Origin of the sequence: Rhizobium sp. BK650 (assembly GCF_014195325.1) — a bacterium.
Lineage (GTDB): Bacteria > Pseudomonadota > Alphaproteobacteria > Rhizobiales > Rhizobiaceae > Rhizobium.
The window spans coordinates 1-56050 of record NZ_JACIBK010000020.1; the positions used below are offsets into that span (position 1 = coordinate 1).

Below are 56050 nucleotides of genomic sequence, written 5' to 3' on the forward strand. Positions count from 1 at the left end.
GTGGCGTTCCCTCCGGGGAATTGGTGACATTGAACATCACCAGTCTGCCATGGCCGCCTTCTTTAGGAAATTTGCAGAACCTTCAGCACTCTACCTGCCGCTGGCTCTCGCAGTGGAGAGTGAGTGTTGAACCACACGAGTAACAAGGACTGCTGCTATCAAATGTAAGACGCACCCAAAGGATCATGCGTCAAGCTTTCAATGGTCGAGGTTCCTTTCGATTGGTCAGGTAGACTCCGGAAGCCACAATTACCGTGCCAGTAATGAGTGGAGGTCCTTGGCAAGGGCTGCAAACCGATCCTGTTCGGTCCGGATCGCTTCAGTTGCCGTCGATCCGTCTGCCATTGTCAATGTCGAAAAGTGAGAGGTGAGCCGTTCGTCGGCTCTGGCGCTGATAGCCATTGCGGCCTGTTTAAAACCAGACGATGAATATGTGCCCGGTGATTTGAACATCTCCGCGATCGTCTTGGCAGCTGCAGCAATCTCCTTCATGTCTTGCTGACGGGAAGTCGCGATATCGTCAACGGCGCCTGTGATTGTCGGAACGAGGAGGAAGGTAGACGATGCAGCTAGCATCAGCCGCTTAATGGTCCATCTCATCTGTTCGCTCATGCCGTTCTCGTGAGGAAGTTCACGCAAAATCATAGACGAGATGTCCAGACAAAATATGGCTTTTAAGGAAGGCGGCCTCAGCACGGCTCCTCCGTTGCATCTCCTGGATCAGGTTGACGACCCGCTAATGTCGGCGGCAAGAGTGGTTGCCAGCGTCCGCTGATGTCGCCGATCATTGAACGGGATCGACACGATCGAGATCATGGCGCAATCGTGGTAGCCGGCTGTAGCTGGCTTCGTTCCATCAAGGATCTCTCCCACCGATCACATAGCGACAGGACACCAGGGCGTCCTGCGATAAGCGATTGCGTCGCACTAGACTTCCGGAGCTGCTCATCCGGCTCGTCGGCCAGGAAGGAAGGCTTCGGGAACCTCGGGATATTCTGAGCGTTTTTGATCAGTTCAGAGGCCGAGGCAATCATGACCATTTCTGAAAATTTCTTCAATCCTCCGCAATTACCTCAGGCAGAAGAGCGACAGTCGAACGGTGGCGAAGAACGGAAGACGGAAGCTTTGCACAGGCGCGACACAGCTGCAAAGACAGCCTTTCTGATCAACGGCAACAATTATTTCGCAGAGCTGGCGCGCACGTTGCGGCAGGCCCGACGCACGATCTGGATCATCGGATGGGACTTCAATCCCGATATCCTGATGGAGCCGCAAAAATCCAATGAAACCTTGGGCGACTTGCTGCATGCGCTGAGTGCGGCAAATCCGGAGCTGGAAATACGCATCCTCGTCTGGGCGCTTGGCCCTATCTATTCGGAAAAATCCATAAAGCTTCTGCGAAGGAAGGCTTTCCCGAAAAGCCGGCGAATCGACCTGCGCTTCGACATCCAGCGCGCGATACGCAGCAGCCATCACCAGAAACTCGTCTGCGTTGATGATGCGGTTTCCTTCATCGGCGGAATAGACTTGACGTCACGACGGTGGGACACACGAAGCCATCGCGCCGACGACAAACTGCGGCGCGCGCCCGAAGGCGTTTTCTACGATCCGCTGCATGATGTTCAGGCGATGGTCACCGGTGATGCCGCGCGGGTCATCGGCAAAATCGCAAGACGGCGTTGGAAAGAGGCCACGGGTGAAGCCCATGCGCCGCTTGCCGAGCGCATTGATTTCGGCTGGCCGGCCGATCTTTCAGTTTCGCTGGTCAATTGCCCGGTCAGCTTTGCTCTGACGGAGCCGGCGACGGCTCTTCGGCCCGGCTCCAGCGACGGCATCACAATGGCGCTTGAACTCATTGCCAAAGCTAGGCGAGAACTCTACATCGAGACCCAATATCTCTGCTCCTTCCGTATCGCCGACGCCATTGCTGCGCGTCTTCAGGAAAAGGACGGGCCGGAAGTGGTCGTCATCTGCACGCGCAGCTCCCATGGGCTGATTGAAAAGATCGTCATGGGCAACAATCGCGATCGCGTCATACGGCGCCTGAAAAGAGCAGACTGCCACGATCGTCTGCGCGTCTATTATCCAGTCGTGCCGGGAAAGGACGCCGAGGTGGAAGTACTTGTCCATTCCAAACTGATCATCGCCGACGACGAGTTCGTTCGTATCGGCTCTTCCAATCTCAACAATCGCTCGGAAGGGTTGGATTCAGAATGCGACATGCTTCTCGAGGCCGAAAATGAACAGCATCGCCGCGCGATAGCAGAGCTGCGTAACAGGCTTGTGGCAGAATTCCTCGGTACCACCGCAGAAAGTTTCGCAGGCGCCCTCACCCATAGCGGCTCGATGATCGCGGCGATCGCAGCGTTCAACATCGGGCCGCGCGGCCTGCGAGAATTCGCGATCCAACCCGGCAGCGACACTCCCATCGCCGGGACTGCCGTCTTCGACCCTGGCAGGCCTCTGCCGATCTTAAGCAGACTGGGCCTGGGGCCGTTTTTGCGACGCCTCGGTCTTATCGTCCGCCCCGCGTGAGCGGCGCCGAAATACCACCTCGCTGATAATCAGCAATGTGGTGCCGAGCGTCAACGGGATGAAGAAATAGGCGCAACGAAATGCAATCAGTGCACCGATCGACGCCTCCTTGGGTACGACATAGGCAACGGTCGCCTCGAGCACACCGAGGCCGCCTGGGACATGCGTCGCGAGGATCGCCGAATTGGCGAGCACGAAAGCTGTCGTCGACTGAAAGAAGGCAACCGAGCCAAAGGCCAAGAGTACCTGGTGCAGACAGGCAGAAACGAAGACGAAGTTGATCGTCCCGATCGCGATCTGCGCAACGGCAATGGAAAACCGCGGCAACTGAAAGGACCAGCGCCAGAGCCGCAGTTTAGCGCGGACAAGAAAAGCCAGCACTGCATAGGCGATTGGCGCGAGGAGGGCAAGCGAGCCGGAAAGTCGGCTTGTTGCCGTCTCAATCCGCAGAAGACGCCCGGCGTCGACAGGATTGACGATCATTGCAACGGCACCCAGCGTGACCAGCCCCAGTGCTACTGTGACACCGCAAAAAAGAATAATCTTCGCTACATCCTCGGCTGTGAGTCCCCAGTGTTTGTAATAGCGGTAGCGAATGGCTCCGCTGCTTAAACCCGCAAAGCCGATATTGTGGCCGAGTGAAAGACTGACGAAGGAAGCTAGTGCGACTTTTGGGTAAGGCAGGGATTTGCCGAGGGCCCGGATCGCCAGGAAATCGAAGCAACTCAGGCAGAGGTAGGAGGCCGCAGCCCAGAGAAGTGCGACGCAAAACCTCCAGAAAGGGATGCTTTGCACCGATTCGACGACCTGATCGAAACTATACTGCTCGAAAATCCGATAGAGAAGAAAGAATGCCAGGCACAAAGCGCCAAGGAGCAGCCCGTTCCAGATTATGCTTTTCAATGTCATTGATCGTCCATATCGAAGATGGGAGTCGATCTTCGGGGAACGAACGAATGAATTCTGTGTTCCTCGCTACAGCAATCTTTCACCAAGGACATGCCCTACAAACCGATCAGACTCCTGACCTACAACGTACACAGCTGCATCGGCACCGACGGCAAGCTTGACCCCGGCCGCATCGCCAATGTCATCGCCGAAGCCGACGCCGACATCATCGCCCTGCAGGAAGTCGATGTAGGACGGCGAAGGACAGGCGGCGTCGACCAGGCACGCATGATCGCATCACTTCTCAAGATGGAGGCGCACTTCCATCCGGTCCTGTCGGTCGCCGAAGAACAGTACGGCGATGCTATCATCACCGCCCTGCCGACGGGCGCTGTCAAGGCTGGCCCGCTGCCATCCATCGGCGAAAAGCGCGGCGCCTTGTCCGTCGAAATCATGATTGGTGAAAGAAAACTGCTCGTGATCAACACGCATCTCGGTCTTCGCGGGCGCGAGCGGATCCAGCAGATGACCACGCTGTTGAGTTCCGGCTGGCTCGGCGTCGCTGCCGACGAACCCGTTTCGGCCATCCTCTGCGGCGATTTCAATGCCGTTCCGGCATCGGCGACCTATCGCCTTGCTACGCGCTCATTGAAGGATGCCCAACTCACCGGCAAGGCGGCGCCAAAGGCCACCTTCCCTTCTCGCCTTCCGCTAATGCGTCTCGACCACATATTCGTAACCGGCGATCTAACTGTAAAAAGCGCTGCAGTTCTTGGAACGCGGCTGGCGAGGATCGCCTCGGACCACCTTCCACTTCGTGCGGAAGTCGGTTTCGATTGACGCGTACTCCTGCCGCCCGGCCCATCGTTTGTATGAGGTCGAGTTGATCGTCGCAGGCGCATCCACTGGATTGCTAACTCTGCAACCCCAGCTTTGGAATTCGTCCGGATTACGCGGCCACCAAACAGCCTGAAAACCTCTCGGCTCGCCAACTGTTTCGAAGAGGCGCCCCGCTTTAAACGGATTTGAACCGACGCCCCCATCGATGTGTTTGAAACGAAGGCCCGCCGCAGCAGCAGGCTCATCTTCTCGAAGACGCGTAAGATCGGCTTATCTGAACGCGAAACGCTCAGGGCGGAAGGTCGCAAGCATGGGATGCTCGTCACCCCTTGCGACCTCGAAAGCGAGTAATTCCCCCAGGATGAGCCCGAGTGTTGCGCCGCTATGACTGAAGGCGACGTAATAACCTTTGATCGCCTTCAGTGCACCGACAACCGGTTCACCATCGCCAGGTATCGGCTTACCGCCGACGCCGATCCTGGCGACCTCAAGCTTCGGATTACCCTCCATTACGTTTGCGGCTTCGGCCAGAAGAGCCGCAATGACGGTGTCGTCGATATCAAATCCGCCGTCCGGGCGCCGCCTAACCCCTTCGTCTGCCGCCCAGTCGGCATCGAGCGAAAAGGCGCCGCCCGGTGCGGGACGAACGGCGACACGCGGCGTGTTCAGGACGGCGCGCAGGGGATGGGCGAGCGGTTTAGTCTGCACGAGAAGGGCGATCGGCGTCCCATCGCCGATGGTCTGCCCGCTCTCGGCGGCCATCCGCGGCACGGCAGGACCGGTCGCTAGCACAACGGCATCCGCCGGGAAACGTCCGCCCATCGCCGTCTCGGCACCGACCACCCGGCCGCCCTCGATCACGGCCCGTGCGGCTCCCTGGTCCGTCACCAGCGCGCCCCCGAGCCTAGAATATTCCTTCAGAAGGAGGCCGATCAGCGTTGGCAGATCGACCCAACCCTCACCCGGATTGAAAATGGCGCCCTGAGACGTGATCGCGCTCGCGTTTACGCCGGGCGTGACAGCCGCGACATCGGCGCCCGGCAGCCATTGTGCATCATAGCCGAGTGACACCTCATACCGATAGGCCGCATCGATCTCGTTGCGCTCGTCATCGGCGTCCCAGGTCAAGCCTCCGTCGAAGCGGAGCCAATTGGCATCCGGAAACCGCGCCGAAAGCGTACGATAACGGTCGATGCCGGCCATACGCAGCCGGTGGTAGGGTTCAGAGCGCATGCGCGCCGAGTTCAGCCACGAGAGGGAGCGGCCGGAAGCGCCGTTGGCCGGCGGACCGTCATTAAGGATGGTCACGCAGACACCGCGTCGCGCTAGCTGGACGGCCGTTGAGACGCCGAAGATGCCGGCGCCGATGATGACGGCCGAAGAGATTATGTTCTCGGTCATGGTAGTGTCCTTCGATTGGTTGGTCATGCGGATGGATGGTGCGCTCACGGCTCTTCCCAGCGGCCGCTGACGGCGGAGCGGAAGAGCGCGTCGATCGCCCTCGTGTTGGCGAGCGCATTCTCCAGCCCCGTATCGAGCGGGGTGCCGAAGAGCACGGATTCAGCGAAGGCATCGACCTGCTCGCGGTATTGGTCGGCAGGTTCTATGGCGATCTGCTCGCGCCCTCCGCCGGCAAGATCGCGGCCGTCATCGAGCACGAGGACGGTCGGTTTATCGGCCGGCGCGTTGAAGGGGATCGGGATTTCCAGGCGCCCAAGAGTTCCAAGCACCGTGACCTTCTGCGTGAGCGCAAGCTGAGTGGAGCAGGTGAAGGCGAGCTGCCTTCCCTCTGGAAATTCGAGCAGTCCGCTAGTCAACCGATCCGTTCCGAAGACTGGATGCCGCTCCATCAAGGCGATTGCCCGCGCTGGTTCGGCCTCGAACAGCAAGCGCGCGGTATTGATCGCATAGCAGCCGACATCGAACAGGCCGCCGCCACCAATATCGGCCTGGTTGCGCACATTGGCAGGATCGTCGAGATAATAGGAGAAGATCGTCTGAATGGCCCTCACCTCGCCGAGCCTTCCCTCGGCGACCAATGCGCGCGCTTTCTTCCATTGCGGATGATAGCGGATCATGAAGGCTTCGGCGACCGGCAGGCGGGCGGCCTTGTGCGGGGTTTGAAGTTCCAGTGCCTGCGCAGCACTAAGGGCAATCGGCTTTTCGCAGAGCACCGGCTTGTCGTGCTGCAACGCCCTGATCGTCAGCGGCACATGCAGATGGTTGGGCAACGGGTTGTAGATCGCATCGATATCGGGATCAGCGAGCAGGGCCTCATAACTGCCGTAGGCCCTGTCGATGCCGAAACGGGCGGCCATCTGCGTGGCCTTGCCTGGATCTCGCGAGGCGATCGCGCTCACGCGGCCGAGCCGGCTGGATTGGATGGCGGGGATCACGGACTTGGTAGCAATGTCCGCGCAGCCGAGCACGCCCCATCGTATCTTTCGTGTCATTGACTTTCTCCCGTCCCGTGCTCAGAGCACTTCGGCAAGGAAGCGTTGGAGGCGCGGGCTCTGCGGATTGTCGAAGATTGCCTCGGGCGTGCCTGCTTCCATCACACGCCCCTCGTCCATGAAGACAACCTGATCGGCGACGCGGCGGGCGAAGCCCATTTCGTGGGTGACAACGACCATTGTCATCCCGCGCCTGCCAAGATCGGCCATCAGATTAAGCACGCCCTTGACCAACTCAGGATCGAGTGCGCTGGTCACCTCGTCGAAGAGAATGACCTCCGGCTCCATGGCAAGGGCTCGAGCGATGGCCACTCGCTGCTGCTGCCCGCCCGAAAGGCCGCCGGGGCGGTGATGCTGCCGGCTCGCAAGGCCGACGTCGGCAAGCCGCGCCCTGGCTATGCGCTCGGCTTCAGCCTTCGGCAGGCCCTTGATCTTCGTCAGGGAGAGCATGACGTTTTCAAGTGCTGTATGGTCAGGGAAGAGGTTGAAGTGCTGGAACACCATCCCGACGCGGCGGCGCAAGGTTTCTGGCTTCATGGCCAGGATGCTTTCGCCGTCGATGAGGACGTCGCCGCTCTTGGGCTCGACGAGACGGTTCAGCCCGCGCAACAATGTCGATTTGCCGGAGCCGGACGGGCCGATGATGCAGGTAACGCTGCCCGGCTTCACCGAGAGCTCGACACCCTTCAGCACTTCGAGTTCGCCGTAGGCCATCCCGAGATTGAGGACCTCGAGGCTTCCCCCCTTGAAGGCGGCCTCCGATGCGCGGCCGGCGCCGTCAAGTTCGCTCACCTCCTCAAGCCCGCTGGTGACGATTGCCGGGCGCTGCTTGCCGAGCCGCAGGCGACTGTCGATAGCGTTGACGACATGGGTGAGCGGTACAGTGACAACGAGGTAGAAGATGCCCGCAAGGAGCAGCGGTGAAAGATTACCGGTCACGACGGCTTGGTCCTGTCCGACGCGGAAGATCTCGCGCTCAGAGGCGAGCAGGCCGAGAAAATAGACAAGGCTCGAGTCCTTGACGTTGCCGATGAACTGGTTGACGAGGGCCGGCAGCACGCGGCGCACGCCCTGTGGCATGACGATGAGCCGCATCCCCTGGCCGTAGCTCATCGACAGCGCCCGGCAGGCTTCCATCTGGCCGCGCTCGACGCTCTGGATGCCAGAACGGAAAATCTCGCCAATATACGCACCGGCGATCAAGCTGAGCGAAACAATGCCGAGCGGATAGGGCGACGGGCCGAACAACTCGCGACCGATGCGGGCAAATCCCTGGCCGATCAGGAGAATGGTGACGATGGCCGGCAGGCCGCGAAAGATATCTGTATAGAGACGGGCGGGGATACGAAGCCAGGGCGACCTGGAGATGCCCATGATCGCGAGCGCCATGCCGATGACGATGCCAAGCACCGTCGAGGCCGCTGCAAGGATCAGCGTGTTCTTGAGGCCGACAGTGATCATGGTCGGCAGGACCTCAGCCATGGCGTTCCAGTCCATGAAGCTGCGGCGGAGATTTTCAAGCCAGTTCATCAGGAGGTTCCTTGAAAGAAGGACCGATCCGACGATAAGCCGGACCGGTCGTCGGCATCACGGCTTGGGGAGATAGGCCTCCGGCATCGGCGTGCCCGGGAACCACTTTTCGTGCAGCTTTTTCCAGGTACCGTCCTGCATGGCTTCGTGCAGACCCTTGTTCAACGCTTCGCGCAGGGCATCATTTCCCTTGCGGATCACGAAGCCGGCCGGCGCATCGAAGCTCGGGATGTTGACGGCGACCCTCAGCTCAGGATAGCGCGTCGAATAGTCTTTCGCCGCTTCGTAGTCGAGGAAGTGGGCGTCGACCGTGCCATTGTTGAGCGCCGAGACTGCGGAATTGTTATCCGGGAATTTCACGAGGTCAGCACCGGCAAAATTCTTCTCGGCATAGATTTCCTGCAGGGTCCCCTGCACCACACCAACGCGCTTGCCCTTAAGGGTGGCGACGTCGGTGATGCCGGCATCCGGCGTCAGGACAGTGAGGAAACCGGCCAGATAGCCATCTGAAAAATCCACGGTCTCCTTGCGCTTGTCCGTCGTTCCGATGGCTGCGGCGGCCACATCGAAACGGCTGTTGGCGACCGAAGGCATCAAGGCCGAGAACTCCTGACCGGTGAATACGACCTGCTCCTTCTTGAACCCCAGGCGTTCCGCGACGTTGAGGAACAGCTCAATGTCGAAGCCAGTAAAACCGCCGTCGGCGGTGGTGAAGGCATAGGGCTTGGCATCGCCCATCGTGCCGACGCTGATGACGGCTGGGTCGATAAGATGGAGCGGATTGTCCTGTGCATGGACCGATAGTGCGGCACCTGCCAGCACGAACAGCGCAATCGTGACAGTAGCGGTGCGTGCTCGGGCAAGCGGGATTTTGAAGGTTTGCATCAATTGCATTGGTTTCGTCTCCTCTGGTGGTGATCTCTGCTTCTTCTTCAAGGCATATGCATCCGTCCGGACGACGGCTCGCGCCGTGCGTCCAATCGATGACAAGCACAGGCTCTGAAACTTCGTTTCTTGTTGAGACCGGTCTCAATTGGAAAGAGACCGGTCTCTTTGATATTTGTCAAGTGCTCTCTTCGCATTTGCCACTCCCTAATATCTCTTGTAAGGCTATCCTCATGGACCAAACCACAGCCAGAAGCACCTCCGTCACGGTCGCCGACGTCGCGCATAAGGCAGGCGTCTCAAAGGCGACGGCTGCGCGGGTTCTGGGCGGATATGGAACCGTCAGCGATCGGGTGCGCGCGGCCGTCGTCGCCGCCGCGCGCGAACTCGATTACCGACCAAACGAGCTTGCCCGCAGCATGACGACCGGTCGCTCCGGCACGATTGGCGTCGTTGTGGGTGACATCGAAAACCCGTTCTTCAGCCTCGCCGTGCGCGGCATCACCGATGTCGCCCGGCAGGCCGGATTCACTGTCATCCTCATCAATTCAGGGGAAGACTTGGTCGCGGAACGGGCGGCCATCCGCACTCTGCTTGCCAAACGCGTCGATGGCCTCATCGTCTCACCTGCTAAGGAAACCGATGTCGAGCACCTACATGAGGCTGTTCGCTCCGGCTTGCCGCTCGCCTTGCTCGACCGCGGAAGCGACACGCTCGACGTCGATACCGTCATTGCCGATGACCGGCACGCCGCCGAAAACATAACGCGCCGGCTGATTACGCTGGGGCACAGTCGCATCGCCTATCTTACCGCCTGCGACACGCCGAGCCATCGCTTCCGCACGGTAAGAGATATAGGTACCGGCTCGGTGCGGCGGCGTATCGAAGGGTTCCTCGCCGTCTGCCGGGAGGCTGGCCTGACCGGCATGGAGGATTGGGTCCACGTCGGCGCCGTTAGCTCGGAACATACCCATCGCATTGTTACCGAGATGCTCCAATCGGCGCAGCGTCCGACGGCTGTCATCGCATCGGATAGTATAATCGGCCTGGAGGTGTTCAAGGTTCACCGTCAACTGGGGCTGAGCATTCCAGACGACCTGTCGCTGGTGTCGTTTCACGACGCGGACTGGACGTCCGTAACGACGCCCCCGGTTACTGTTGTGCGCCAACCGGTCTACGATCTCGGAGCGACAGCGGCCAAATTACTGGTCGAGCGGTTGAACGGCGAAGCTGGGCCTGCCCGTAAAGTGATATTGAAAACTGAGATCCTTGAACGCGCCTCAATGCGGGAGGTGTTTTGATTATCAATTGATGCCGTTGGTTCAAAAGCGCCACCCAATAGTTGCGAGACGTGGTTTGAGCCCAGGCGCTGCTCAATGGAAGAACTTCCCGTTGAACCGGTGCAGTCTGCCAAGAGCGTTAAAGAGCGACAAAAAGAGGATATCGCGAGATAGGATGCAAACGATCGTCCTAGACAGATTGGAACCGGCGACCTCCATCGGCGGCCGTTTCGGACACTTTTCGACCGTCAAGACCAATTTCGAGGAGCAGACCCTTGAGTGGTTTGCCGATTTGCCTTCATGGATTCCTTGTCAAGGCAGATCACGTTTGAGCAGGAGTCTAGGCTGACTTGGCCTGCCTGACGATTTGGAAGGCAATGGATACTACATCAACATCGAGGCTCCACGGTCGAGATAGGTATCGAGGAATTGTTCAAGACGGAGATTTCTCGGTTTCTTAAAGACCTCCTGGGGCGATCCGCTGAAGAGCACCTTTCCGTGGTCAAGAAAGATGATCTGCTGACCGACGGTCGCGGCAAAACCTATTTCGTGCGATACGACGACCATCGTCATGCCCTCGGCTGCCAGATCGCGCATGACGTTCAAGACTTCGCCAGTCAACTCCGGGTCAAGCGACGACGTCGGCTCGTCAAACAGCATGATCTTGGGCTTCAGCGCCAGGGCACGAGCGATCGCCACGCGCTGCTGTTGGCCGCCTGACAGCTGTGAGGGATAGTGTCCCGCCCGGCCCTCAAGGCCAACCTTGACGAGCTGGGCCATTGCCCGCTCCTCGGCATCCTTGCGGCTCATCTTGTGAACCGTTTTCAGTGCCTCGCTGACATTGCCAAGCGCCGTCATATGCGGCCATAGATTGAACTGCTGGAACACCATGCCGATTTGGGAGCGGATCGCGCGGTTGGCGGCAGCCGAGATGCGCTCGCGCCGCCCTTGCGAATCCTCGGTATAACCAAGCACCTCGCCGTTGATGGAGATCGTCCCGCGTGTTGCCTCTTCAAGAAAAGCCATGCAGCGTAAGAGCGTGCTCTTGCCGGAGCCGGATGGGCCGATGAGACAGGAAACCTGCCCGGGCTCGATGGTGAGATTGACATCGTGAAGGACTGTGGTTTCTCCGAAAGTCTTGACGAGATTCTTGACTGCTATTGCGGGGACACTCATGCGTTGAAAAACCTGAATCTGGATAGTTTCGTTTCAGCAAGGTTGCCAAGCCAGCCAGTCACTTCGACGAGCACCCAATAGAAAAGCGCCAACGCGGAGAGCGCTTCGACGAAGGCATATTGCTGCGAACCGATTGCGCTCAGCGTCGCCGTCAGCTCCGGCACGGTGATAATGGACAAGACCGCCGTCTCTTTCATCAGGATGACCACCATATTCACGAATGGTGGCAGCACCAGCATCGTCATTTCCGGCAATAGAATGCGCCTGACAATCTGCCCCTGAGTGAGGCCGACACATTCGCCGGCCTCAATATGTCCCCGCGGCACAGCCTGGAAGCCGGATCGGAAGATTTCGCTGAAATAGGCCGCACCATAGATGGAAATGCCGATCAATCCGGCAGGCAAGGGATCAAGATCAAGGCCGACAAAGGGGCCACCGTAATAGACCAGAAATATCTGGATGAGAAACGGCGTGCCGCGTAGTATGGCTACGACGGCGCCCAGCGCCTTGTCGATCAGCACGCCGCCATATTGCCTGGCGACAGCCATCAGGAAACCGATGACGGCCGCAGCGATGGTGCCGAGGATCCAGATCATGATCGTCACGCCGGCACCGCTGACGATGGCGGGCCACTGCCCGATGAGCACATTGATGTCGAAGGTCACCGCGGCGCCCCCGGCAGGCTATTTTCGATAAGGCCGCCGGCAAGGGCGACCATCCAGTTGATCACCAGATAGATGAGACCGGCGGATGCGAAAAGCTGCAGCGGCAGGAAGGTGCTGCCGGCAAGGTCCTGCGCCATGCGCGTCAGTTCGACAATGCCAACGACTGAGACCAACGACGAGGCCTTGAGAATGAGAATCGCCTCGTTGACGAGAGCTGGAAACGTAAGGCGCAGGGCCATCGGGACCTTGACGCGTCGGAAGATCTGGCGCGGCGTCAGCCCAACCATTTCCGCCGACTCCACCAGGCCTGAAGGCACGCTGGCAAAGCCGCCGCGCAGGTTCTCCGCCTGGTAGGCTGCCGTGCAGAGTGACAGGCCGATGATCGCGGCCACGATGCTCGGTACATTGATGCCGATGACCGGAAGAAGATTGTAGATCAACAGCAGCTGCACCAGAAGCGGCACGCCGCGGAAAAAGCTGATGAAAATCTGGGCAGGGCGCACGAAAAGCCCTCGCCTCGACAGCAGCATTCCCGAAAGAAGGATCGCAATCGCAAAGCCAATGAGGATCGACACAACGCTGATGGTCACCGTGTAGATCGATGCCTGCAAAAGCAACTCGAAGAGTTTAACGGACATTGTTCAGATTTCGCTCGCTTGGCGGTGAGGAAGATCCGGTCGCTTTTCCCGGCCATGCCCGGCATCTGCGCAAGCATGGCCGATTTCCGATGGCTGATCAGAATGCCGGATCCTTGACGGAATCCGGTGTGTCGAAGCTCGCGCCGAACCACTTTTTCTGCAGCGTCGCCATCCGACCGTCAGCTTTGATTTTCAGCATGGCCGCGTCGATTGCGTCCATCAGCGGCGCATGATCTGCATCCTTCAGGCCGATAAAGCCGAAGTAGGATTTCTTGCCAAATGGCGGCAGTACGACTTCGAACGTGCCTTCGCGCTGCTTGGCGACGAAAGCTATATTCGGCAGTGAGTTGGCAACACCAGCGATTCGGCCGGCCGCGAGATCCGCATAGGACTCGGTGAAGGCTGGATACTCGCGGATATCGACCTTCGTCGGCAGGGTTTCGGAAAACTCCTTGAGCTGGTCCAGCTGAGCGGTCGCCTTGCCGACGCCAATCTTCTTGCCAGCGATATCCTCCGGCTTGCTGATCGTCTGGTCGCCCGCCTTTTTCAGGATCGCAATCGTCGCCTCAGCAAGCGGCGGCGTAAAACGATAGCGCTCCATGCGCTTCTTGGTGATCGTCGCTGGGCCTGCGACGACGTCGAACTTGCCGGCTTCGAGCGCCGGGAAGACGCCATCCCAGGGGAGTGTGACCCATTCGATTTTCACCCCGAGTTCCTTGCCGATCTCGTCAAAAAGATCGACATTCAAGCCTACGTGCTCGCCGGCATCGATAAAATCGAACGGTGCGAAGGCCGTCTCGGTACCGACTTTCATGGTGCCAGCGGCCTTGACGGCAGCAAGCGTGTCGGCCGCATGGGCAGACATCGTCACGCCGAACAGAAACGCAGCGCCGACCAGCCCCTTCAGAAGCGCATTCTTCCTCATGTTTTTCTCTCCAGTTTTTAACCTTCCGGTGGAAGGTCCAAGTTCCCTAATCGTTGTCCCGCCGAGTGGATTTCTCTGATCCGCTTTTGTCTATACAAATAGATACGGGCCAGCCTACACTGTCAAACGCTAAACTCGACGTACGCAAGATTTGTGCCGCATAGTGCCGGGTAGCCGCCTAGTGCGGGAGCGGCGGCGTCGATGGAAATTGAATGTCATCGCTGGATCGAGGTGATTTTTGGTCTCAATTCATCAGAGAATTGTCGAAGACATCGAAACCAGGATCATGGGCGGCATCTGGCTACCTGGTCATCGCATCCCCTTCGAACACGAGTTGGTAGAAGAGTATCAATGTTCGCGAATGACCGTGAACAAGGCTCTTTCGGCCTTGGCGCAACGTGGCATGATCACGCGCCGCCGCAAGGTTGGCTCCTTCGTCGCCTCCCGGCAGATCGACCGCACCGTGATGGATATCCAAGACATTTCTACGGAAGCCGAATTGGCGGGACACCACCACAGCCACAAGATCCTGCGGCGAAAGGTCGAGACACTGGATGCCGCCACCGCCGCACAGCTCGGCGAGACGACGGGAGCGGACATCCTGCGGCTTCACTGCCTGCACACGGTGGACGGCAAGCCAAATGCGCTTGAGCGGCGCATCATCATGCTCGCCATGGTACCGTCTGCAAGAACCGAAAGCTTTGCGTCGGTTCCGCCCGGCAAATGGTTGCTGGACATGGTGCCTTGGTCGAAGGCGAGACATGTCATCCGCGCCGTATCGGCCGATGCCGCCACTGCGCGACTGCTTGAGACCGAGCGTGGCAAGGCCTGCCTGACCCTGATCCGCCAGACATGGCAGATGAGCCGCACGGTCACTCACGTTGAAATCATCCATCCCGGCGACCGTTTCCAATTCGCCGGTGATTTCCATCCAACGGAGCGAGGGGTCCCAAATCAACGGTCGAAGAGAGGCTCCTTTTGACGGAAAAACAGGTTATCCGAACCGTGCCGCTCAAGGGCTTGCAGGCGTTCGAAGCTGTCGGCCGGTGCGGCGGCGTAAGCGCTGCGGCCCTCGAGCTGAAGGTTTCCCCCGGCGCGATAAGTCAACAGATTCGCAAGATCGAGAGTTTTCTCGGCGTCACCTTGTTGGAGCGCAACGGGCGCACTGTCGAGCTCACCCAATGGGGGCGGCTCTATCACCAGGAAATATCGAAGGGTTTCGAGCAATTCGCGCTTGCGGAACAGGTTTTGGAACGGGCTCGCAATGAGAATGCTCTGGTTTTGAGCGCCCTATCGTCCGTCGTCAATAAGTGGATAGGGCGCCGGATCTTTGACTGGCAAGCCCTTCATCCGAACGCTCATGTCAGGATTGTCGGCCGCGACAAAGAACCGCGCATGGGCTTTGACGACGTCGATTTCCGCATCAGCTATGGATCGGATGTGCTGCAGCACGACCACTATACCGAACTGTTCCGCGATTGGGTCGTGCCAGCCTGCTCACCGGCGCTGATCAAGGGCAAGGCGCCCTCCGTCGCAGGGCTTCTCGAATATCCACTCCTGCATGTCGAATGGGAGCGGCATTTCTCACCCTATCCAAGCTGGCGCGAATTTGCTGCCAAGACGGGCGCCACGTTCGAGGAGAGCGCAGCCGGCCTTTCCTTCACTCTGTCGAGCAGTGCGATTGACGCAGCCGTCAACAAGCGCGGCGTCGTCCTCGCGCAGATGTCTATGATTGCCGATGAGCTTGAGGCACAGACGCTCGTCATTCCCGTCGACATACGCCTAGCTCTGCGCGAAAGCTATTATCTCGCCTGGGACCGCGCGGCGTTGCAGAAGCCCCATGGGCGCGAATTCCGTGACTGGCTCGTGGGTGTTTCCCGCCAGCAGGCGCTGGCGTCCGCGCCGAGGCCGACACTTTAGAAAAACTAAAACAGAACTCAGCTGCGCAATATTGATGAAAATTTGGGCCTGGCGATAATTTCCGCAGCCGGTTGCCCGCGCAGGCGCGACCGATATGGCAGGAGAGCTTCGATGGCGCGAACCGACAAGATGAAACTCGGAACTTTCGTCTATACGTTCGGTTTTCATCCCGCCGCCTGGCTGCACCCCGGAAGCGACGTCAATGGCGCCAACGACTTCGCTCATCTGCTCGATATCGCCAAACGATCCGAAGCCGCCAAATTCGATTTCATGTTCATGCCGGATTCGCCCGCCGCGGCCGTCGGCGATGCGAATGCGCTCGCCCGCACTCCGACCAAGATGAACCGTTTCGAACCCCTCTCGCTGCTTTCGGCTCTGGCGGTCACAACCGATAATCTCGGCCTCGTGGCGACGGTCTCCACGAGTTATTACGAGCCGTACAATGTTGCGCGCTTGTTCTCCTCGATCGACCATCTGAGCGGGGGACGCGCCTGCTGGAATGTCGTCACCTCCGACCACGACGAAACCGGCTACAACTTCAACCGCGAGGGGCTCGACCCGCATGCGTTGCGATATGAGCGCGGCAACGAGTTCATCGACGTCGTGTTCGGTCTTTGGGACAGCTTCGAAGAAGGCGCGTTGGTTCTCGACCGTGAAACCGGCGTCTACTACGACAAGAGCAAACACCATACGCTCAATCACAAAGGCAAGCACTTTCAGGTCCGCGGCCCCCTCAACATCGCGCGAACGCCTCAGGGCCGCCCCGTCATCGCCCAGGCGGGCGGTTCAGAACCCGGAATGGACATGGCGGCACGCACTGCCGAGATCGTCTTCAGCCTCGCGTCCAATATCGAGCGCAACCGGGCCTTCTACGAGAACGTCAAGCGCCGGATGCCGGCCTATGGCCGCAATGCCGACGACCTGAAGATCATGCCTGGCGTCGTTATCAACGTCGGTGAGACCGAAGCCGAGGCAAAAGCGAAAGTGGATTATCTGATCGACAAGATGCATCCGGACGTGGGCCGGCTGATGCTCTCTGAGTTCCTTGAGGCTGATCTGCATGACGTGGCCCTCGACCAGCCCTTTCCCATGGAGCGGCTGCCGGCAGCGCCGAAGGGGTCACGCGCTCTGTTCGACGAACTGGTCGATTTCGTCACCAGTGGCCACACCGTCGGCGAACTCGTCCGACATTATGCCGAAAAACATACCGGAAACGGCATGACAGGCACACCGTCCCAGATTGCCGACTTCATGGAGGAATGGTTCGAGACGCGCGCTGCCGACGGCTTCATCCTGATGTTTCCGACCTTGCCGTCCAGTCTCGACGACTTCGTGCGGCTCGTCCTGCCCGAGCTTCGACGTCGCGGGCTGTTTCGTGAGGAATATGAAGGCAGAACCTTGCGGGAAAACCTCGGCCTCTCAACGCCGGCAAACCGCTTTGCCAAAACATGAGTGCTGAAACCTTGATCAGCGAAGCGGACTTCAAGCTTTCGATGCGCCATCTGGCAGGTGCTGTCACTGTGATCACCGTCGGCGACGGGGAGGACCGTACCGGCTTCACCGCGACGTCGGTCTCTTCATTTTCGGCGGCGCCGCCCTCCGTCATCGTCAGCGTCAACCGTGCGTCTTCCTCTTGGCCAGTACTGCAGCGCTACGGCTGCTTCTGCATCAACGTGCTTGCCGCCGATCAGCAGACTGTGGCGCAATCCTTTGCCGGCCTTGATGGACGCAAAGGCGCCGAACGCTATGGCGATGCGGGCTGGTATCGCCTGAAGACCGGCGCAGCCGTCCTTGAAAAGGCTCTTGCGGTGCTGGATTGCAGGCTTGAAGCCGCTTTCCACCATCATTCCCATGCAATTTTGATCGGGCATATCTGCGCCATCCAAATCCGAAAGAGCATAGGGCCGCTTCTCTATTGGCGCGGCAGCTATCATCAACTTCCGGCAGAGGCCGAGCCAGCGGTCTAGAAGAGCCGGTCCGACAGTAGGCCTATCGATGCGACATCCGCATTGGCAAAGGCAAGCCTGAGGTAACGTTCCTGTCCTTCGCCAAAATAGGCGCCGGGCAAAGAAACGATGCCGGATTCGCTGGCGAGTTTTTCCGCCACCTCGGAAGAGGATCGATCGGTGAAAGGGTGGCGAACAAAGGCGAAATAGGCGCCGATCGCGCCAATCTCCCAGCCTGGCAGCTTGGACACGACCAGCCTCAGCGCGTCCGCCCGGCGAGCGATCTCGGCACGGTTTCCGGCCCGCCAGTCGGCGAGCAACGGAATAGCCGCTGCAACGGCGATCTGAGCCGAACGCGGTGCGCAGATCTGCATGTTGTCCATCACTTTCGCGATCTCGGCGACGAGTTTGGGTCCTGCCGTGATCGCACCCAGCCTGTGACCGGGAATGCAGAAGGATTTCGAGAAGCTATAGAGAAGAACGAGCGTGTCCTCCCAACCCGGCTCGGACAGTAGAGAGTGCGGGCGTCCGTGCTCGGCGCCGAGAAAATCGCGATAGGTCTCATCGACGATCAGCCAGGCGCCATATTTCCGGCAGAGAACGAAAAGCTCATGAAGCAACTCCGGCGGATACACGGCGCCGGTCGGATTGTTGGGTGTGACGACCGTCAGAACCTTGGCGCCGGCCGCCAGTGCCGCCTCGGCCGAACGCCGATCGGGAAAAAACCCATTGGCGGGATCGCAGTCGACCAATCGCCGCCCGATCCCCAGCATCGACAGCGTCGTGTCATGATTGAAATAGAAGGGATTGGTGAGGGCGACGCTATCGCCCGCGCCAGCAAGCGCGATCGCGGCACACATGAACGCCTGATTGCAGCCGGCGGTTATGTGGATATTGCCGGCGGAAATGGCGGCGCCGTAAAGCTCGCCGACATGGGCAGCGTAGGCCTCGCGCAATAGGGGCTCGCCCTCGATCGGCCCGTATCCCGTCATCGCCTGTTGTCCGGCCGTCTCGGAAAGAAGCCGCAGCATCTCCGGATGCGCGGGATAGCCGGGCACGGCTTGCGACAGGTCGATGAGTGGCCCCTTCAGCCCTTTGTACTGACGGCCCCAGGCGACGACGGAAGGAATAGGCGGGGCAGAAAGGCGGGAAACGAGTAAATTGGATTTTGCAGCGGTCATAACGATTTCTCTTTGATCCCGATTGCTACAACGATACCAATGGCTTTCTCAACCTCTTTGTTGGGCGAGACGAAGTTGAAGCGGAGACGCATGCCGATGGTGTGGGATAAAATGCGGCTTGAGCAGCTGCGCGCCGAATTTGCCGATACCAATGGCGGCGAGATTTCCGATGAGAAGTTTCGGAAAGTGGCGGAGAAGATCATCTCCAAAAATGGCACGAGACTGGCGCCATATTCTGGAGTGCCAACTTTTCTCAGCGCACCCTACATGCAGGTGGCCGCCGAAGAGCCGGACTTCGGCAATCTGCAGGTTGCAATCACCGGTATCCCGATGGATCTGGGCGTCACCAATCGTCCAGGCTCCCGTTTTGGACCGCGCGCCCTTCGCGCCATCGAGAGGATCGGACCATATAATCACGTTCTCGGCACGGCCCCGGTTTTCGATCTTCGGGTCGCCGACATCGGCGACGTACCGTTCCAGAGCCGTTACCGGCTGGAGCTCAGCCACGACGACATCGAAAAGCGCATTGGCCAAATTGTCGATGCCGGCGTCGCACCGCTTTCCGTCGGAGGCGATCATTCCATCACCCATCCAATTTTGAAGGCGGTCGGCCGCCATCAGCCGGTTGGCCTCATCCATATCGATGCCCATTGCGACACAAGCGGCGCCTTCGATCAGACGAAGTTTCATCACGGCGGGCCATTCCGCAATGCTGTGCTGGACGGCGTGCTCGATCCGACGAGGACGATCCAGATCGGCATCCGCGGCTCGGCGGAATATTTATGGGAATTCTCGTATAAGTCGGGAATGACCGTGATCCACGCAGAGGAGATCAGCGAAATGGGGATCGCGGCCGTCATCGCCAAGGCCAAGGCGATCGTCGGCGACGGCCCGACCTATCTCTCCTTCGATGTCGACAGCCTCGATCCGAGTTTTGCGCCCGGCACCGGCACGCCCGAGATCGGTGGATTGACCACGCGTGAAGTCCTTGAACTGATAAGAGGGCTGAAAGGGGTAAACCTGGTGGGTGGCGACGTCGTCGAAGTTGCCCCGCAATATGATGCGACGACCAACACAGCGCATGCCGCGGCCCAGGTGCTTTTTGAAGTTCTGAGCCTGATGGTGTTCAGCCCATCGATCGGGAAACGCTGAACTCCCAAATCTTCAACTTCTGCGACCGAGTTGCGACAGAGCGGCGAACATGAAGGAGGAGCGCCAGGATGAGCACTGACCGGGAGACCGTGCGGTCCTATGATGCGGTCGCGAAGGAGTACGCGGCCGAGGCGGCGGCGATGCCCGAATGGGTCGCAATAGAGATTGATGCGTTCGTGACCGAGCTGGGTGGCTCCGGCAGGGTGCTGGAGATCGGAAGCGGTGGCGGGCGAGATGCAGTTCAGCTTGAGACGCGCGGGATTAGCGTTCGGCGCACCGACATTTCGAAGGTTTCGTCGAACTGCTTCGCGAAAATGGTTTCCAGGCCGATTTGTTGGACCCGCTCACCGACGACTTGGCCGACCCGCAGCGTCCCGGTACGCCTTACGACGGGATCTGGGCCTGTGCCTGCCTGATTCACGTTGCGCGCGAGGATTTCGGCACGGTACTTGGACGGCTTGCCCAGGCGACCCGGAGCGGTGGCCGGCTGCACGCGTCGGTTAGAGAGGGCGAAGGCAAGGATTTATCCACACACGGGAGTGCTTCAGCGCCGCGGCGTTACGTCGAGACATATTGGCGTGAGCCTGCGCTGCGGTCCGAACTCGCAAAGGCCGGCTGGATCGTCAGCGAGATACGTCGGTACGTCCGAAAGCCGCGTGAGCAGTGGCTGAGCGTTCGGGCGATTCGGGCGTGACCGCCCAGCCCCTGCGGAAATGGGTAATTAGGAGCGCAAAGCTCTTGCGCGGATACCAACTCTCGGCACCATATTTATCTCGCCACTTTCCAATCAAATCAGCCGCTAGGCTTTCGAAGCGGAAGGCGCCTAGCTATGCGCCGCGATGTCCAGATCATCGTCAATCTCGGTGAAGCTGCCTCGTCTGCGGGAGCTTTCTTGACAATCGCATGGTAGCCAACGGCGGGCGGATGGAGGCACGCAAAATTCCAGCTGCGACCGAGATCGACGGATTTTACAGTGCCTTGTTCGCGGCCATGGGGGCGGCCCAGGTCCCGAGCAGCATGCTCATGAAGCGTTCGGCTGCTGGCGAAAGCGATCCGTTTCGCCTCCGGACAACGCCGATGGTCCGCGAAATCTCAGGATTGCGGATAGGCCTTGTGACAAGAAAAGGATGATCCCCCTGAGGCGTCGCCATCTTCGGAAGCACTGAGATGCCGAGGCCCGCCTCGACGAGACCAAGCGAGGTTGAAAGATGCGTCACCTCGTAGAACCAGTTAAGTTTGATGCTCGATTTCGCCAATGCCGCATCCAGAAGGGTTCGGTTGGCACTGGAGCGGTGCACAGTAATCAGATGATAGGGCTCCAGATCTCCCCACCCAACGTCGTCCTTCATCGCTAGTGGATGATCGCTGCGCGCGGCTAGAACGAAAGGGTCCTCGACAAGCCGTTCGAAAACCAGATCGCTATCTGAGCTTCCCATGATGTTGATGCCAAATTCAACCTCCCCCCGAGCAACAGCCTGCAAGGCATCGGTGGCGGTCAGGTCCAGAATCCTGAAGCGGATGTGCGGATACTCGATATTGAACTGACGAATGACCGAAGGAAGAAAGTAAAAGGCTGCCGTCGGCACGCAAGCAATGGTTACGAGGCCGCCGCGGCTGCCACCCAGCTCGCGCATCGCAAAGAGAGAGCCATCGAACTCCTCGAGCATGCGCTGAATAAGCGGTACCAGTCCAACCCCGAGGGCGGTGGCTGCGACATGACGTGTCGTTCGTTCGAGCAACGGAGCCCCGATTGCTTGCTCCAACTTTTGGATGCGCCGGCTGAGCGCCGGCTGCGACATGTTTAATTGATCCGCAGCCCGATTGAAGCTCTGCAGCTCCACGACTGAAAGGAAAGCGCGCAGATCAAGTATTTCGCAATTGATGTTCATTTCACATCAATACCCTCGTTATTAGCATTTCACAAATAAATCTTTATTCCGATAATGACAACAACTGACGAGATTGATACGGACCAAACATCATTACCGGGGTTTCGATGAACGATCTGCTTTCCATTCCATGTGTCCTGATGCGCGGCGGCACTTCGAAAGGGCCTTTCTTTCTCGCCTCCGATCTTCCGAGCGATCCATCATCGCGCGACCAGATTCTTCTTTCGGTGATGGGTTCGGGCCACCCCCTCCAGATCGATGGGATAGGCGGCGGAAACCCGATAACCAGTAAGGTGGCAATCGTCGGGAAGAGTACCGTCCCCGACGCTGACGTCGACTACCTTTTCGCCCAGGTGCGCGTCGATCAGCAGATCGTCGATACTTCACCCAATTGCGGCAACATGCTTGCGGCGGTGGGACCCTTCGCCATCGAAGCCGGCCTTGCCGCCGTTTGTGGCGAGACGACAATCGTGCGGATTAACAATGTCAACACGGGCAAGATGATTGAGGCGGAGGTGCCCACTCCTGAGGGACGCGTCGCATACATGGGTGACGCCGCCATCGACGGTGTGCCTGGACGGGCAGCGCCGATCGCCTTGACGTTCATGGACGCGGCTGGCGCCAGGACCGGCCGGCTCTTTCCCACGGGCAATGCAATCGACACCATAGACGGTGTGGACGTAACGTGCATCGACTGTGCCATGCCAATGATCCTCATGGAAGCCCAATCACTCGGTGTGAGCGGCTATGAAACATCTGCCGAACTGAACCGGAATTCAGCCCTGCTGCAGCAAATGGAAGCAGTTCGTCTCAGCGCCGGCGAGCGGATGGGCATGGGTGATGTACGCGACCAGGTGACCCCGAAGCCCGTCCTAATCTCGAAGCCGAAAAAAGACGGCGCACTCAATGTGCGCTATTTCATGCCCCATGAGTGCCATCCGTCGCTTGCAACGACGGGAGCGGTCGGGATTGCGACTGCGTGCATCAATGAGGGAACGGTTGCCTCGCGCCTTGTCGGCCTGCAAGAGCCGCCCATCATCCTCTCGCTTGAACACCCGAGCGGACGTTTGGACGTCAAACTCCAACACCGCGACGGCAAGGTCGTCGCGGGCATTCTGAGGACCGCCAGGCGGCTCTTCGAAGGCCGCGTCTTCGCCAGGCCAGTCAAAAATCTGATTTGTGCTGCATAATCTGTCAATCTACCGGCACTGGGAGAGTGCCTCAACGGAGGAAAGAACATGAAGAAGCTCATCTTGGCACTCGCCGCAACCGTGGTTTTCGCGGGGTCTGCTTACGCCGAGTCCGTGCGGATCAGCGTCGGCTCCTATAACCTGAACAACCTGCCGTTTCCCGTGGCCCAGGGCCTAGGCCTTTACAAGCAGGAGGGCCTGGACGTCACGGTCGAAAATTTCGCATCCGGCGGCTCAAAGACGCTCCAGGCGCTTGTTGCCGGCTCAACGGATGTGGCGGTCGGCTTCTACGACCACACGATCCAGATGCAGTCTCAGCGCAAGGATGTGGTCGCATTTGTGGAGTTGGCCCGCAATTCGGGTCTCGTCCTTGCAGGCGGCAAGAACTCTACGTTCGATCCAGCCAAGCCCGAAACCATCAAGGGTGCGAAGATTGGGATCACGGCGCCCGGTTCGTCTTCAGATTTCTTCGTTCGCTACTATCTGCAGCGCCACAAGATCTCGGCAGATGAGGTCTCGATCATTGGTGTCGGCTCCGGATCGGCCGCCGTCGCCGCGCTGGAACAGGGAAAGATCGACCTGCTCGTCAACTACGACCCGGCTGCGACGTTCGTCGTCGAAAAGGGTGTGGGAAAAATACTGATCGACGCAAGAAACGACGAAGGCGCAAAGGAGATCTATGGGGGCCTCTATCCGACCTCAGTCCTTTACGCGACACAATCCTACATCTCCGACAATCCGCAGACGATCCAGAAGGTCACGAACGCCACGGTGAAGGCGTTGGAATGGATGAAGAACCACACCGCTGCGGAGATCGTCGAGAAGCTGCCTCCCGAGTTCATTTCCGGCGACAAGGAAACCTACGTGAAGGCCCTCGAGAACGCCCGCGCGATCTTCTCGACCGATGGAACGCTCAGCGAAGACGACATCAAAACTCCTCTTGCCGTCCTCCAATCCTTTAACGAGAAGGTCGCCACTGCAAAAATCGACCTGAGCAAAACCTACACCAACGAGTTTGTATCCAAGGTGTCCAAAGCGGCATCGAACTGAGGGAGGTTAAAATGACCGTGGCGGCCTTCAAGCCAACCATGCAAACGCCGCAGCTGGCGCCCGCAGCACGAGGAATGGTGTCGATCGAGAATGTCACCATGGCCTTTGGATCCTTCGTCGCCGTTCAGGACGTCAACCTGAACGTCGCCGACGGAGAATTTGTCGCGATCGTCGGCCCGACGGGTTGCGGAAAGAGCACGATCCTCAACGCGATCGCGGGATTGCTCAAGCCGGCGCAGGGCAGCGTCATGATCGACGGCAAGCCAGTTGCCGGGGTTCAGAACGATATCGGCTATCTCTTTCAGCAGGATGCGTTGCTGCCCTGGAAGACCGCTATCGAGAACGTCGAGCTTGGCCCGATGTTCCAGGGAACGGGCGCAAGAGACCGGCGCGAGCAATCCTTGCAGTGGCTTGCCAAAGTGGGGCTGAAGGGCTTCGAAGATCGTTATCCGCACCAGCTTTCTGGCGGGCAGCGCAAACGCGTGCAGATGGCCCAGGCTCTGATCACCGGCCCGAAAGTGATCTTGATGGACGAGCCCTTTTCGGCTCTCGACATTCACACACGGCATCTGATGCAGAACGAGCTCCTTCGCCTCTGGCAGGAGGAGCGCCGCGCCGTCGTGCTCATCACCCACGATCTTGAGGAGGCGATCGCTCTCGGCGACCGTGTCGTCGTACTGGCAGCCGGGCCGCGTTCGCGCGTAATCGACAGCTTCCCGGTCGGCCTCGAGCGTCCACGAGATGTCGCGGAAATCAAGCTCGATCCGAGGTTCACAGACCTTTATCGCAACATCTGGGCTTCCCTGCGTGGCGAAGTGGAGAAAAGCTATGCACGCCATGACTGAACGACTCATCCAACTCACGCTTCTGATCGTCGTCGTCGGAGGATGGCAGCTCGGCGTGAACGCCGGAGTAATCGACGTATTTTTCTTCCCATCCCCTGTCGATATCTTCCACCAGGTGCTGACCTGGGTAACTGACCCGTCTTTCTACAAACACGTGTCGATCACGCTGACGGAAACGGTTCTCGGTTACGTCATAGGCACGGTCCTTGGGATAGCCGCTGGCGTGTGGCTAGGTCTGTCCCGGTCGATTGCACGGATCCTCGATCCCTTTATCAAGGGGCTTAACGCCATTCCTCGCGTCGTGCTTGCGCCGATCTTTGTGCTGTGGCTAGGCCTCGGTCTATGGTCGAAGGTCGCGCTCGCGGTGACGTTGGTCTTCTTCGTGACCTTCTTCAACGCCATGCAGGGCGTCCGCGAAGTTAATCCGGTCGTCCTTTCAAATACGCGTATCCTGGGCGCCAAGCATTTCGATCTGCTCCGCCATGTCTACTTCCCGGCTGCGGCTAGCTGGATTCTTTCCTCACTTCGGACTTCGGTGGGCTTTGCAGTGGTCGGCGCAATCATTGGAGAATATCTCGGCGCCTCCGCCGGACTGGGCTATCTCATCGCCCAGGCCGAAGGCAATTTCGACGCGGTCGGCGTCTTTGCGGGTATCGTCATCCTGGCCATCTTCGTGCTCCTCATTGATCTGGTCCTGGACTTGGTCGAGTCGCGCCTCATCAAATGGCGTCCGAAAACAGCAGAAAGGCCCGCTTGAGAGCGGTGCGATTCCGCCAACAGGAAATCGATCGATCGCAATTTTACAAGAAAGGCGACGGCCGAGAGGCCGCCGCCATGAACGTCGGGTCAATTCAACCGGCAGAGAACAAGCTCAGGCAACGTTTGACTGCCGCTTCGGCAGCTTCCAGCCCGGACGAACGAAATGGCAGGTATAGCCATTCGGAATGCGTTCGAGATAATCCTGATGCTCTGGTTCGGCTTCCCAGAAATCGCCGACGGGAACGACTTCGGTCACCACCTTGCCCGGCCATAGGCCGGAGGCATTCACATCGGCGATCGTATCTTCGGCCGTCAGCCGCTGGCTTTCGTCCGTATAGAAGATCGCCGAGCGGTAGCTCGTGCCGATGTCATTGCCCTGACGATTGATAGTGGTCGGATCATGAATCTGGAAGAAGAACTCCAGGATGTCGCGATAGCTCGTCTTTTGCGGATCGAAGATGATCTCGATCGCTTCGGCATGATTGCCGTGGTTGCGATAGGTGGCGTTTGGAACTTCGCCCCCCGTATAGCCGACACGCGTTGAAACAACACCGGGAAATCGTCGAATAAGGTCCTGCATTCCCCAGAAGCAGCCGCCAGCAAGTACCGCACGTTCTGTTGTCATAGAGATGTCCTTTCCGATGCGCGAGATGAACGGGAATCGTCAGGTGCGCTTCGCTGACGCCCTATATGGGTATTCGGCTCGATCATCGCCAGTCCGCTGCATCGGCATCGCAATCTTCCCGAGACTGATTGAGACCTCCGGAAACTCATCCGGCTCAAGGCATAATTTCTGCGAAACGAGATTGACCGGCAAAACGGGACAAAGCACTCTCAATCAAGCTTTACGCTGTCTGGTCATCAGGACGGCCTTTGGCAACATCTGGCAAGCTCCCGCGTCCACACTTCTCTGTAGAGGTAGATGCGTTCTTTGCGCGAATACCTGACCCGAACGTCACTTCACAAACAGGCTCTTGAACCGCGAGGGCTGGCATCGGAGATATTGATTGGCCGCTTTCACCTGCCCGCCGAGTTCAGCTGCCGCGTGCCAGGGCCAGCGCGGATCATAGAGGATCGCACGGGCAAGCGCGATCAGGTCTGCATCGCCGGTTGCTACGATTGCCTCGGCCTGTGTCGGTTCGGTGATCAAGCCGACGGCAATGACCGGCATTCTGACGGCGCTTTTGATCGCCCGGGCGAACGGCACCTGATAGCTTGGGCTGATCGGGATCGCCTGCGACGGATGAAGGCCTCCGCTCGATACGTGGATGGCGTCGCATCCGCGTTCTTCGAGCATCCCGGCAAATTCGACACTCTCGGAAATTTCCAGACCGCCTTCGACCCAATCGGTGGCCGAAACGCGCATCGTCACGGGTCTCTCGGAGGGGAAGGCATTCCTGACCGCATCGAGAACCTCCAGCGGAAACCGGGCGCGATTTTTCAGTGAACCGCCATATTCGTCGGTTCGCTGGTTCGACAGAGGCGACAGGAATTCGTGCAGCAGGTATCCGTGAGCACCATGGATCTGAACGGCGTCGATGCCGATCTTCGCCGCCCGCCGTGCAGCAGCGGCAAAGGCATCGCGGACGCGCTTCAAGCCCTCACGGTCGAGCGCAGTCGGCGGCACGTAGTTCGGATTGAAGGCAATAGCGGAGGGCGCTTCGGTCTGCCATCCGTTCGGATGGTTTGGCGGAAACTGGCCGCCGCCTCGCCATGGAACCTCGCTCGAAGCCTTGCGGCCGGCATGTGCCAATTGCACCGCAATCGGCATGTCGGACCATTTCCTGATGCTTTCGAGCGTGCGGGCCATGGCCCCCTCAGAGGCATCGTCATAAAGGCCGACATCGGCAAAGGTGATGCGCCCCTCGGCCACGACGGCAGTTGCCTCGATCGTCAAAAGCGCTGCACCGGAAAGCGCCAGCTGTCCAAGATGGATCAGATGCCAATCCGTCATGCAGCCGTCGACGGCCGAGTACTGGCACATGGGCGCAATCACGATGCGGTTGGCGAGTTCGAGATTGCGCACGGTGAAGGGAGAGAACAGGACTGGTTGGGGCATGGCCTTCCTCGAAGCAGGATCATTTGTTTCGGCTTATAGCACTCTGCCCGATATTTGCGATGATTAGCAGAGCCTTGCCACACCAGGAACGGTTCTGTGATGTCGTCAGCTTCCCGACGGCCGCTTGATCTTCCAGACCCGCAGATTGCGGTTGGGAGAAAAGCGTTTAAACCTAGGCCCCGGATGTGGGTTTCAAGAAATGTGGGCGGCATGGATCGATGGCAGGCAATGAGGGTTTTCGTGAAGGTCGCGGAGGCCGAAAGCTTTGCGGATGCGGGACGGCAACTCCACATGAGCCCGCCTGCCGTCACGCGAACCGTGTCCGCCCTGGAAGACATCATCGGGACGCGCCTTCTGACGCGCACAACCCGGTCCGTCAAACTGACAGAAGCCGGCGCGCGATATCTTTCCGACTGTCAGAGGCTTCTCGCCGACTTGACTGAAGTGGAGACGGCTGCGGCGGGCACCTATGGAAGACCGACCGGCACGCTGACGGTCACCTCCTCGGCTATGCTGGGAACAATGTTCGTCCTTCCGCTCATGACCGAATATCTGGACCTCTATCCTGATGTCATCGGTCGCGGCCTGTTCATCGATCGTGTCGTGAATATCATCGAGGAGGGCATCGACGTCGCGATCCGCATCGGTCACCTGCCCGATTCCGGCTTGACGGCGACGCGCGTCGGCCAAGTCAGACGGGTTATTTGCGGTTCGCCCCTCTATTTCGAAAAGCACGGCGTGCCGACGGCGCCTGGCGATCTGTCAAAGCATCGCATTATCGCATCGACCAGTGCATGGACGTCACTCGAATGGCGTTTTGGCGTGCAGAAGAAATCCACCGTTCACGTCAAGCCTCGTCTCTTCTGCAGCACCAACGAGGCTGCAATCTCGGCGGCAGCAAATGGCTGGGGACTGACGCGCGTTCTGTCCTACCAGATCGCGCCGCAGCTTGAAGCAGGCGAGTTACGCGCGATATTGTCCGATCATGAGGAAGAGGCGCTACCGATCCATGTCGTCCATCCGGAAGGTCGTTATGCCTCGGCAAAAGTACGAAGTTTCGTCGATTTCGCGGTCGGAAAGTTAAGAGCCAACAGGCATTTCAACTGACAGCGAAAGGTGGATGCCCGCGGACAGAAAAAGCCAACGCATTCATCGCTGAATGCGTTGGCCCTGAACGCGATTTTACTTCGTGATCTTGCGATCGAGGAAGTCGTGGATCAGCGGTGCCATCTCATCGAGCTTGTCTTCCAGCGCGAAATGGCCGGTATCGAGAAGGTGCAGTTCGGCGTCAGGAAGATCACGCAGGTAGGGATGCGCACCTTCCTCGGGAAAGATCTTATCGTTCTTGCCCCAGACGATCAGCGTCGGAGGCTTGCGATCGCGAAAGAAGGCCTGAAATTGCGGATAGAGCGGTACGTTCGTACCGTAATCGTGGAACAGATCGAGCTGGATATCCTTGTTGCCGGGGCGATCGAGCAAAGCCTGGTCGTGGACCCAATTGTCGGGGCTGATGCGCGACAGGTCCTTGACGCCATCGGTATACTGAAACTTCGTGGTTTCAAGAATGACGAGGTTGGAGAGGGCCTCACGCTTTTCAGTCGTATCTTCGGCCCAATAAGCCTTGATCGGATCCCAGAATTCGCGCAGGCCTTTCTCGTAGGCATTGCCGTTCTGCACGATCAGCCCGCTGACCCGTTCCGGGTGCTTGAGCGCCAGGCGATAGCCGACGGGTGCACCGTAATCCATGACATACATGGCATATTTCGTGGCGCCGAGTTTTGCCATAAGTGCGTCGACCATGTCGGCATAGTGGCCGAACGTATAGGCAAACTTCGTGTGATCGGGTGCATCGCTCTGACCGAAACCCGGATAGTCAGGTGCAATGACGTGATAGCGGTCGGCAAGCAGCGGAATGAGATTGCGGAACATGTGCGAAGATGTCGGGAACCCGTGCAGCAGCAGGACAACCGGGCCATCTGCAGGACCGGCTTCACGATAGAACATGTTCACACCATCGATTTCAGCTGTTCGATAGTGGACAGTGACGGGCACATGCTGGACAATGGCGGTTTGCTTGGCGGGAGCGGCAATGGCCTCGGAAAGGGGGGCGAAGCTCACGGTTGCCAGCATCAGGGAAAGGATCAGTCGGTTCATCTCGATTCTCCGTTTAACAAAATCCGCCAACAACCCTTGCTGGCCTGGCACCGAGAATAGCCAATCACCGGGTTCCGTTAATCGGCGGAATGCGGAAGGAATTATTCCATTTACAGGAATAGCCACACCCGGCTTGATCTGACGTTGCCGAGCACGAAGCCACCAGGAACCAGGAAGTCTCAATGGTCGAAAAAATTGCACCCACCTCGCCCACGGCAGCTTCCTCGGCCACCCATATCAATCATAGCACCTCCATAGGTTCCGAACCTGACAATGCCTGGGTTGCCGAGCGGCAGGCAGAGATCACTGCCGGCGGAAAAAGAAAAGGCGCCCATCCCGCCACTGCCGGCGATGAAGGAACCGTTGATGACGCTGACGATCGCGCAGCAGATCGGCATCTCGATCATCATTCGACACACCCGCATGCGCAAGAAGCCAGCCCGTATGAAGAGCGCCTCTCCGGCGAAAGCGAGCGTATAGGTACCGACAATTTCAACGAGGATGTACCTTTCGGGGAACACGTCGGTTACCTGTAAGTGGTCATGTTTACCTGCTGACGACCGCCCCCACAGCAGCCCGATCAGAGCCGGCTCATCATTGACATCGACCGGTTTCGTCCCGTTCTCGAAGTTCTCGCGCATCCACCGGGAGAGAAAACCTTTTCCCACTTGACAAATCTACTGAGAAAAGGTTTTCTCAGCGTCAGTTTGATGGAGGAGCAGCTGAACGCAGCGGAGGAAAAACGAGGCAGGATCACCATTCACGATGTCGCTGCGGCTGCCGGAATCAGCATCTCGACAGCGTCGAAAGCCCTCAACGATACGGGCCGCATGGGGCTGGAAACGCGCGAGCGGGTCAAACGCATTGCAGCCGAGATCGGCTACAGGCCAAACGCTTTGGCAAGGGGCCTGCTCAGCAAGCGCAGTTTCACGGTCGGGCTTCTGACCAACGACACCTACGGCCGCTTCACGCTGCCGGTCATGGCGGGCATCTCGGATGCTCTTGTCGATCATGGCGTTTCGGTCTTTCTGTGCGCGATCGAGGAGGATCCTGCACTTGGTCAGATTCACGTGGAAGCGATGCTCGACAAACAGGTTGACGGAATTATCGCCACCGGAAAGCGTCTCGACAGGCGGTTGCCCGTCGATCTGTCGAATTTGAACGTGCCTGTCGTCTATGCCTTCACGGAGGGGGCGCCGGGAAGCGTGACCTTCCGTTCCGATGATGCGCAAGGCGCGCGGCTGGCCGTGCAATGGTTGGCAAAGCTCGGGCGCAAACGGATCGTGCACGTCTCTGGGCCGGAGAATTTCTTTTCGGTGCGCGAGCGTGCCGATGCCTATTGCGAGGTTGCCGGAAAGGAGCGGCCGGTCCTGTTTGGGGTGTGGTCGGAAAGCTGGGGCCACGAGGCCGTTGCGAGACTGTGGAGCGGCGGCGGCGAAAAGCCTGACGGCATCTTCTGCGGCAATGACCAGATTGCCCGCGGTGTCATCGATGCGCTGCGCGAGCGCGGCATCCGGGTGCCGCAGGATGTTTCGGTGGTCGGCTTCGACAATTGGGAGATTGTCGCCGCTCAGACGCGTCCGCCGCTGACGACCGTGGATATGGAGTTGAAGGAACTGGGGCGGCAAGCCGGATTGACGGTTCTGGCGCTTGCGGAGGGGCATCAGGTGGAGCCCGGCATCAGGAAACTGCCGTGCCGTCTGGTCGTGCGGCAATCATGCGGGGGTGACCCCCCCGGAATATAGCAACGGCGCGATGGAGACGCGCCAACTTGGGAGGAGAGCCATGATGAAGCGTCTATTGGTGGCAACAAGTCTTGCCACCCTCTGCCTGGTCTCGACGGCCTCGGCTGCCGAAAAAATCGAAATGTGGGTTCGCACCGGCATCGGCGATTCCTTCAAGAAAGTTGTCGAGGCCTATAATGCGGGCCACGAAAACCAGGTCGTCACGACCGAAGTGCCCTTCGGCGAACTGGTGCAGAAATATGCAACCGCAATCGCCGGCGGCCAGGCACCCGACGCCCTGTCGATGGACCTGATCTACAACCCAGCCTTCGCTGCCGCAGGTCAACTCGAGGATCTGACGGACTGGGCAAAGAGCCTGCCTTATTTCAATTCGCTGTCGCCGTCGCATGTCAAACTCGGTACCTATCAGGACAAAATCTACGGTCTGCCGCTCTCGGTCGAGACCTCTGTCTTTGCCTGGAACAAGGATCTCTACAAGAAGGCCGGCCTCGATCCCGAAAAGGCGCCTACGACCTGGGAAGAAATCGAAGCCAATGCCGAGAAGATCCGCAAGCTCGGCGACGATACCTATGGCTTCTACTTCTCGGGCGGCGGCTGCGGCGGTTGTATGATCTTTACCTTCACGCCGCTCGTCTGGGGTGCGGGTGCCGATATCCTCTCGCAGGATGGTAAGACGGCAACGCTCGATACGCCCCAAATGCGCAAGGCCGTTGGCCTCTATCGCGATATGGTCAAGAAGGACCTCGTGCCGGCCAGTGCTGCGAGCGATAACGGGACGAACTTCTTAAGCTTCACGAACGGCAAAATTGGTCAGCAAAGTCTCGGCGCCTTCGCCATCGGCACGTTGGTCACGCAGTACCCCGACATCAATTTCGGCGTGACGCTGATCCCGAGCGTCGACGGCAAGACGTCCTCCTTTGCCGGCGGCGACAATTTCGTCATCACCAAGGGCACGAAGAAGATCGACGCCGTCAAGGAATTCCTCGAATATATCTATTCGATCGACGGCCAGAAGGTCATGGCAAAATATGGCAGCCTGCCGACACGCGGCGATATTGCCGACCAGGTGCTTGCCGGGCTGGATCCGCGCATGCAGGTGGGCCTGAAGGCGATCTCAGTTGCCAAGACACCCTATACGCTGCAGTTCAATGATCTGATCAACAGCGCAAACGGGCCCTGGGCGACGTTTACCAACGCCGCGATCTTCGGCGATGACGTCGATGGCGCGTTCTCGAACGCCCAGTCCGAGATGCAGTCCATCATCGACAGCGGCCAATAACTCTCCCGGCCGTGGCCGGGGGACGGTGGCAGTTTCCCGGCCGATTTAAAGTAGAAGAACTCGTGGAATGCGGAGGTTTCGATGACCGGTTCCGGTCCGCAGCGCATCCGCGCTGTCCGAAAACGGCGAAAGTCACAATGGCGCGGCTTTCTCTATATCGCGCCGGCCATGGCGCTCGTCATCGTCTTCTTCGTCATGCCTGTATTGTTCACCGGCTGGATGAGCCTGCACAACTGGCCGCTGATGGGTGCGGCGCGCTGGATTGGCTTTGCCAATTATATCCGCATGTGGAACGACAGCCGCTTCATGGCGGCCCTGAACTTCACCGCCTATTACACAGTCATCGTAACCATCGCGATCTTCGCGGTCGCCTTCCCGCTGGCAATCTTCGTGGAGAAGGAACGCCGCTTCGTCAGCACCTACCGCACGATCATCTTCCTGCCGGTCGTGGTCGGCCTGGCGACCGCTTCGCTGCTCTGGGTCTGGCTTGCCAATGTCGATAGCGGCTTCTTCGGCCCTGCCCTTCGCGCGCTCGGCCTCGTCGAGCGAAGCCCCAATATCATGGCGAGCTTCGATACGGCCTTCGCAACCATCATCGTCATGGTCGTCTGGAAAATCGCCGGCTTTACGATGATCATCCTATTGACCGGTCTGCAAGCCATTCCGTCCGAATTGACGGAGGCTGCCCGCATCGATGGCGCCAACCGCTGGCAGCGATTCCGGCATCTGACGCTGCCGCTGATGCGCAAGACGATTGCGCTGGCGCTGATCGTCTCTGTCACCGGCTCAATCCTCGCCTTCGACCAGTTCTACATCATGACGTCGGGCGGGCCACAGAACAAAATGATCTCCGTCGTCTACTACATCTTCAACCAGTCCTTCGTGTCCTTCAATCTGGGCTATGGATCCGCGCTTTCGATCGTGCTCCTGGCGATCCTCGTTGCGATCTCCATCATCCAACTCTGGCTGCTGCGCGTCGGGGAGGAACGCTGATGATCTCCTCCGCGAAGCGCCGTGCCCGCAAACGCCTCAGGTCGCAATCGGCTTATCATGTCGCCGGCATTGCCATTTCGATCTTTTTCCTGGCGCCCTTCATCATCACATTGCTTGCCTCGTTCCGACATGGCACCGAGGCAAGCCTGCCACCGTTGCCGCCATGGCCCACGACAGGGGTCAGCTTCGATGCCTATGCGCTGCTCGATACGTTTGGCGCCGGCATCTGGCGGCACATGATCAACTCGCTCTTCGTCTCGCTGGCGACAGTGCTGCTGACCGTCACAGTCAGCCTGCTCGCAGGCTACGGCTTCTCGCGCTACCGGTTTCCGCTGAAAAACGCGCTCTTCGTGTTGATCATCGCCACGCTGATGATCCCGTTCCAGTCGATCCTGACACCGCTCTTCATCATTCTGGCAAAGCTCGGTCTCAACAATTCACTGCTGGGACTGACCTTGGTTTATGTCACGCTGCAACTCCCCTTCTCCGTCTTCATGATGCGCAATGCCTTTGACGCCGTTCCGAAGGAGATCGAAGAGGCGGCGCGAATCGATGGCGCGCGGGATCTGAGGCTGCTGATCCGCGTACTGCTGCCGCTGGTGCTGCCGGGCATTGCGACGGTCGCGATCTTTGCCTTCCTCAATGCCTGGAACGAGTTCCTTGCCGCTCTCGTACTGCTCTCCAGCAACGAGAAATACACGCTGCCCGTGCTGATGACGGCGGTGCGCGCCGGTCGCCTCGGCGCCATCAACTGGGGCGCGGTTCAGGCGGGTGTCATCGTCATGACGATCCCGTGCCTAATCGTCTTCCTGCTTCTGCAACGCTACTACATGCGCGGGCTCATGGCCGGCGCGGTGAAATGATGACTTTTCAACGAAATGGATGAAACTATGAACAAGCTGAAGAGAGACCGCCAGTTCCGTCCCCTGCCCGTGCCGAGTGTCGCGCTACAGGGTCTGTTTGGCGATCGCCAGGACGCGATCTGCGATTCCACCGCCGAAACGCTGCTCGATCGCTGCGTTGAGGCTGGCATGCTGCAGGCGATCGACGTGACCCAACCGAGCCCCGGCGTGGTTATTCCGATTGGTCCTTGGGGCGGCTCGACGCAGATGTTCTGGGACAGCGATCTCGGCAAGTCGATCGAGACCGTAGCCTATTCGCTCTACCGCAGGCCCAATTCGAATCTCGAAGCCCGCGTCGATGAGATCATCGACATGTATGAGAAGCTGCAGGACAAGGACGGCTATCTGAACGCCTGGTTCCAGCGCGTGCAGCCTGGCCGGCGCTGGACGAACCTGCGTGACCATCACGAGCTCTATTGCGCCGGTCACCTGATCGAAGGCGCCGTCGCCTACTATCAGGCGACCGGCAAAAAGAAGCTGCTCGACATCATGTGCCGCTATGCCGATTACCTGATCACGGTCTTCGGCCACGGCCCCGGCCAGATCCCCGGCTATTGCGGCCACGAGGAAATTGAGTTGGCGCTCGTCAAGCTCGCGCGCGTGACCGGCGAGAAAAAGTATCTTGACCTCTCGAAGTTCTTCATCGATGAGCGCGGCACTGAGCCGCATTTCTTCACCGAAGAGGCAATTCGCGACGGCCGTAGCGCCGCAGATTTCCATCAGAAGACCTACGAATATGGCCAGGCGCACGTGCCGGTGCGCGAACAGAAGAAGGTCGTAGGCCATGCGGTGCGCGCCATGTACCTCTATGCCGGCATGGCCGATATCGCCACGGAATATAATGACGATACGCTGACCGCGGCGCTCGAAACCCTCTGGGACGATCTGACGACCAAGCAGATGTATGTCACCGGCGGCATCGGCCCGGCTGCTTCCAACGAAGGCTTCACCGACTATTACGACCTGCCGAACGAAAGCGCCTATGCCGAGACCTGCGCGTCGGTCGGCCTCGTCTTCTGGGCAAACCGCATGCTCGGTCGCGGCCCGAACCGCCGCTATGCCGACATCATGGAGCAGGCACTTTATAACGGTGCTATGGCCGGGCTTTCACTCGACGGCACCCGCTTCTTCTACGAAAACCCGTTGGAAAGTGCGGGCAAGCACCATCGCTGGATCTGGCACCATTGCCCCTGCTGCCCTCCGAACATCGCCCGCCTGCTCGCTTCCGTCGGCTCCTACATGTATGCGATCGCCGAAGACGAGATTGCCGTCCACCTCTACGGAGAAAGCAAGGCCCGATTCGATTTGGCCGGCGCCAAGGTCGAACTTTCGCAGCAGACGCGTTACCCTTGGGATGGCGCAATCCATTTCGACCTGATGCTCGATCAGCCTGCTCATTTTGCGCTGTCGCTGCGCATCCCCGAATGGGCCGATGGTGCAACGCTTTCAATCAACGGCGAGAATTTCGATCTAGCATCCGTCTTGACGGATGGTTATTCCCGCATCGAGCGCGATTGGAAGAGCGGCGACACGGTCGATCTGTCGATCCCACTCAGGGCCCGCAAACTCTTCGCCAATCCGCTGGTCCGTCAGGATGCCGGCCGCACGGCGCTGATGCGCGGTCCGATGGTCTATTGCGTCGAGGAAACCGATAACGGTGCTGGACTGAACGGCATTTCTCTGTCAGCCGATGTTTCGCAAGCCAAGACCTCCGAGATATCGGGCCTTCGCGACGCGGTCGCCCTCGACCTGCCCGTCAGCCGCGATACCGCCGATTGGGGCTCGACGCTCTATCGCACATCTCCTCCAGCAACTAGGCAGGCGACTGCGCGGTTCGTGCCCTATCCGTTCTGGGACAATCGCGAGCCGGGCGAGATGCTCGTCTGGCTCAGAGCCGGCGAGGCGCGCGGTGCATAAAATGGCGGATACGGGCGTTGTACTGACCGAAATTCGCAAGAGTTTCGGAAATCTGGAAGTCATCCATGGCATCGACCTGACCATAACGGAGGGATCCTTCGTCGTTTTCGTCGGCCCGTCTGGATGCGGAAAATCGACGCTGCTGCGCATGATTGCCGGCCTGGAGGATGTCACTGACGGCGAGATCGAGATCAAGGGACGCAATGTCACCGATCTCGACCCCTCCGATCGCGGCATCGCCATGGTCTTTCAGTCTTACGCGCTCTATCCGCATATGAGCGTGCGAGACAATCTCGCCTTCGGCCTGAAGATGGCGCGAACGCAGACCCCAGAGATCGAGGCCCGTGTCAAGGCGGCCTCGACGATCCTAAAGATCGACCATCTGCTTGATCGCCGACCAGGCCAGCTCTCCGGCGGCCAGCGGCAACGCGTGGCGATCGGCCGCGCGATCGTGCGCAAGCCGGACGTTTTCCTCTTCGATGAGCCCCTCTCGAACCTCGACGCGGAGTTGCGCGTCTCGATGCGCATCGAAATCGCAAGACTTCACCGTGAACTCGGCAATACGATGATCTATGTCACGCACGATCAGACGGAAGCGATGACTCTCGCCGACAAGATCGTCGTGCTGCGTGATGGATATATCGAACAGGCGGGAACGCCGCGCGAAATCTACGAGCGGCCGAACAATGTCTTTGTCGCGGGCTTCATCGGTTCGCCGCGCATGAACCTGCTCGAGGCAAGCTGGGCGGGCGACGGCACTATCCTGGTGGCCGGCAACCGGATCCGTTCGCCGATCAGCGGCGCTGGCTTAAGCGAAGGGCAGAAGATTACCCTTGGCATGCGTCCGGAGCATCTGAGGATCGCGACGGGCGCCCACGATGAGGCATTGTCGGCCACGGTCGATTTTGATGAATATCTCGGCGGCACGCAGTTCCTCTATTGCCAGCTTGGCGATGGTCAGCCGCTGACTGTCGAATATCGCGGTTCCTCAGACATCGCGACAGGCAGCCGGCTCGCCTTCACCTGTGACCCGGTGCATCTGCACATCTTCGATGCCGACGGCATGCGGCTCGACAAATAAACTCCCCCGGCAGTAAGCTGCGCTCCTGTTCATTCCGTTGGGGTCCCGGGGGCACCGGAACTGAGCTCTCGTGGAGGACAGTACTCACCTGTCGCGTTATATTGATCGTTTTCCTGGATTTCGAGGCATCGTCCCTCAGCAAGAAAAGCGTTCCGATCGAAATTGCTTGGGTGTTCGAGGACGGACGCTCACACTCTGTCTTGATTCGCCCCGCCGCTGGCTGGGACGATTGGGCGGCCGATGCAGAAGCAATCCATGGAATCTCGCAGGAGTTGCTGGCATCGGAGGGCGTTCCGGTGGAGCAGGTCGCTCGTGAAATGCTCAAGGTTTTGACCGGGCACGAGCTCTATGCGAGTGCCCCTTCGTGGGATGGAAAATGGCTGAGCGTCCTCTTGCGCGCTGCCGGCTTTCCTCGGCATGCCCTGCGGCTCGGAAAGTCACGGGACGCCTTTATGGCCGCGGCACGTGAATTGACAGGAGCGGCCATCACGGAGACCGAGCTATCGAAGCTCATCGACAGCATCGTCGAGGAAAGCAAGGCGGCAATGCCGGCGCATCGCGCACTGGCGGACGCGACGCTCGAGCTTACCCGATGGAAGCTTGTCCGTGAGGCTGCCAAGAAGCTGGTGGCAACAGGCGAGTAGAGGTCAGCGCTTGTGGAAGCTCTCGGTCACCCAACGCGCGAAATCCGCAGCCGGGGGCGGAAGGCGATCGAAGTTGCGGGCAACCAGCCAATAGGCGCCGTTCGCAACTGTGAGGTCGAAGAGCTGTCGCAAGCGGCCGGCCCGGATTTCCTCCTCTGCGAAGACTTCGTCCAGGAGTGCAACGCCTTGGCCGCGCAGCGCCGCCTGCAGAACGAGACCGTCATCGGCATAAACGGGTCCCCTCGCCGCCTCGGGCATGGCGATGCCGGCCGCCTCAAACCACCGACTCCAAGCGTCGCGGTTTTCCTCATGCAAAAGCCCGTAAGCAAAGATGTCATGCGGAGAAGAGATCGGCGGGCCACCCTTCAGAAGATAGGAAGCGATCACGGGCACCATGCGGACATCCATCAGATGCCGACTTTCTGTCCGCGGCCACGCAGCGACGGTGGCGCTGTGCCTGATCGCGATCTGCGCTTGGCCGGTACGGAATTCGATCGTGCGCGGATCGGCATCGAGTGATACCTCCACGCCAGCGTGGAGTTTGCAAAATTCCGGCAGCCGCGGCACAAGCCAGCAGGCGGCAAAAGAAGGTTCGACGCTAATCTTCAGATCGGCAGACGCTGAAGCTCCCCAGATATCCGCCAGGCAGTCGTCGATCCGGTCGAAGGAAGATGTCAGCACGGCAAGCAATTTCCGGCCGCTAGCGGTCAGGACGACACTTCGATGGCGCCGCTCGAAAAGCGGCCCGTCTAACATCTGCTCCAGCTCACGAATCTGGCGGCTAACCGCCGCCTGCGAGATGAACAGCTCCTCGGCCGCAAGCGTGAAGCTCTCCAGCCGTCCCGCCACCTCGAAGCTGCGCAATGCCGTCAGCGGTAGCCGGCCACGCTTCATCCTATAACCTCAAGTTATTCGAAGCCGACGATAAGCTCGTTTGAAGACTAAGCGCAAGAGGAGGAGAACGCTCGAAAAAGGAGAGAAGCCATGTGGAAGCAAATCCTTTGCATTCTGAGGGATTCACTTCGCCTCGCCACCTTTGAATCAAACGGCAAGGATGGACGAGGGAATCGGGACTGCTGAACGCTCACGCAGCTTATCGGGATTTTTGCGCATTCATAATCCTGCACCGGGGTCTATATAGACCTCTCCTTACTTGAGAAGCAGGAGCGTCACGATGCAGAAACGCAAACTCGGCAGCCAGGGACTTGAAGTATCGGCCATCGGCCTCGGGTGCATGGGAATGAGCCAGTCCTACGGGCCGGCTGATGAAACGGAATCCATCGCAACCCTTCACCGCGCTATCGAGCTCGGCTGCACTTTCCTCGATACGGCTGAGGTTTACGGCCCCTATAAGAACGAGGAGTTGCTCGGCCGCGCGCTGAAAAGCCGCCGCAACGAAGTGATACTCGCTACCAAATTCGGTTTCCGCCTGAAGGATGGCAAGCAGGTCGGCACCGAACGCGACAGCCGGCCGCAAACCATTCGCAGCGCAGTTGAAGGCTCGCTCAAGCGCCTTGCTACAGACCATATTGACCTCATCTACCAGCACCGCGTCGATCCAGCCGTTCCCATGGAAGACGTTGCCGGCACTGTCGCCGAGCTCGTCAAAGAGGGTAAGGTGCGCTACTTCGGCCTTTCCGAAGTGGGTGTCGCTAACATCCGGCGCGCCCACGCTATCTTCCCGGTGTCGGCCGTGCAGAGCGAATATTCGCTCTGGGAGCGCAATCTGGAGGCCGACGTCATCCCCGCCTTGAGGAAACTCGGCATCGGTGTCGTGCCCTTCAGCCCACTCGGCCGGGGCTTTCTGACCGGAGAGGTCAAGCGCGCAGAGGATTATCCGGAAGGCGATTTCCGCCGCGGCGATCCGCGCTATCAGGGCGAAAATTACGACGCCAATGTTCGCGCGGCCGAGGCCGTCCGCTCCGTTGCATCCTCGCTCGGCGCCAAGCCTGGCCAGGTGGCGCTTGCCTGGATCCTGCACAAGGGCAGCGATTTCGTGCCGATCCCCGGCACCAAACGCCGCACCTATCTGGAGGACAATATCGCCGCAGCCGACATCACGCTTAGCGCCGAACAGATAAAGGCGCTCGATGAAGCGCTTGCTCCTGGCAAGGTTTCCGGCATGCGCTACAACGACACGATCATGGCGACGATCGACCGCTGAGGGCGGTCAGGCGTCGATATCGGTCGACAGCGTGATCTCCTTCTGTGCTTCCAGCTCGGCAAGCCGCTCACCCAGAGCCTTGCGGATTGACTGATAGGTCGTGCTGCCGAGCGCAAGTCTTCTGGGTGCCGGTTGTTTTTCAGCCGCCGCGATCATCGCATCGGCCATCTTCACCGGGTCGCCCAGGATCTTGAACGAGCCGTCGGCAATTGCCCTGCGTACCTGGCCGGCCGGTGTATCCTCATAGACATCCATCTGCGGCGGCCTGACGAGGCCGGCGCCAAAATCCGTGCCAGCCGGCCCCGGTTCGGCAATGATGATGTCGACGCCGAAGGGCGCGACTTCTTGTGCTACCGCCTCGATGAAGCCTTCGATCCCCCATTTGGTGGCGTGATAGAGGCTGAAATTCGGATAGGCGATCTGTCCGCCTTCCGAAGCGACCTGAAGGATGCGACCGCCGCCCTGCTGACGCAGATGCGGCAAGGCCGCGCGGATCACCTGGATTGAGCCAATCAGATTGGTATCAATCTGGTGACGGATCTGCGCATCGCTAACCTCTTCTGCAGCACCAAACAGGCCGTAGCCGGCATTGCTGACGACGACATCGATGCGCCCCATCTGCTGAAAGGCGGCGTCGACGACTGCACGAACTGCCCGGTCGTCGGTGACGTCCAGGCTTGCGACCCAGAGCCGTTCGTCGTACTGCGCCCCAAGGTCAGCCAGGGCCTCGCGCTTGCGCAGGGTGGCGGCAACGCGATCGCCGCGCGCCAGCAGCTTTTCAGTCATGATCCGGCCGAAACCCGAGGATGTTCCTGTGATCAACCATGTCTTCGTCATCGTCTCTACCCTTTCTGATGCCGCTGAATCACGGCTTGATGACTGCAAAGATAGAGGGGATTATTGATGTGATAATCCGTTCAAACTTGCATGAGTTGCTGAAAAATACCCATGAGTTACCGGCCGACACTTGATGATCTCAACGCCTTTGCGGCAATTGTCACATACCGCAGCTTCCGCAAGGCGGCCGGCGAACTTGGCTTATCGCCTTCGACGCTGAGCCACATGATGCGCAACATGGAGGCGCGCATGGGCGTGCGCCTGCTACATCGCACGACCCGCAGCGTTGCAGTCACCGAAGCCGGCGAAATGCTTCTCGACAGGCTGACGCCCCTATTGCGCGATCTCGATCTGGTGCTCGATGCCCTCAGCGAATTTGGAGGCCGGCCGAGCGGTACGCTACGCATCAACGCCAGCGAAATTGCCGCGCGTGTGCTGTTGAATGCCGCCGTTCCTCTCTTTCTCCAACGCTATCCGCAGATATCGCTCGATATCGTTACCGAAAACCGGCTGGTCGATATTGTCGCCGAAGGCTTCGATGCCGGCATTCGCCTGCGGGAATCCGTGCCGCTTGATATGATAGCGGTCGAATTCGGTGGCGAGGCACGTTTCCTCGCGGTTGCCTCGTCGGCTTACTTGAAAGATCACAGGCGGCCCAAGACGCCAGAAGAACTTAAGCGCCACCGCTGCATCCGCCTGCGTCTGCCGAGCGGCAAACTCTACCGCTGGGAGTTTGAGAAGCACGGCCAGGAAGTGACTATCGAGGTATCGGGCGCCTTGACCCTCGATCATGTAGAATTGATGGCGGAAGCGGCGGTCAAAGGGCTCGGCATCGCCTATGTGCCGGAAAGGGTCGCGCGACCCTATCTTGCCAGCGGCGAGCTAATCTCCGTTCTTGACGATTGGTGCCCACCAATTCCCGGCCTCTGCCTCTACTATCCCGGCCACAGGCATGTGCCGCAAAGCCTGCGCGCCTTCGTATCCGTCTTGACGGAAGTGGAGCGGCACGGTGCCTAGCTCCTGCACTTCAGCCCTGCCCACTCTATCTCGCCTGTTCCGCTGCACGGAAACGCGCCGGCGTGATATTGCGCCTCGCCTTAAAAGCTTTGCCGAAGGCGGCTTCGGATTCGTAGCCGACCTCTGCCGCGATATCGGCAACCGTCCGCCGCGTTCTCGATAGTAGATCGCTCGCAAGCATCATTCTGAGATCAGTCAAAAAGGCACCAACGGTCATTCCGGCGCGTTCCCTGAATTGCCGCGAATAGGTGGCGCGCGACATGCCCGAATGGCGGGCAAGGTCATCGATCGTCCAGGCAAATGCCGGCGAGGACATCATCGCCACGGCGGATTTGCCGAGCCTGGCGTCACCAAGCAATTGCAGCAGACCCGAGGATGCAATGGGAGAAGCCTTGCCTGCCCTCATTGCCAAAATGAGGAGCGAGAGACAAGTTGCGGCGATGATCGCCAGTGCTCCGGGCTTCTCGTCGGCGGTCTCCCGGTAAAGCATGGCAACCAGCGTCTTCAGCACTTCCTCCGAGTCCGCAGCAAGTGAGACATGAAACACGTCAGGCAAGCTATCGAGCAGCAAGGCAGCCGATCCCGGAGCGCAATGGAAGCGGCCACAAAGAAGATCGACATCCGCTTCGCCTTCGCCGTTTTCGCGCAAAGGCAGCAGACCTCCCCTCGTAACGCGCAGCGGCTGCGTGTCTCCGCGTCGCCGCAAACCGATAATCGCATGCGCATCGCCGCGCGGCAGCAGCAGAAAATCGCCGGAGTGCAAGGTGATTTCACGACCGGAGCCAAGGCGAATGAGACAGTCGCCGCCCAAGATCAGATGAAATGGCAGCGTGCCTGCTGCGACGGGTTCGTGATCGATATGAAAGGAGCCTTGTAGCCGACAACGAATATCGAGCGTTGGCTGCAGACGGGCTAGTTCGATAAGGCGGCTTAAAACATCCATGAGACGATCGCGCTAGAAAATGACCTTCTCGAGCATTCAAAGTATCGATCCTTGTGGTCATAGTCATTTCCAGCAGCAGAGGCAATCACGCCAGTGCTGGTTTTTAGATGGAGTGACTTTCATGTTGGACTGGAAGGAATATCGCAGCGAACTCTTCGGCCGGATCGGCGAACTCTCCAAGATCGCGCCCGAAACCATCAAAGGCTATCAGACCCTCTCGTCCGCCGGGCAGAAGACAAATCATCTCGACGCCAAACAGCGTGAACTGATAGCGCTTGCCGTCGCTGTTACCGTTCGTTGCGATGGCTGTATCGTCGTGCATACGACCGAGGCCCAGAAGCTCGGCGCCACCAGGGAGGAAATTGCCGAAGCACTCGGCGTCGCAATTTCTGTGAATGCTGGCGCTGCTCTTGTTTATTCGGCTCGCGTCATGGACGCTGCCGAGGCCATTGCTAAGTGACAACCGCCTGCCCTACCGGCGAGGCATAGCGCTTGCCGGATCAGCCCGGAGAAACGAAAATGTCACTGCCCCGAATACCCGCTGCATTCTTTGGCATTGTTCTCGGCGTCGCCGGTCTCGGCAACAGCTGGCGCGCTGCCGCGTCCGTCTGGACCGTCTCGCCGCATATAGCCGAGGTGATCAGCTTGCTCGGCTTCGCCATCTGGTTCGCCCTCATCATTCTCTACGCCGCAAAATGGCTTGTTGCGCCGAAGGAAGCGATGGCGGAGCTTCAGCATCCCATCCAATGCTGTTTCGTCGGTCTGATCGGTGTTGCAACCATGCTGGCAGGACTTTCCATCCTCCCCTATTCGCACATCCCAGCCGAACTGATTGTTCTGACAGGCTTTGCCTTCACCCTGCTTTTCCTGCTGTGGCGGACCGGGCTGCTGTGGCGCGGCGGACGCGATCCGGCCACTAATACGCCAGTCCTCTATCTGCCGACTGTCGCTGGTTCCTTCGTCACCGCCATTGCGGCAGGCACACTTGGGTATGCTGATTGGGGTCAGCTTGCCTTTGGTGCTGGGTTCTTCTCTTGGCTGGCGATCGAATCCGTGCTGCTGCACCGGCTGCTGATGGCTCCCGAGCTTGCTCAGCCATTGCGTCCGACCCTTGGTATACAGATTGCCCCGCCTGCCGTTGGCAGTGTCGCGTATCTGAGCGTGAACGGCGGCGCGCCCGATATGCTCGTCCATGCAATGTTCGGCTACGCCATCCTGCAGGTGCTGATCGTCGGCCGTCAGTTGTCCTGGATTATGCAGCAGCCCTTCGCCGGCTCCTACTGGGCTTTCACCTTCGGCCTGACCGCGCTTTCGACTGCCGCTGTGCGGATGGCAGCGCATGGCGATACCGGAGCAATCGGCCATCTGGCTCCGGTCATCTTCGTGCTGGTCAATATCGCGCTTGCGCTGATTGCCATCGGCACATTGTGGCTGCTGATAAGAGGCAAGCTTTTTCCCGCTCCCGTCCGTGCCTAAACGACCGGGCGTTCGGCCGTCTTCGCCAATTCCCGCCGCAGATCGACCACCGCCTTGATCGGCAGGTGGTCGGAGGCCATGCGGGCGAGCGGCGTATCATGCACCTCGACGGTAGAAATGATGCCTTCGCGATTGGCAATGATGCGGTCGAGCGCCAGGATAGGCAATCCCGCCGGAAAACTCGGCACGGCCGGTGGCAGCGGGCCAAAAGCCATCTGGAAAGTATTGAGGGACGAGCGGTCGCCGAGCCGCCATTCATTGAAATCGCCAAGCAGGATGGTCGGCATTTCATGGCGGTCGCTGATGAGATCGACCAGCGTCTTTGCCTGTTGTGCCCGTGAATGGCGCAAAAGGCCGAGATGGGCTGCGATGATGCGTAGCTTTCCGCCGGCCTCGAGCTCTATTTCCGCCACCAGCGCACCACGCGGCTCCAGCCCCGGCAGGTTCATCTGATGCACATCATGGACCAGGCCCTTGCGGATGAGCACCACGTTGCCGTGCCAGCCATGCGCTTTTACCGCTCCTAAGATGGGAACCGGGACGAGTCCGGTTTCGCGCTCCAGGCGAGTAAGATCGAGAATGCCCGTGCGCTCGCCGAAGCGCGTGTCGGCCTCCTGCAGCGCGATCACATCGGCATCGATCTCATGGATGACACGGCTCGTGCGTTCCGGATCGAAGCGTCGGTCAGTGCCGACGCATTTGTGGACATTGTAGGAGGCGATCAATGTGCCGTCGCTGCGTGGCTTTGGCCCGGCATGCCAAGCCTCGACACGTTTCTTCCTGTTCTTTATGGAAGCGATGATACTGGCAGGGAGATTATCTTTCTTCTTGACTCGCATCGGAAGGAACACCGGCTCCATTTGTCGAAAGCGCTTTCGCGATTATAGGCAGCGCAACAAAACTTGCCATGCCGCAGTCACGAAAACTCGGTCAAAGATATGGCGAACCCAGCCACAGCACCTTTTCGAGAAGCCGCACCAGGAACGGCCGCGACCATAGCCCCTCAAGCGTGACCGGCGTGGCAGACTTGATGGCAGCCTCGATGCGCTCATCGATCTCCGCAGCAAAGCCTGCGTTCAACACCTCAAGATCGACCTCGAAATTCAGCCGCAGCGAGCGTGGATCGAGATTGGAGGACCCGACATAGGCCCAGGTTCCGTCGATAGACAGCAGCTTGGAATGGCTGAAGCTGCCAGTCGAACGCCAAATGCGGCAGTAGTTCTTGACGATCTGGTCGAACTGCGCCGTCATCGCCCGGTCGACCAGAACGAGATTGTTGGCGGCGGGCACCACGATATCGACCTCCACGCCGCGCCGCGCCGCCGTCGACAGCGCGCTGATCAACTCCCGGTCCGGCAGAAAGTAAGGCGACATGATGCGGATCGACTGGCGCGCCACGGAAAAGGCACCCATCAGCATCTTATGGTTCGTCTCAACGCTGCGATCCGGCCCGGAAGCGACGATACGCATGAAGACGGGGTCGCCGCGCTTACGCTCCGGTCGGTCGATGCGCCAGGCCTCGCCGTTCAGGATTTCTCCTGTGGTGAAACGCCAGTCCTCGGCAGCGACATCGAAGAGATCGGCAACCGCGGGGCCGCTGACACTGAAATGGGTGTCATGGGCAAAACTCTCGCCGACGGCTTCCTCGCTGAAGCCTTCACGGATATTCATTCCGCCCGTCAGTGCGATCTTTCCATCCGCGATCAGGATCTTGCGGTGAGTGCGCAGGTTCGCATAGGGCAGCCTGAGGCCCATGATGACGTTGCCGTTGAAGACATTGACCTTTACCCCGCCCTCCTGCAGATGGCCGAGGATGCTCGGGACCGAGTAGCGTGCACCGACAGCGTCAATCAGCACACGCACCTCCACACCGCGTTTGACGGCTGCAATCAATGCATCGGCAATGCGAAGTCCGATCCTGTCGCGATCGAAGATATAGGTTTCAAGCAGGATGCTGCGCTCGGCGCCGTCGATCGCCGTCTTCATTGCAGCGTAGGCTTCGTCACCGTTTTCCAGCATGTCGATCGTGTTGCCGGTCGTCAGCGGGTAGCGTGTAATGCGGTCGCCAAGCGTCTGCAGAGCTGCAAAACGTCGACCGAACTGGCTGATGACGGCATCGGTGTCCGCGTCGAATTTTTCGAGCTCGTCGAGGTCGGCAGCAGGCAGCAACGCGTCGCGACGAAGGCTCAGCGACTTGCGGCGAATACGATTGATGCCGGCAATCATATAAAGCAGCGCGCCGACGATTGGAGAAAGAATAATGACGCCGACCCAACCGGTCGCGGCTCGGACCTCTTCCTTCGTCATGGTGGCATGGATCGCCGCCGCTGCCCCCATGGCAATCGAGATGACGAAGAGGATATGCGGCCAATAGGTCGACAGCAGTTGAAACATCGCGTCCAGAAATTGTCAGTGCCGTATCAATGAACGAAATCCGCTAACTAGCAGTATCAACGCACCGATCCAGCGACGTCACCTAAAAATATCCATGAACTGCGATTTTCCATAGCCCTTTGAGAAAAACCAGCTTTTGGCGCTCATCCGTGCCATTCCGTCTTACCGCTAGTGATGCTGAACGGCTGGACGCTCGCTATCGGATCGACTTTCACGACAGGTATAGGCGTACATGAACTGAATTCCGAGTTCCAGCAGAAGCTCCGCCGTCTGAAGCCCACATTTTGAAAGATCGCTTCCACAGCCGCGGATCGTACCGGCGATTGCCTTCGAGTCCCGAGCAAACCGCGCGTCGCCATCTTCTTCTGCTTCTTGCGCAAAAGCTTCAAGAGCTTCGACGACGACATCCGCCATGTTGACACGCTCCTGCAACGTCATGTCTGCAAGCGCCCTTGATAAAACCTGCACGTATACCTCTCTTTCGCGCGCATATGGATACAGCGCAAAGCAGATCCAATGCGGCAATGGGATAGAATATGAGGGAATATGTTCGGATGCTTATATGCAGCTCTCGAACGACCAGCACAACCGCCGAGGCCTGCTAATTTGTCAATGCAGCATAGAGCCTCGTGCAGAGCGTCAAAACGACGGACATCCTCATAAGCTCGTTAACCCGGCTCAAACTTTTGGTGTCTTGGCGCGTTACCGTCCCAGTCAAAAGGTTGTGCGGTGGATAAGATGCTCCAGAGAGACCATTTCGATTTTCTTGCCAAGAGCGGGTACATGGCCCGCGGCATCGTCTTCCTTCTTGTTGGAGGGCTTGCTCTTTTTTCAGGGGTAGCGGGCGGAAAGCCGGAGACAAAATCGGCACTTTCAACCTTGCTGGAGCAGCCCTTCGGCCGCATCTGGGTCGGTCTGATCGGCCTCGGTCTGCTGGGGTTCGTCGCCTGGAGGCTTGCCCAATCACTCGCAGATAGCGACGGACATGGCTCCGGCGGAAAGGCGATCATGATCAGGATCGTTCTGTTTGGAAGTGCAGTGGTCTACCTTGGGCTCGCAGCATACGCGATCAGGCACGCCTTGCTTTTTGCCGGCGGAAGCGACGAGCCGGGCGAGAAAGGGCTTGCGGCTTGGATCATGTCGAAGCCATTCGGATCTTATCTGGCGATCGCGGTCGGCGCCGGTTTCATCATCGGTGGGGGAATTACTGCTGCCAAAGGATTGACGAAGAAATTTGAACGATATTTGCGTATTCCCGACGGAAGCGTCCTCACATTCATCTGCATCTATGGTCTGGTTGCGCGTGGGTTCGTCTTTGCGATTACCGGCATTCTCTTTGCTTATGCCGGCTTTCGCGTGGACCCTGATCAGGCCGGTAGCATCGCAGACGCGCTGCAATGGCTGCGGCAGCTGTCCTTCGGCTCAATCCTCTATGTAGCAGTCGCCGTCGGTCTTGCGGCATTCGGCTTCTATAATCTTGTCGAAGCGCGCTACCGCATAGTCCGGAAACCATCTCTGGATGACGTGAAACGTGCGCTGCCGACAGGTGGCAGCTGACGAAATCCTGCTATGGCCGTGTCCTGCATCAGTCCAAGGTTCAGATCTCATCCGGCCTCGATATCAATGGAAAAAATGACGGAGCGCGGTGGCAACTCTCGACTTTCTGAGGGCTTTGCGACCTTGCCGTAGACCTCGTAGATTACCGTCCCCGGCGCTGACGGAAGAACCAGCGGCTGTTGGGAAAGATTGGCGCGCAAAGCCAACCTCGCGTGCGAAAACCTCCAGCTGACGGCAACACCTCCTTCAGGTGCTTCCAGTCCGCTGCTTTCGACACGCCTGCTCTGCTTCAACATCGGCACAATATAAGTTTTGCGTAGCTTCAAAAGCTCGGCGACGAAAGCCCGATGTTTCCATGCCTCATCGCTCTCCCGCCATTGCCAGTCGAGCTTCGAGTGTTGGAAGGTCGAAATTGCATTCGGATCGGGCAGATCGGCTGCGGTCTTGCCAGCCTTCAGTCCGCCGAAGCCTTCGGCCTCCGCCATGCGACCCTCGCGGACTATCTTGGCAAGTTCGCCCCTATAATCGGTGAAGAAATGAAAAGGCCGCCTCTCCCCATATTCCTCTCCCATGAAGAGGAAGGGAGTATGCGGCGAAAGCAGGAGTATCGCCGTCAGCGCATTCAGCATATCCGGATCGGTAAGGCTTACCAGCCGCTCCCCGAAGGCGCGGTTGCCGATCTGATCGTGGTTTTGCAGAAAATCGACAAAAGCAGTCGGCGGCAGGTAGCGACGCTCACCAACCGGCAATTCCGGCGGGTCAGTACGATCCGGATAGATGAAACCGTGTTGAAGCACCAGCTCAAGCTTTTGCCAGAGCTGATCGGCGAAAGGCTTATAGTGGCCAATGGTTTCCCCGGTTGCGATGATGTGCGCCACATGATGGAAATCATCGTTCCATTCAGCCTCGTAGGCTTTGGGAACGCCCCTCTCGTCGCGAGCCAGCAGTTCGACAAGATTACGCTGATCTTCGACGACGAGATGAACCTGCCTGTCGGGGAAGGCGGCCTTTACTTCTTCTGCCATGGCAGAAAGCAGGTGCTTTTCGGAAGTGTCGTAGATCTGTTCGACCGCATCGAACCGGAGACCATCCAGCCGAAACTCGCCGATCCAGTAGAGGGCATTCTCGATGAAGAAATGCCGGACCGCTTCCTGCCCAAAATCGATCGCCGCACCCCAAGGTGTTTTTCGGTCTTTGTGGAAGAAGTCGGGCGCATAGCGGTGGAGATAATTGCCCTCGGGTCCGAAATGATTGTAGACGACGTCGAGCAGCACCATAATGCCGAGACCATGCGCGGTATCGATGAAGGCCTTGAAACCGGCCGGCGTGCCGTAAGCGGAATGCGGCGCATAATGCAATACGCCGTCGTAGCCCCAGCCGCGATTGCCCGCAAACTGCGCGACGGGCATCACTTCGATAGCCGTGATGCCGATTTCCGCAAGATGCCTCAGCTTCTCCGCCGCGGCCCGGAACGTCCCCTCGGGCGTAAATGTGCCGATATGGATTTCGCTGATGACCGCCTCCTCCCAAGGGCGGCCGCGCCAGCGCGAATTCTGCCATTGATGACTGGGATCGACGATCAAAGACAGGCCATGCACGTCGCCGGCTTGCGCCCGCGAGCCCGGGTCCGGCACCGCTGTTCCATCCGGCAGGAGAAACATATAGCCATCGCCGGCGGCCACCTCTGCCACAATCACCTCGAACCAGCCGCTGCCGGCTTGCCGCATCGGGATATCCTGGCCGCGATGGCGCACCGCGATCGCATCCTGCCCAGGCGCCCAGAGACGAAAGCGCGCGCTTCCGTCCGCAAACAGCGTTACCCCCCAGCCTCCCATGCTTTCCGTGTTCGTGTCCGTCTTCGAAACCCTATTCATTCGTCGCTCCGGGTGATTTCCAATCAGCGTCAAATCCCTGAAGCTGTGGGTTGTTCCGAACGAGCAGGAACAATCCGCGGCGCGATCGGTTGAAGGCGAAAAACAAGAGATTGTTGCCATGAACGCCGCACCGAAATTCGGCCCTGCCTTCACGCTCGAAAGCGCGGATGCCGCAAGCCTCGATCAGCTTAGACATCAAGCGATGGGCTGCACGCGCTGCGAACTGTACAAAAACGCCACCCAGATGGTCTTCGGCGAGGGATCGCAGAAGGCAGAGATTGTTCTTGTCGGCGAACAACCCGGCGACAAGGAGGATACGGCCGGACGCCCCTTCGTCGGACCGGCGGGACGCCTGCTCGACATCTGTCTTAAGGAAGCTGGGCTCGACCGCTCGCGCTGCTACGTCACCAATGCGGTCAAGCACTTCAAATTCGAGCCGCGTGGCAAGCGCCGCCTGCACTCAAAACCCAATGCCGGCGAAATCCAACGGTGCTCATGGTGGCTCGGCGCAGAGGTCAAGATCGTGCGACCCAAACTCGTGATCGCCCTCGGGGCCACAGCACTTTACTCTCTCCTCGGCACGAAGGTGAAACTGACATCCGAGCGCGGCCGCATCCTGACGCCTGCAGACCATCCACCGGTTCTCGTCACCATCCACCCGTCCTTTCTTTTGCGGATTCGCGACCTTGGAGATGGCGAGCAGCAGCGTGCGCATTTTGTCGCCGATTTGCATCGAGCTGTACAATATCAAGGCAATTAGTCTGGTTATTGCCTATAAATGTTGCAACGCAAAAATATTCCCAACGAGCTTGTTAAATAGGCTTGAAACGGACCGCGGAGTCTGGAACTTTTTCGTCAGTATCGCGTTCGATGACGGCATGTTGTGACTGGAGATCAGCGATGGCAGAAGCTCGGGAAGAGTGGATTAAAAAACGTGCATATGCCCTTTGGGAAGAAGAAGGGCACCCGACGGGGCGAGACTCCATCCATTGGGAACAGGCAAGGGCCGAGCATGATGCGCTCAAGGGGGCCCCGACGTCTGGAAACGGAAAGGAAGCAAAGCCTCGTACGAAACGGACGACCGCCGTCAAGGCCGGTGCGGCGAAGGCGGCAGGGCCCTCCAACGGCGGCGAAGCCAAGGCGAAAACGAAGCGAGCACCGATGGGCATCAAAGCCAGCGACATCGTCGAACCGGCGCCGAAACGCGCGGCTGCTCGCAAGTCGGCTTCCTAAGGGAAAACTCAACTTCGATCAGAACGGGTGTCTACGCGGCGCCCATTATCTTCCTGCGTCACAAGTTTGAATTAGTTGTCCGCTATAAACTCCACGGAGCGCCAGCTTCTGCGCGGGGGTGATCACAAACCGAATGAAATGTCCGTCTGGACAGCTTTATGAAAAAGCTGCGTCCACCCCTCGAAACGGGGAACAAGACTATCCTCTGGCTGTTTATCGGCAAACGGGGAAGCTTCATGTGAACAGTCGTCTTGCCCACGCCATCAGCGTCCGGATTTCTGCAGCCCCTGTCGGGGCTTTCTCAGCGCGGGTGTGAGTATGGAGGCCTTGCTTATTTTGCTCGCCGCTTTGCTCTACATCGGCTTCGCGCTGGGGCTCATTCTTTTTGTCGATAACATAGTCGGGCTGTTTTTTCACGATCCATCCGAACCGATGCAGCTTCGCTCCTTCGCCTTGAGCCGCCCTTTTATCAGTTCGCGGAAATTAGATCAGCAATAGCAAGTATAAACAGCTCCTTTGCGAGTAATTGGACCCACCTTTCGGTTAACGATATTTGAAGGTTGCCCTTTCCATCATGCCTCACGCCTCTATTTTGCGGACGTGGACCGGCAGATCTGGCGCGGATGATGCCACATAGGGATGGAAGCGATTTTTAATGGCACGGGTTGGCAGCCGCTGGCCGGAAGGCAATAGCGAAATCGGAAATTTGCTGCGCCGAAATGGCTTGGATGCAGCCGGCATCGGGCCGGTTGAAACATGGCCGAGTTCACTTCACCACATCGTGGAGATGGTCGTCAATTCACGCCAGCCAAAGTTCGTCGCCTGGGGGCCTGAGCTCGCCTTCATCTATAACGACGCCTATGTGGCGATCTTTCCGGAACGGCATCCCGCCGCTCTCGGAAAGCCTTTTGGGCAGGTCTGGTCTGATATATGGCCGCAGTTCGAGCCGATCGTCCAGGCGACGCTCGATGGCCGATCGCAACTTTTCGAGGAACTTCTCGTTCCGATGCGCCGCGACGGTCGGACGGAAGACGCCTGGTTCACCTTCTCCTACACACCGTTGCGGGACGACGACGGTAAGGTCGCCGGCATCCTCTGCGCCACCATGGAGGTAACGGATCAGGTGCTTGCCAAGCGGCGAGAGCGCGCCGCATTGGACGAGTCACGGGAAAAAACTGCCGCTCTTGCCGTGGTCAACCGCGCTGGCGCAGCAATTGCAGCCGAACTCAATGTCGACCGCCTGACGCAAATTGCCGTCGATGCAGGCGTGGCGCTGGCGGGCGCCGAATTTGGCGCCTTCTTTTACAATGTCGATGATGGCGAAGGCGGCAGCTATATGCTCTATGCGCTGTCGGGGGCCGACCGCAAACTTTTCGATCGGTTCCCGATGCCGCGCAATACCCAGGTCTTTGCGCCGACCTTTAATGGGGAAGGCGTCGTGCGCTCCGACGATATCCTGCTCGATCCGCGCTACGGACAGAATGCTCCGCATTCCGGCATGCCGAAAGGCCACCTTCCAGTGCGCAGCTATCTCGCCGTGCCGGTCAAGTCGCGCGACGGTTGCGTCATTGGCGGGCTGTTCTTCGGACATAGTCAGCCAGGCCGCTTTTCGGATGCTGTGGAGGCAAGCCTCGTCAGCCTGGCAGGCCAGTCTGCCGTCGCAATCGATAACGCCAGGCTCATCCGCGCCGCCGAGATCGAAATCGCCCAGCGCCGCGAGGCGGAGGATCAACTCCGAAAGCTGAATGAAACCCTCGAGATACGTGTCGCTGCCGAAACCCTTGAGCGCCAGCAGGCAGAAGCCGCCCTGCAGCAAGCGCAAAAGATGGAATCGATCGGGAAATTGACTGGGGGCGTAGCGCACGACTTCAACAATCTGCTGCAGGTCATATCCGGCAATCTGCAGCTTCTTGGTAAGGACGTGGCAAATCGCGGCCGGGCCAAGGAGCGTATTTCCAACGCGCTGTCCGCGGTCGAACGCGGATCGCGGCTCGCCAGCCAGCTTCTCGCCTTCGGCCGCCGCCAGCCGCTGGAGCCGAAGGTGATCAATATCGGCCGCCTCGTCTCGGCCATGGACGACATGCTGCGTCGTGCGCTTGGCGAAGAAATCGAGGTGGAGACCGTGGTTTCCCGGGGGCTCTGGAACAGTTTTGCCGACCCGGTCCAGGTCGAGAATGCGCTGCTTAACCTTGCCATCAATTCACGCGATGCAATGGATGGCGCAGGCAAGTTGACGATCGAAGTCGGAAATGCCTTTCTCGATGATTCCTACAGCCGCACTCACCCGGAGGTCGCGGCCGGCCAATATGTCGTGCTCGCCGTCACCGACACCGGTGCAGGCATGACACCCGAAGTCATCGAGCAGGCTTTCGAACCATTCTTCTCCACCAAGCCGGAGGGCAAGGGCACCGGTCTCGGCCTTTCCATGGTCTACGGTTTCGCCAAGCAATCAGGCGGCCATGTGAAGATTTACAGCGAGAGAGGTGAAGGCACGACCGTAAAGCTCTATCTTCCCCGCTCCTTCCAGAGCGAAGACCGGATAGCCAACGGCGACACCATGCCTGCAACGGGCGGCCCTGAGACGATCCTCGTTGCTGAAGATGATGAAGGTGTGCGCACGACGGTCGTCGAAATGCTGATCGATCTCGGCTATTTCGTTCTGAAGGCCAAGGATGCGCAGAGCGCGTTAACAGTAATTGAAAGCGGCGCGCATATCGACCTGCTCTTTACCGATGTCGTCATGCCAGGCCCGCTGAAAAGCCCTGAGCTCGCGCGCATGGCCCGCGAGCGGCTGCCGAATATCGCCGTCCTATATACCTCCGGCTATACCGAAAATTCGATCGTCCATGGCGGCCGGCTTGATCCCGGCCTGGAGCTCCTTTCCAAGCCCTATACGCGTGAGGCCCTGGCGCGGAAAATCCGCCACGTGCTCGTCAATCAGGCGCAACGCCGCCAAACGCACTCGGCTCCGCTACCTGGCAATGGCAAGCGGGGCGACATCGTCCGGGCTAGGCTAAAGCTCCTTCTCGTCGAAGATGATCCTTTCATTCGTATGGATACTGCCGAAATTCTGCAGGATCTCGGTTATGAGGTCATGGAAGCGGATAGTGGCGAACAAGGTATCGAAATGCTGCGAAAAACGGCCGTCGATATCATCGTCGCCGATGTCGGGCTACCGGGCATGTCCGGCCCGGCATTTGCTGCCCTCGCACGTGAGGCATTCCCTTCTGTTGGCCTAGTCTTCGCGACTGGTAACAGCAACCCGCCGGATGCAAACCGCTTTTCCGGTTCCGTTCTCCTACCCAAACCGTTCACTAGCGTAGCCCTCGATCGCGCGGTGAAAACCGCCGTGCAACAGCGTCCGGTCGCCTAAACCTGAGCCGCCCGGGAGCCATCAAGTTTGGAATATATTCGACACAGATCCTCGCGGCTTAGGCAGCTGTCATCGCGCCGAAAGTTCGAGCGACAGACTGCCTCCGACATAACGTCGCTCGCCATCATGAAAGATGGGAATGCGCGCGCCGCTCTGGGTGATCAGCACGGCATCCTTTTCAAAGCCCGCCTTCAACAGCCAGTCGCGCGGCGCCAGATCTCAAACGAATGGCCCATACCCTCTTTGACACCAAGGCGTATCAAACCGGGCAATTGCTGCTTTTGTCCCGGATTTCGGGTTCTTCGCCCCCAAGTCAAAAATCGCGGAACTTTTAGAAAAGCCGGCGGTTGAACCTCATTCGAAACAAAGGAGGCAGCCATGCCAAGAGGCGACAAATCCGCATATTCCGACAAGCAGAAGAGAAAAGCCGAACACATTGAGGAAGGCTATGAGGATCGTGGCGTTTCCCATCAGGAGGCCGAACGCCGGGCCTGGGCAACCGTCAACAAGGAGAGCGGCGGCGGCAATAAATCGGGTTCGGGACGCGGCAAGAAGGATAGCCACGAATCCTCCGAGAAGGGGGGCCGAGTTGGCGGGCGCGCCTCTGCATCCCGGTCGAAGGAAGAGCGCTCGGCATCAGCCAAAAAAGCGGCCGCGACCC

Annotated in this window: 53 protein-coding genes and 1 pseudogene (1 of these 54 cut by a window edge); 30 read left to right on the forward strand and 24 right to left on the reverse strand. The window is 59.0% G+C overall.

The features are described from left to right. Positions 1 to 249 precede the first annotated feature (249 nt). Entirely contained in the window at positions 250 to 612 is a 363-nt protein-coding gene (locus FHX15_RS29745) for a cytochrome c (RefSeq protein WP_184401925.1), read from the reverse strand. 420 nt (positions 613 to 1032) lie between these two features. Between FHX15_RS29745 and FHX15_RS29750 the strand changes: the two genes are divergently transcribed. Further along, entirely contained in the window at positions 1033 to 2535 is a 1503-nt protein-coding gene (locus FHX15_RS29750) for a phospholipase D-like domain-containing protein (RefSeq protein WP_184401926.1), read from the forward strand. Here the strand turns inward: FHX15_RS29750 and FHX15_RS29755 are convergent. Next, positions 2473 to 3444 (reverse strand): lysylphosphatidylglycerol synthase domain-containing protein, encoded by a 972-nt coding sequence (locus tag FHX15_RS29755; protein ID WP_184401927.1) that lies wholly within the window; start codon positions 3442 to 3444, stop codon positions 2473 to 2475. The two genes, FHX15_RS29750 and FHX15_RS29755, sit on opposite strands and share 63 nt — an antisense overlap. A gap of 90 nt (positions 3445 to 3534) precedes the next feature. Between FHX15_RS29755 and FHX15_RS29760 the strand changes: the two genes are divergently transcribed. Next, positions 3535 to 4263, forward strand: a complete 729-nt coding sequence (locus FHX15_RS29760) for an endonuclease/exonuclease/phosphatase family protein (RefSeq protein WP_184401928.1) — start codon at positions 3535 to 3537, stop codon at positions 4261 to 4263. Positions 4264 to 4533: 270 nt separating this feature from the next. Here FHX15_RS29760 and FHX15_RS29765 read toward each other — a convergent pair whose 3' ends face one another. From FHX15_RS29765 to FHX15_RS29780, 4 genes are read right to left on the reverse strand one after another with little or no spacing between them, the layout of a single operon-like run. Then, the gene (locus tag FHX15_RS29765) at positions 4534 to 5664 is read right to left on the reverse strand and encodes an NAD(P)/FAD-dependent oxidoreductase (protein ID WP_184401929.1); all 1131 of its coding nucleotides are present in this window, start codon (positions 5662 to 5664) and stop codon (positions 4534 to 4536) included. Between the two features lie 44 nt (positions 5665 to 5708). Then, positions 5709 to 6716, reverse strand: coding sequence for a Gfo/Idh/MocA family protein (locus FHX15_RS29770; RefSeq protein ID WP_184401930.1), 1008 nt, complete (start codon positions 6714 to 6716; stop codon positions 5709 to 5711). 21 nt (positions 6717 to 6737) lie between these two features. Continuing rightward, on the reverse strand, positions 6738 to 8246 hold the full coding sequence (locus FHX15_RS31525) for an amino acid ABC transporter permease/ATP-binding protein (protein WP_184401931.1): 1509 nt from the start codon (positions 8244 to 8246) through the stop codon (positions 6738 to 6740). A gap of 57 nt (positions 8247 to 8303) precedes the next feature. Further along, positions 8304 to 9140, reverse strand: a complete 837-nt coding sequence (locus FHX15_RS29780) for an ABC transporter substrate-binding protein (RefSeq protein WP_184401932.1) — start codon at positions 9138 to 9140, stop codon at positions 8304 to 8306. Between the two features lie 224 nt (positions 9141 to 9364). On the opposite strand from FHX15_RS29780, the gene FHX15_RS29785 reads away from it, so the two are divergent. Further along, on the forward strand, positions 9365 to 10432 hold the full coding sequence (locus FHX15_RS29785; protein ID WP_184401933.1) for a LacI family DNA-binding transcriptional regulator: 1068 nt from the start codon (positions 9365 to 9367) through the stop codon (positions 10430 to 10432). Between the two features lie 363 nt (positions 10433 to 10795). Here the strand turns inward: FHX15_RS29785 and FHX15_RS29790 are convergent, their stop codons facing one another. The 4 genes from FHX15_RS29790 to FHX15_RS29805 all read right to left on the reverse strand — a co-directional run bounded on the left by FHX15_RS29790 (position 10796) and on the right by FHX15_RS29805 (position 13815). Next, entirely contained in the window at positions 10796 to 11587 is a 792-nt protein-coding gene (locus FHX15_RS29790) for an amino acid ABC transporter ATP-binding protein (protein WP_184401934.1), read from the reverse strand. Further along, complete coding sequence (locus tag FHX15_RS29795) at positions 11584 to 12252, reverse strand: amino acid ABC transporter permease (protein WP_184401935.1); 669 nt, start codon at positions 12250 to 12252, stop codon at positions 11584 to 11586. Before FHX15_RS29795 ends, FHX15_RS29790 begins: the two co-directional genes overlap by 4 nt. After that, the gene (locus tag FHX15_RS29800) at positions 12249 to 12890 is read right to left on the reverse strand and encodes an amino acid ABC transporter permease (RefSeq protein WP_184401936.1); all 642 of its coding nucleotides are present in this window, start codon (positions 12888 to 12890) and stop codon (positions 12249 to 12251) included. The genes FHX15_RS29795 and FHX15_RS29800 overlap by 4 nt, the downstream gene beginning before the upstream one ends. 97 nt (positions 12891 to 12987) lie before the next feature. Further along, a complete protein-coding gene (locus tag FHX15_RS29805) occupies positions 12988 to 13815 on the reverse strand; it encodes a transporter substrate-binding domain-containing protein (RefSeq protein ID WP_184401937.1) in 828 nt (275 codons plus the stop codon). Between the two features lie 238 nt (positions 13816 to 14053). Between FHX15_RS29805 and hutC the strand changes: the two genes are divergently transcribed. The 4 genes from hutC to FHX15_RS29825 all read left to right on the forward strand — a co-directional run bounded on the left by hutC (position 14054) and on the right by FHX15_RS29825 (position 17702). Next, entirely contained in the window at positions 14054 to 14797 is a 744-nt protein-coding gene (gene hutC, locus FHX15_RS29810; protein ID WP_184401938.1) for a histidine utilization repressor, read from the forward strand. Beyond that, complete coding sequence (locus FHX15_RS29815) at positions 14794 to 15735, forward strand: LysR family transcriptional regulator (RefSeq protein ID WP_184401939.1); 942 nt, start codon at positions 14794 to 14796, stop codon at positions 15733 to 15735. Before hutC ends, FHX15_RS29815 begins: the two co-directional genes overlap by 4 nt. A 111-nt stretch (positions 15736 to 15846) precedes the next feature. Then, positions 15847 to 17187, forward strand: a complete 1341-nt coding sequence (locus tag FHX15_RS29820; protein WP_184401940.1) for an LLM class flavin-dependent oxidoreductase — start codon at positions 15847 to 15849, stop codon at positions 17185 to 17187. Further along, positions 17184 to 17702 carry a flavin reductase family protein gene (locus FHX15_RS29825; RefSeq protein ID WP_184401941.1) on the forward strand — a complete coding sequence of 173 codons (519 nt, stop codon included), beginning with the start codon at positions 17184 to 17186 and terminating at the stop codon, positions 17700 to 17702. Before FHX15_RS29820 ends, FHX15_RS29825 begins: the two co-directional genes overlap by 4 nt. Here FHX15_RS29825 and FHX15_RS29830 read toward each other — a convergent pair. Further along, a complete protein-coding gene (locus tag FHX15_RS29830; RefSeq protein ID WP_184401942.1) occupies positions 17699 to 18862 on the reverse strand; it encodes an aminotransferase in 1164 nt (387 codons plus the stop codon). The two genes, FHX15_RS29825 and FHX15_RS29830, sit on opposite strands and share 4 nt — an antisense overlap. Before the next feature lie 96 nt (positions 18863 to 18958). On the opposite strand from FHX15_RS29830, the gene speB reads away from it, so the two are divergent. After that, positions 18959 to 20014, forward strand: coding sequence for an agmatinase (speB, locus tag FHX15_RS29835; protein ID WP_184401943.1), 1056 nt, complete (start codon positions 18959 to 18961; stop codon positions 20012 to 20014). A gap of 68 nt (positions 20015 to 20082) precedes the next feature. Then, positions 20083 to 20708 (forward strand): annotated as a pseudogene (locus tag FHX15_RS31680) (class I SAM-dependent methyltransferase). Positions 20709 to 20982: 274 nt separating this feature from the next. On the opposite strand, the gene FHX15_RS29840 reads toward FHX15_RS31680, so the two are convergent. After that, positions 20983 to 21903 (reverse strand): LysR family transcriptional regulator, encoded by a 921-nt coding sequence (locus FHX15_RS29840; RefSeq protein WP_184401944.1) that lies wholly within the window; start codon positions 21901 to 21903, stop codon positions 20983 to 20985. 107 nt (positions 21904 to 22010) lie between these two features. On the opposite strand from FHX15_RS29840, the gene FHX15_RS29845 reads away from it, so the two are divergent. Genes FHX15_RS29845 through FHX15_RS29860 form a run of 4 tightly spaced genes read left to right on the forward strand, consistent with a single transcriptional unit; the run spans position 22011 to position 25745 of the window. Continuing rightward, the gene (locus tag FHX15_RS29845) at positions 22011 to 23093 is read left to right on the forward strand and encodes a 4-oxalomesaconate tautomerase (RefSeq protein ID WP_184401945.1); all 1083 of its coding nucleotides are present in this window, start codon (positions 22011 to 22013) and stop codon (positions 23091 to 23093) included. A 48-nt stretch (positions 23094 to 23141) separates the two neighbouring features. Then, positions 23142 to 24143 carry an ABC transporter substrate-binding protein gene (locus FHX15_RS29850; RefSeq protein WP_184401946.1) on the forward strand — a complete coding sequence of 334 codons (1002 nt, stop codon included), beginning with the start codon at positions 23142 to 23144 and terminating at the stop codon, positions 24141 to 24143. An 11-nt stretch (positions 24144 to 24154) separates the two neighbouring features. Further along, complete coding sequence (locus FHX15_RS29855; protein ID WP_184401947.1) at positions 24155 to 24988, forward strand: ABC transporter ATP-binding protein; 834 nt, start codon at positions 24155 to 24157, stop codon at positions 24986 to 24988. Continuing rightward, entirely contained in the window at positions 24972 to 25745 is a 774-nt protein-coding gene (locus FHX15_RS29860) for an ABC transporter permease (protein ID WP_184401948.1), read from the forward strand. Before FHX15_RS29855 ends, FHX15_RS29860 begins: the two co-directional genes overlap by 17 nt. A gap of 114 nt (positions 25746 to 25859) precedes the next feature. On the opposite strand, the gene msrA is transcribed toward FHX15_RS29860, so the two are convergent. Both msrA and FHX15_RS29870 read right to left on the reverse strand, forming a co-directional pair. Then, positions 25860 to 26372: a peptide-methionine (S)-S-oxide reductase MsrA gene (gene msrA, locus FHX15_RS29865; RefSeq protein WP_184401949.1), complete on the reverse strand. Its 513-nt coding sequence runs from the start codon at positions 26370 to 26372 to the stop codon at positions 25860 to 25862. A gap of 330 nt (positions 26373 to 26702) precedes the next feature. Then, positions 26703 to 27806, reverse strand: coding sequence for an NADH:flavin oxidoreductase/NADH oxidase (locus tag FHX15_RS29870; RefSeq protein ID WP_184401950.1), 1104 nt, complete (start codon positions 27804 to 27806; stop codon positions 26703 to 26705). 210 nt (positions 27807 to 28016) lie between these two features. Here FHX15_RS29870 and FHX15_RS29875 point away from each other — a divergent pair, with 210 nt between their 5' ends. Then, the gene (locus tag FHX15_RS29875; RefSeq protein ID WP_184401951.1) at positions 28017 to 28913 is read left to right on the forward strand and encodes a LysR family transcriptional regulator; all 897 of its coding nucleotides are present in this window, start codon (positions 28017 to 28019) and stop codon (positions 28911 to 28913) included. 75 nt (positions 28914 to 28988) lie between these two features. Here FHX15_RS29875 and FHX15_RS29880 read toward each other — a convergent pair whose 3' ends face one another. Both FHX15_RS29880 and FHX15_RS29885 read right to left on the reverse strand, forming a co-directional pair. Next, the gene (locus FHX15_RS29880) at positions 28989 to 29960 is read right to left on the reverse strand and encodes an alpha/beta fold hydrolase (RefSeq protein ID WP_184401952.1); all 972 of its coding nucleotides are present in this window, start codon (positions 29958 to 29960) and stop codon (positions 28989 to 28991) included. A 179-nt stretch (positions 29961 to 30139) separates the two neighbouring features. Then, the gene (locus FHX15_RS29885) at positions 30140 to 30628 is read right to left on the reverse strand and encodes a hypothetical protein (RefSeq protein ID WP_184401953.1); all 489 of its coding nucleotides are present in this window, start codon (positions 30626 to 30628) and stop codon (positions 30140 to 30142) included. A gap of 42 nt (positions 30629 to 30670) precedes the next feature. On the opposite strand from FHX15_RS29885, the gene FHX15_RS29890 reads away from it, so the two are divergent. From FHX15_RS29890 to FHX15_RS29920, 7 genes are all read left to right on the forward strand, one after another. Beyond that, positions 30671 to 31705 (forward strand): LacI family DNA-binding transcriptional regulator, encoded by a 1035-nt coding sequence (locus tag FHX15_RS29890; protein ID WP_184401954.1) that lies wholly within the window; start codon positions 30671 to 30673, stop codon positions 31703 to 31705. A 40-nt stretch (positions 31706 to 31745) separates the two neighbouring features. After that, entirely contained in the window at positions 31746 to 32984 is a 1239-nt protein-coding gene (locus tag FHX15_RS29895; protein ID WP_184401955.1) for an ABC transporter substrate-binding protein, read from the forward strand. Between the two features lie 81 nt (positions 32985 to 33065). Next, positions 33066 to 33977 carry a carbohydrate ABC transporter permease gene (locus FHX15_RS29900; protein WP_184401956.1) on the forward strand — a complete coding sequence of 304 codons (912 nt, stop codon included), beginning with the start codon at positions 33066 to 33068 and terminating at the stop codon, positions 33975 to 33977. Next, the gene (locus FHX15_RS29905) at positions 33977 to 34840 is read left to right on the forward strand and encodes a carbohydrate ABC transporter permease (RefSeq protein WP_184401957.1); all 864 of its coding nucleotides are present in this window, start codon (positions 33977 to 33979) and stop codon (positions 34838 to 34840) included. The genes FHX15_RS29900 and FHX15_RS29905 overlap by 1 nt, the downstream gene beginning before the upstream one ends. A gap of 27 nt (positions 34841 to 34867) precedes the next feature. After that, positions 34868 to 36796 carry a glycoside hydrolase family 127 protein gene (locus FHX15_RS29910; protein ID WP_184401958.1) on the forward strand — a complete coding sequence of 643 codons (1929 nt, stop codon included), beginning with the start codon at positions 34868 to 34870 and terminating at the stop codon, positions 36794 to 36796. Between the two features lies 1 nt (position 36797). Beyond that, entirely contained in the window at positions 36798 to 37877 is a 1080-nt protein-coding gene (locus tag FHX15_RS29915; RefSeq protein ID WP_184401959.1) for an ABC transporter ATP-binding protein, read from the forward strand. 101 nt (positions 37878 to 37978) lie between these two features. Next, positions 37979 to 38521, forward strand: coding sequence for a transcriptional regulator (locus FHX15_RS29920; protein ID WP_184401960.1), 543 nt, complete (start codon positions 37979 to 37981; stop codon positions 38519 to 38521). A 3-nt stretch (positions 38522 to 38524) separates the two neighbouring features. Here FHX15_RS29920 and FHX15_RS29925 read toward each other — a convergent pair whose 3' ends face one another. Next, positions 38525 to 39415, reverse strand: a complete 891-nt coding sequence (locus tag FHX15_RS29925) for a LysR substrate-binding domain-containing protein (protein WP_184401961.1) — start codon at positions 39413 to 39415, stop codon at positions 38525 to 38527. 280 nt (positions 39416 to 39695) lie between these two features. Between FHX15_RS29925 and FHX15_RS29930 the strand changes: the two genes are divergently transcribed. After that, positions 39696 to 40685, forward strand: a complete 990-nt coding sequence (locus tag FHX15_RS29930; RefSeq protein WP_184401962.1) for an aldo/keto reductase — start codon at positions 39696 to 39698, stop codon at positions 40683 to 40685. 6 nt (positions 40686 to 40691) lie between these two features. On the opposite strand, the gene FHX15_RS29935 is transcribed toward FHX15_RS29930, so the two are convergent. After that, complete coding sequence (locus tag FHX15_RS29935; RefSeq protein ID WP_184401963.1) at positions 40692 to 41522, reverse strand: SDR family oxidoreductase; 831 nt, start codon at positions 41520 to 41522, stop codon at positions 40692 to 40694. A gap of 111 nt (positions 41523 to 41633) precedes the next feature. Here FHX15_RS29935 and FHX15_RS29940 point away from each other — a divergent pair, with 111 nt between their 5' ends. Then, positions 41634 to 42539 carry a LysR family transcriptional regulator gene (locus FHX15_RS29940; protein ID WP_184401964.1) on the forward strand — a complete coding sequence of 302 codons (906 nt, stop codon included), beginning with the start codon at positions 41634 to 41636 and terminating at the stop codon, positions 42537 to 42539. 25 nt (positions 42540 to 42564) lie between these two features. Here the strand turns inward: FHX15_RS29940 and FHX15_RS29945 are convergent, their stop codons facing one another. Next, positions 42565 to 43482: an AraC family transcriptional regulator gene (locus FHX15_RS29945; RefSeq protein ID WP_184401965.1), complete on the reverse strand. Its 918-nt coding sequence runs from the start codon at positions 43480 to 43482 to the stop codon at positions 42565 to 42567. A gap of 121 nt (positions 43483 to 43603) precedes the next feature. Between FHX15_RS29945 and FHX15_RS29950 the strand changes: the two genes are divergently transcribed. After that, positions 43604 to 43942, forward strand: a complete 339-nt coding sequence (locus FHX15_RS29950) for a carboxymuconolactone decarboxylase family protein (protein ID WP_184401966.1) — start codon at positions 43604 to 43606, stop codon at positions 43940 to 43942. A gap of 59 nt (positions 43943 to 44001) precedes the next feature. Then, positions 44002 to 44958 carry a dicarboxylate transporter/tellurite-resistance protein TehA gene (tehA, locus tag FHX15_RS29955; RefSeq protein WP_184401967.1) on the forward strand — a complete coding sequence of 319 codons (957 nt, stop codon included), beginning with the start codon at positions 44002 to 44004 and terminating at the stop codon, positions 44956 to 44958. On the opposite strand, the gene FHX15_RS29960 is transcribed toward tehA, so the two are convergent. The 3 genes from FHX15_RS29960 to FHX15_RS29970 all read right to left on the reverse strand — a co-directional run bounded on the left by FHX15_RS29960 (position 44955) and on the right by FHX15_RS29970 (position 47766). Beyond that, a complete protein-coding gene (locus FHX15_RS29960; RefSeq protein WP_246779146.1) occupies positions 44955 to 45797 on the reverse strand; it encodes an endonuclease/exonuclease/phosphatase family protein in 843 nt (280 codons plus the stop codon). The two genes, tehA and FHX15_RS29960, sit on opposite strands and share 4 nt — an antisense overlap. A gap of 91 nt (positions 45798 to 45888) precedes the next feature. Next, a complete protein-coding gene (locus FHX15_RS29965) occupies positions 45889 to 47352 on the reverse strand; it encodes a phosphatidylserine/phosphatidylglycerophosphate/cardiolipin synthase family protein (protein WP_184401969.1) in 1464 nt (487 codons plus the stop codon). Between the two features lie 168 nt (positions 47353 to 47520). Beyond that, positions 47521 to 47766, reverse strand: coding sequence for a hypothetical protein (locus FHX15_RS29970; RefSeq protein ID WP_210290901.1), 246 nt, complete (start codon positions 47764 to 47766; stop codon positions 47521 to 47523). A 324-nt stretch (positions 47767 to 48090) separates the two neighbouring features. Between FHX15_RS29970 and FHX15_RS29975 the strand changes: the two genes are divergently transcribed. Further along, on the forward strand, positions 48091 to 48909 hold the full coding sequence (locus FHX15_RS29975; protein WP_184401971.1) for a DUF1206 domain-containing protein: 819 nt from the start codon (positions 48091 to 48093) through the stop codon (positions 48907 to 48909). A 47-nt stretch (positions 48910 to 48956) separates the two neighbouring features. Here the strand turns inward: FHX15_RS29975 and treZ are convergent, their stop codons facing one another. Further along, positions 48957 to 50783, reverse strand: coding sequence for a malto-oligosyltrehalose trehalohydrolase (gene treZ, locus FHX15_RS29980; RefSeq protein WP_184401972.1), 1827 nt, complete (start codon positions 50781 to 50783; stop codon positions 48957 to 48959). Positions 50784 to 50901: 118 nt separating this feature from the next. Here treZ and FHX15_RS29985 point away from each other — a divergent pair, with 118 nt between their 5' ends. Both FHX15_RS29985 and FHX15_RS29990 read left to right on the forward strand, forming a co-directional pair. Beyond that, positions 50902 to 51543, forward strand: a complete 642-nt coding sequence (locus FHX15_RS29985; protein ID WP_184401973.1) for a UdgX family uracil-DNA binding protein — start codon at positions 50902 to 50904, stop codon at positions 51541 to 51543. Positions 51544 to 51683: 140 nt separating this feature from the next. After that, the gene (locus FHX15_RS29990; protein WP_184401974.1) at positions 51684 to 52016 is read left to right on the forward strand and encodes a DUF2934 domain-containing protein; all 333 of its coding nucleotides are present in this window, start codon (positions 51684 to 51686) and stop codon (positions 52014 to 52016) included. A 234-nt stretch (positions 52017 to 52250) separates the two neighbouring features. Here FHX15_RS29990 and FHX15_RS31685 read toward each other — a convergent pair whose 3' ends face one another. Then, positions 52251 to 52433, reverse strand: coding sequence for a hypothetical protein (locus FHX15_RS31685; protein WP_184401975.1), 183 nt, complete (start codon positions 52431 to 52433; stop codon positions 52251 to 52253). Positions 52434 to 52671: 238 nt separating this feature from the next. Between FHX15_RS31685 and FHX15_RS30000 the strand changes: the two genes are divergently transcribed. Further along, the gene (locus tag FHX15_RS30000; protein ID WP_184401976.1) at positions 52672 to 55389 is read left to right on the forward strand and encodes a response regulator; all 2718 of its coding nucleotides are present in this window, start codon (positions 52672 to 52674) and stop codon (positions 55387 to 55389) included. A 378-nt stretch (positions 55390 to 55767) separates the two neighbouring features. After that, a protein-coding gene (locus FHX15_RS30005; RefSeq protein ID WP_184401977.1) for a plasmid stabilization protein crosses the window boundary here: on the forward strand, positions 55768 to 56050 show its 5' portion. Its footprint extends 32 nt past the window's final position; 283 of the gene's 315 nt are visible here — the first part of the coding sequence; the start codon lies at positions 55768 to 55770; the stop codon falls past the right edge of the window.

Coding starts and splice junctions, on each gene's coding strand:
- FHX15_RS29930 (WP_184401962.1), top strand. CDS start 39,696: ATGCAGAAACGCAAACTCGGCAGCCAGGGACTTGAAGTATCGGCCATC.
- FHX15_RS29770 (WP_184401930.1), bottom strand. CDS start 6,716: ATGACACGAAAGATACGATGGGGCGTGCTCGGCTGCGCGGACATTGCT.
- msrA (WP_184401949.1), bottom strand. CDS start 26,372: ATGACAACAGAACGTGCGGTACTTGCTGGCGGCTGCTTCTGGGGAATG.
- FHX15_RS29755 (WP_184401927.1), bottom strand. CDS start 3,444: ATGACATTGAAAAGCATAATCTGGAACGGGCTGCTCCTTGGCGCTTTG.
- FHX15_RS29780 (WP_184401932.1), bottom strand. CDS start 9,140: ATGCAATTGATGCAAACCTTCAAAATCCCGCTTGCCCGAGCACGCACC.
- FHX15_RS29820 (WP_184401940.1), top strand. CDS start 15,847: ATGGCGCGAACCGACAAGATGAAACTCGGAACTTTCGTCTATACGTTC.
- FHX15_RS29750 (WP_184401926.1), top strand. CDS start 1,033: ATGACCATTTCTGAAAATTTCTTCAATCCTCCGCAATTACCTCAGGCA.
- FHX15_RS29975 (WP_184401971.1), top strand. CDS start 48,091: ATGCTCCAGAGAGACCATTTCGATTTTCTTGCCAAGAGCGGGTACATG.
- FHX15_RS29935 (WP_184401963.1), bottom strand. CDS start 41,522: ATGACGAAGACATGGTTGATCACAGGAACATCCTCGGGTTTCGGCCGG.
- FHX15_RS29900 (WP_184401956.1), top strand. CDS start 33,066: ATGACCGGTTCCGGTCCGCAGCGCATCCGCGCTGTCCGAAAACGGCGA.
- FHX15_RS29945 (WP_184401965.1), bottom strand. CDS start 43,482: ATGGATGTTTTAAGCCGCCTTATCGAACTAGCCCGTCTGCAGCCAACG.
- FHX15_RS29870 (WP_184401950.1), bottom strand. CDS start 27,806: ATGCCCCAACCAGTCCTGTTCTCTCCCTTCACCGTGCGCAATCTCGAA.
- tehA (WP_184401967.1), top strand. CDS start 44,002: ATGTCACTGCCCCGAATACCCGCTGCATTCTTTGGCATTGTTCTCGGC.
- FHX15_RS29800 (WP_184401936.1), bottom strand. CDS start 12,890: ATGTCCGTTAAACTCTTCGAGTTGCTTTTGCAGGCATCGATCTACACG.
- FHX15_RS29855 (WP_184401947.1), top strand. CDS start 24,155: ATGACCGTGGCGGCCTTCAAGCCAACCATGCAAACGCCGCAGCTGGCG.
- FHX15_RS29990 (WP_184401974.1), top strand. CDS start 51,684: ATGGCAGAAGCTCGGGAAGAGTGGATTAAAAAACGTGCATATGCCCTT.
- FHX15_RS29830 (WP_184401942.1), bottom strand. CDS start 18,862: ATGACCGCTGCAAAATCCAATTTACTCGTTTCCCGCCTTTCTGCCCCG.
- FHX15_RS29850 (WP_184401946.1), top strand. CDS start 23,142: ATGAAGAAGCTCATCTTGGCACTCGCCGCAACCGTGGTTTTCGCGGGG.
- FHX15_RS29825 (WP_184401941.1), top strand. CDS start 17,184: ATGAGTGCTGAAACCTTGATCAGCGAAGCGGACTTCAAGCTTTCGATG.
- FHX15_RS29895 (WP_184401955.1), top strand. CDS start 31,746: ATGATGAAGCGTCTATTGGTGGCAACAAGTCTTGCCACCCTCTGCCTG.
- FHX15_RS29845 (WP_184401945.1), top strand. CDS start 22,011: ATGAACGATCTGCTTTCCATTCCATGTGTCCTGATGCGCGGCGGCACT.
- FHX15_RS29985 (WP_184401973.1), top strand. CDS start 50,902: ATGAACGCCGCACCGAAATTCGGCCCTGCCTTCACGCTCGAAAGCGCG.
- FHX15_RS29905 (WP_184401957.1), top strand. CDS start 33,977: ATGATCTCCTCCGCGAAGCGCCGTGCCCGCAAACGCCTCAGGTCGCAA.
- FHX15_RS29890 (WP_184401954.1), top strand. CDS start 30,671: ATGGAGGAGCAGCTGAACGCAGCGGAGGAAAAACGAGGCAGGATCACC.
- speB (WP_184401943.1), top strand. CDS start 18,959: ATGGTGTGGGATAAAATGCGGCTTGAGCAGCTGCGCGCCGAATTTGCC.
- FHX15_RS29960 (WP_246779146.1), bottom strand. CDS start 45,797: ATGCGAGTCAAGAAGAAAGATAATCTCCCTGCCAGTATCATCGCTTCC.
- FHX15_RS31525 (WP_184401931.1), bottom strand. CDS start 8,246: ATGAACTGGCTTGAAAATCTCCGCCGCAGCTTCATGGACTGGAACGCC.
- FHX15_RS29950 (WP_184401966.1), top strand. CDS start 43,604: ATGTTGGACTGGAAGGAATATCGCAGCGAACTCTTCGGCCGGATCGGC.
- FHX15_RS29915 (WP_184401959.1), top strand. CDS start 36,798: ATGGCGGATACGGGCGTTGTACTGACCGAAATTCGCAAGAGTTTCGGA.
- FHX15_RS29790 (WP_184401934.1), bottom strand. CDS start 11,587: ATGAGTGTCCCCGCAATAGCAGTCAAGAATCTCGTCAAGACTTTCGGA.
- FHX15_RS30000 (WP_184401976.1), top strand. CDS start 52,672: ATGGCACGGGTTGGCAGCCGCTGGCCGGAAGGCAATAGCGAAATCGGA.
- FHX15_RS29965 (WP_184401969.1), bottom strand. CDS start 47,352: ATGTTTCAACTGCTGTCGACCTATTGGCCGCATATCCTCTTCGTCATC.
- treZ (WP_184401972.1), bottom strand. CDS start 50,783: ATGAATAGGGTTTCGAAGACGGACACGAACACGGAAAGCATGGGAGGC.
- FHX15_RS29745 (WP_184401925.1), bottom strand. CDS start 612: ATGAGCGAACAGATGAGATGGACCATTAAGCGGCTGATGCTAGCTGCA.
- FHX15_RS29785 (WP_184401933.1), top strand. CDS start 9,365: ATGGACCAAACCACAGCCAGAAGCACCTCCGTCACGGTCGCCGACGTC.
- FHX15_RS29910 (WP_184401958.1), top strand. CDS start 34,868: ATGAACAAGCTGAAGAGAGACCGCCAGTTCCGTCCCCTGCCCGTGCCG.
- FHX15_RS29875 (WP_184401951.1), top strand. CDS start 28,017: ATGGATCGATGGCAGGCAATGAGGGTTTTCGTGAAGGTCGCGGAGGCC.
- FHX15_RS29805 (WP_184401937.1), bottom strand. CDS start 13,815: ATGAGGAAGAATGCGCTTCTGAAGGGGCTGGTCGGCGCTGCGTTTCTG.
- FHX15_RS29880 (WP_184401952.1), bottom strand. CDS start 29,960: ATGAACCGACTGATCCTTTCCCTGATGCTGGCAACCGTGAGCTTCGCC.
- FHX15_RS29860 (WP_184401948.1), top strand. CDS start 24,972: ATGCACGCCATGACTGAACGACTCATCCAACTCACGCTTCTGATCGTC.
- FHX15_RS29970 (WP_210290901.1), bottom strand. CDS start 47,766: ATGGCGGATGTCGTCGTCGAAGCTCTTGAAGCTTTTGCGCAAGAAGCA.
- FHX15_RS29940 (WP_184401964.1), top strand. CDS start 41,634: ATGAGTTACCGGCCGACACTTGATGATCTCAACGCCTTTGCGGCAATT.
- FHX15_RS29925 (WP_184401961.1), bottom strand. CDS start 39,415: ATGAAGCGTGGCCGGCTACCGCTGACGGCATTGCGCAGCTTCGAGGTG.
- FHX15_RS29840 (WP_184401944.1), bottom strand. CDS start 21,903: ATGAACATCAATTGCGAAATACTTGATCTGCGCGCTTTCCTTTCAGTC.
- FHX15_RS29765 (WP_184401929.1), bottom strand. CDS start 5,664: ATGACCGAGAACATAATCTCTTCGGCCGTCATCATCGGCGCCGGCATC.
- FHX15_RS29760 (WP_184401928.1), top strand. CDS start 3,535: ATGCCCTACAAACCGATCAGACTCCTGACCTACAACGTACACAGCTGC.